Below are 57,671 nucleotides of genomic sequence, written 5' to 3' on the forward strand. Positions count from 1 at the left end.
TACCCAAAACCCTCTATTTTCGTACCAGATACAGAGAAATGTCCATCCTCTTGGCTCATTTATCTGAGATATGAAATTAAAAATTTCTTGAAAAATAAGGAAAAAACACTTGACTAAATAGGGAGGAGAATGGGGGTTGATTTATGTATCTGTAATTGGTATAATTACAGATATAAACTGTTAATTAATATGTTACAGATAAAAATTATCAATATGGGAAATGAATATAGATTTTTTGTGTGATAGTGAAGGAAGTGGCTGGTTGGGGGAATACTTTTGTTGGAGAGTTTGACAGGGAGAGTTATGACGGGGTTTTAGTGGAAAAGATAAGAGAATGCTTTTACATAATATTTTAGGAGGTTTGGTGGAATGAAGGGGTATATTGGGACTTATGAGGGTGTGGGGAGTGTTGGGATTTATGGGTTTGAGATGGATGTCAGGTCGGGGGAGATGTCAGGCGGGGAGTTGGTGTGCGAGGCGCCGGATGCAAAGTTCCTGGCGTTGGAGGATGGAGTGCTGGCGGCTCCGGTGAAGAGGGGGGAGCAGGCGGGAATTTTGCTGGCGGATGTGAGGAGAAGGAGTGGAAGCGGAAGCTCGGAAGGGGAGAAGGAGGAGGTTTTGACGGAGAGGGTTGCTTCCTGTTATGTGGGAATGGATGGGGGGCGGCTGTTCTCGGCGAATTTTCATGAGGGGACGGTGTCTGTTTACAGGATTGAGGGATTGAAGGCAGTCCTGGAAAAAAGGATTTTAATCGGGGAAGGAGCCGGATGTCATCAGGTTTTGTTTTCAGGGCGGAGGATGCTGGTTCCGTGTATGGAATTGGATGAGATTCGGGTGTTTGAGCGGGATGGGGCTTTTGCGGAGGCGGGCAGGATTCGGCTTCCGGAAGGGTGCGGGCCGCGGCATGGTGTGTGTGACAGGGAAGAAAAACGGCTTTTTATTGTGGGGCAGAAGAATAACAGGCTTTATTGTTTTCATATGATGGAGGATGGGAAATTCAGGGAAGCGTGGAATCTGGGGCTTCTTGACGGAACGGAGGAAAGCGGGAATGAGGCGGCGGCCATACGGCTGTCGGCGGATGAAAGGTTCCTTTATGTAAGTGTCAGGGGGGCGGATATTGTTGTGGTAGTTTCTCTTGAGGAAGGGACTGGGAAGGTGGTACAGAGGAAGGAGTGCGGAGGCAGGCATCCAAGGGATTTGGTGCTGGCGGCGGACGGCAGATTTCTGATAACGGCAAACAGGGATTCAAGGGATTTGGTAAGCTTTCCTGTGGATCAGGGGAGCGGAAGGATCGGAAAGGAGTGCGGACGGGTACGGACGGGAAGAGCTGTTTGTATTGCGTTGGAGGAATAGGCTGGCAGAGTACCGAAATGGCTGTACCGGAAAAAGGGCAGTAATGATTTGCGGAGTATGGATTTTTTAATAGTTTGTAAATTCATATTGCTGCGGACTTAAATATAGAAAAATAGTATGCACATAAAAAGAAAGGAAAGGAAAGAAGAGATGGGAACATTTGATATTGGTATGATAGGACTTGCAGTAATGGGAAGGAGCCTGGCGCTTAATATGGCGGATAAGGGGTTCCGGGTAGCCGGCTATAACAGGAGCCGGGAGGTGACGGAAGCGATGGTGAAGGAATATCCTCATGATAATTTTACGCCTTTTTATGATTTAAGGGAGTTTGTGGAGGCGCTGGCCCGGCCGAGAAAGGTGATGCTGATGATCAAGGCCGGAAGGGCCGTGGATGCGGTAATCGGCCAGCTGACAGAGCTTCTGGAGGAAGGGGATATTATCCTGGACGGGGGAAATTCCTTTTTTGAGGATACCAGAAGGCGTTATGAGGCGCTGAAGGAAAAGGGAATCCGTTATTTCGGCGTGGGAATTTCCGGCGGTGAGGAAGGGGCCAGGCGCGGTCCATCCATTATGCCCGGCGGTGAGAAGGAAGCGTATGAACAGATCCGGCCTGTGCTGGAAAAAATAGCGGCTTATGCCGAGGGCGAACCGTGCTGTACCTATATCGGACCGGACGGCGCAGGGCATTATGTAAAAATGGTACACAATGGAATTGAGTATGCGGATATGCAGCTGATTGCTGAGGCATATATTCTCCTGAAGTCGGTGGCTGGCTATACCAATGCTGAACTGGGCGATATTTTTGAGGAATGGAACCAGGGAGAGCTGAAGAGCTACCTGATTGGGATTACGGCTGATATTTTTAGGGAAAAGGATGATTTTGAAGCGGGAGAGCTGCTGGATTACATTGTGGACAGTGCGGCCCAAAAGGGTACGGGACGCTGGGCGAGCATAGAATCCATGAAGCAGGGCGTGGATATTTCCATGATTACGGCCGCCTGCAACGCCAGGATCCTGTCCAATCATACAGAGATGAGAAAAAAAGCGGCGGGTCTGCTTTCCGGGCCGGAGCCTGTGAAGGCGGAAAACAGGGAGCTTTTCAAAAATCAGGTAAGGGATGCGTTGTATGCGGCCAAAATCGCGGCTTATGCCCAGGGTTTTGATCTGATGCGAGATGCTTCGAAGGAATATGGCTGGAACCTTGATTTAGGGAAAATCGCATCCATTTTCAGGGCGGGATGTATTATCCAGGCCGTATTTTTGAATGATATAACTGAGGCTTACCGGAAAAATCCGGAGCTGGATAATCTGATGCTGGATGAATTTTTCAGGAGCCGTCTGGAGGAGTGCCAGGGCGGGCTTCGTCATGCGGCGGCGGAGGGCATCCGCAGCGGTCTGCCGCTTCCGGCAATGACTGAAGCGCTCTCTTATTTCGATACATTCAGAGGCGGATATACCGGAGCCAACCTGATTCAGGCGCAGAGGGACTGCTTTGGGGCCCATAAGTTTGAGCGTACGGACCGGGAAGGCACGTTTCATCATGATTGGGGGAAAAGAAATTGAAAAAAACAATTACTATTTTCGGCGGGACCGGGGATCTGACCTTCAGAAAGCTGCTTCCGGCCATGTATAATATGCATGTGACAGGGGGCGAGGGAGCTGGGTATGATATTGTAATCATCGGCAGGAGAGACTATACCTCCGGGGAATACCGGCAGATCGCAAGGGATTGGATAAAGCAGTTTTCCAGGCTGCCCTTTACGGAAGAGAAATATAAAGATTTTTCAGAAAAAATAGAGTATTACCGGATGGATTTTTCAGATCCGGCAGCCTATGAGGGTTTGGAGAATTATTATAAGGAAAGGGGGCTGAGTGAGCATATTTTTTATTTTGCGGTGGCGCCGCGGTTTTTCAGTACGATTGCGGAAGGGCTGGACGGGATCCATGAGGCCGGAAAGGGCAAGGTGATTCTGGAAAAACCTTTCGGGGAAGATCTTGAGTCGGCAAAGGAGCTGAGCAGGCGGCTGGAGGAGATTTTTGCGCCGGATCGGATTTACCGTATCGATCATTATCTGGGAAAAGAAATGGTCCGCAATATGCAGATCATCCGCTTCACCAATCCGGTTTTTGCAAACAACTGGAACAGGGACGCGGTCAGCTGCATCCAGATTTCCGCCATGGAGGATGTGGGCGTAGAAAACAGGGCCGGTTATTATGATACCAGCGGCGCGATGAAGGATATGGTGCAGAACCATCTGCTGCAGATACTTTCCATCGTGGCTATGGAACGTCCGGCTTCTTTTAAGGGAGAGGATCTGCATGAGGAACAGCTGAAGGTGCTGAAGGCGCTTCGACCGGCATCCGGGGAAACCATACGGGATATGCTCGTACTGGGGCAGTATGAAGGCTATCGGGAGGAAAAGGGGGTAAAGCCTGACTCCGCCACGGAAACCTATGCTGCACTGCGGCTGTTCGTTGACAATGAACGCTGGCAGGATGTACCCTTTTATATCCGCACAGGGAAAAAGCTGGGACGCAGGGAGATGGAGGTAGCCGTGATTTTCCGGCAGACGGAAGAATATGGCGAAAACAACGTGCTTCTCATTAAAATCCAGCCCATGGAGGGCGTTTACTTTCAGTTCAATATCAAACGCCCCGGGGAATCCGAGGAAGTCATCCAGACAAAAATGGACTTCTGCCAAAGCTGCGTCGTGGAAAACCGCATCAACACTCCCGAAGCCTATGAACGCCTTCTGGGCGCCTGTATGCGCGGCGAACGCTCCTGGTTCTCCCAGTGGGATCAAATCGAGGCAGGCTGGCGTTATGTGAGCGGAATGAAGCGGATTTACCAGGAAGAAAACCTTCCCATTGTCACATACGCACAGGGAACCTCCGGCCCGGAGGCCGCAGACCAAATGCTGAATACGATGGGGCATTCCTGGTTTGGCCAGGATGATTAACAGGAAAAACTGGATTTAATCATCGCGAAAGCAAAAGTATTCGCCAGTGAAATTCTGGTAACGGATTATAACGGTAAGGTTGCGTAGTAAAATAACCGATCAGACAATTATCTGGTCGGTTATTTCCATGTCAGTTGAATATCGTAGTCTTACTCACAGATTCAAATCCATTCTGGTAAAATATTATCTTTTAAAATTCTTATTTTCGCTACCTAAGTTGAAAGGGCAGATATCCCTGCATTTATGACAGTATATTTCCCAATTCCTGGTATCCTCATTACCTCCAAAGGCATTATCCCAACATACCTGCTGGTTAAGTTCTGCTTTTTCAAGCGCGTTATGGGGGCAGGCTTCCACACACAGGTTACAGTCGTTACAGATTTTTTCAAGGACAGGATCCTCTGCCAGTTCCGCCTCCGTAAGAACTGCACCCAGCCAGACCATGCTTCCGAATTCAGGCGTTATAAGCAGGGAATGCCTTCCTATGGTTCCCAGCCCCGCAGCCTGCGCGGCATGCTTCTGGGAAACAATGGAACGCCAACGCCCTGTTTTATCATCCCACTGGCTTTCATTCGTAGGAACAGGAACTGCTAAAAACCCCATTTTTTCCAGTTGAATACATAAATCCAGGGCAATGGCGTCCATTTTAGCAGTAATGGAGTTCCTCACCCTTGTGTAAGGGACCGCAGTCCTGCACGCCAGGGTGCCCGCCGGAAACCTGCATGCAAAAGAAATCACTGAATTGCATGAAGGCAGCACATCCCGGGGATGATACCCTTCCGGCGCATCCTTAAACCTTTCCATTCCCGCGATTTTACACAAATCCGCTCCCAGGGAAATTACAATTTTTTTAATATCATCACTGCACATTCGTCCCCTCCATAAGTGGTTCCCGTAAGCAATACCCGCCTACCCCAACTGTTACGTTTCCATATTCCCACTTTAATTTCATATGTCCGGGCTGTCAAGCCAAAGCGGAAGCAGGCCGATAAATACCGGGAAACAGGCGGGTAAACAGCAAGATTAACTAAGCGGCTTATAGACCCAAACTTTCCCCGAAAAATTCTTTTCATTTTTCCTAAAAGCTGATAGAATAAAATTATAATCAGCCGGTTTGGGCTGTATAAAACAGGAAGGGCGGACGTTTATGTTATGAAAAAATTTGATGTGACAGCACTTGGAGAGCTTTTGATTGACTTTACCGACAATGGAAAGAGCGCTCAGGGAAATACACTGTTTGAGGCGAATCCGGGCGGGGCACCCTGCAACGTACTGGCGATGCTGAATAAATGCGGACACCCCACCGCTTTTGTAGGAAAAGTGGGAAAAGATATATTTGGCCTGAAGCTGAAGGCAACGCTGGAGGAAGTGGGAATCGATACTTCAAACCTGATTGTGGACGAGAATGCACGGACAACCCTGGCTTTCGTACAGACCTTTGAGGATGGGGACAGGGATTTTTCCTTTTTCCGCAATCCCGGTGCAGATATGATGCTTACGGCTGATGAGGTGAATGAGGAGCTTATCAGGGAATCCCGTATTTTCCATTTTGGTACGCTTTCCATGACTCACGACGGTGTGAGGGAGGCGACCAAAAGAGCCATTGCGGTGGCAAAGGAAAGCGGAGCTGTGATTTCCTTTGATCCGAATTTAAGACCTCCTCTGTGGAAGTCTCTGGAGGATGCCAGAGTTCAGGTGGCGTATGGGCTGGGACAGTGTGACGTGCTGAAGATTTCCGATAATGAAATCCAGTGGTTTACCGGAGAAGAGGATTTCGATGCGGGAATTGCCAGGCTCCGTGAGCAGTACCAGATTCCGCTGATTCTTCTTTCCATGGGAAGGGACGGCAGCAGGGCTTATTATAAGGAGCTGAAGGTGGATGCAGCGCCGTTCCTGCAGGAAAGCACGATTGAAACAACAGGAGCAGGGGATACCTTCGGCGGAAGCTGTCTTCACTACATACTGAAATACGGCCTTGATAAGCTGGATGAAGAAAAGCTGAAGGAAATGCTTACCTTCGCCAACGCGGCGGCGTCCATTGTTACCACCAGGAAGGGTGCGCTTCGCGTAATGCCTGAAGTGGAGGAAGTGGAAAGCTTTATCCAGTCTAGAAAGTAGCAGATACATTTTTTATGAAAGCAGCGCAGGTGTTGGATTGCCGTTTAAGGCACGCCGGGAAAACACCTGCGAACTTTCTGTGCCCGCAGGGCGATACGGACCGGACAGGGGGAAAAGGAACTCCTGGACGGTGGTTTGATTACCCGAAGATACGATGAGGAGGATATCATGGAAGCTTATAGTGTGTTTAAGGATTTGGCGATTATCATAGTAGCGGCAAAGGTTTTTGCGATCCTGGCAAGAAAATGCAAGGCGCCCCAGGTAGTGGGTGAAATTGTGGCAGGACTTCTTTTGGGGCCAAGTCTCCTTGGACTGGTGCAGCAGTCGGAATTTATTCTGCAGATGGCAGAAATCGGCGTTATACTCCTCATGTTTTCAGCAGGACTTGGCACCAACCTGCGTGAGCTGATGAAAACAGGACCGATAGCGCTGTTGATAGCCACCTTCGGCGTAGGCATTCCATTGATCGGCGGCGCGCTGCTGTATATGTGCTTTTACGGATTTATGCCCTGGGGATCGGAGGACTTTTATAAAGCGGTGTTCATGGGCGTAATTCTCACCGCAACTTCGGTCAGCATTACCGTGGAATCACTGAAGGAAATGGGCAAGCTGAAGGGGAAGGTGGGAACCACAATCCTGAGCGCGGCGATAATCGACGATGTTATCGGCATCATTGTCCTGACCTTTGTTATCGGCTTTAAAAATCCCGAATCCAATCCCGGAACGGTAGTCATGGACACGGTTCTGTTTTTCCTGTTTGCCATTGGTGTTGGCTTCGTATGCTATATTGTATTTAAATGGATGGATAAAAGATATCCCCATACGAGAAGAATTCCCATCATGGGCCTGGCTCTCTGCTTTGCCATGGCATATATTGCGGAAAAATATTTTGGGATTGCGGACATCACAGGGGCCTATGTGGCAGGACTGATCCTCTGCTCCATTCAGGATTCCGACTATATTGCCCGTAAGATGGATATCAATTCCTATATGATATTCGGGCCGATTTTCTTCGTCAGCATCGGTTTGAAAACAGATATCGGCGACATGAATATGTCCATTCTTCTTTTTGCCGTATGTTTTGTTCTGGTGGGGCTGCTTACCAAGATCGTGGGCTGCGGCCTGATGGCAAAGGCCTGCCGTTTCAATGCGGCGGATTCCCTGAAAATCGGCGTGGGTATGATGACCAGAGGAGAGGTTGCCCTGATTGTTGCGCAGAAGGGGCTGAACGTGGGGCTGCTTAATCCCGTATACTTTACGGCGGTCATCCTTTTGATTGTATTTTCCTCTATCCTTACGCCCATTATCTTGAAGGTTCTTTACTCAAAGGATAAAATGCCCCAGGATCCGGAATCAGCACTGGTTTCTTAGGAGGACTGAATGCTTTTTAACTCATACGTTTTTATTTTTCTGTTTCTGCCCCTCGCACTGGCGGGCTGGCTGATTCTTAACAAATGCAGACAATATAAGCTGGCACAGGGATATCTGATTGGGATGTCCCTGTGGTTTTATGCTTATTTTAACGTCAGCTTCCTGTGGGTGATAGCCGGAAGCTGTCTCTTTAATTATGGGCTCAGCCTGATACTTTCAAAAAAAGACACCCCGAAAATGAGGAAAACGTTGATGCTCCTTGGCTGTCTCGGCAATCTGGGGGCGCTGGGATATTTTAAATACTGCAATTTTTTTCTGGAAAATATCAATGCGTTGTTCCGTGCCGGTTTCCAGATGAAGAACATCCTTCTTCCGCTGGGAATCAGCTTTTTTACGTTCCAGCAGCTTTCCTTCCTCATTGACAGGTGCCGGGGGGAAGCGCCCCATTACGGGCCGCTGGATTATCTGAGCTTTGTCACATTTTTCCCGTCCCTTATCTCCGGACCGATTGTGCTGCACGCGGCGACGGTTTCCCAGTTTCGTGATATTTCACGCAGGCATTTTGATGAGGAAAGCTTTGCAAAGGGCGTTATGCAGTTTACCATGGGCCTTGGAAAAAAAGTGCTTCTGGCCGACACGCTCATGCTGGCCGTGAATTACGGCTATGAAAATATCGGTTCCCTGGACACTGTTTCAGCCCTTCTGACAGCCTGCTTCTATACGCTGGAGCTTTATTTCGACTTCAGCGGCTATTCGGACATGGCCATCGGTGTGGGAAAAATGTTCCGTATTACAATCCCGGAAAATTTCAATTCTCCCTATAAGGCGGTGTCGGTCAAGGATTTCTGGAAAAGATGGCATATTACCCTCAGCTCCTTTTTACAGACCTATATCTATTTTCCTCTGGGAGGAAGCCGCAGGGGAAAGGCCAGGACTATCATAAATACCCTTATTACCTTTCTGCTCAGCGGCCTGTGGCACGGTGCCAACTGGACCTTCGTGTTCTGGGGGCTGCTTCACGGGATCGGCGTTGCCTTTAACAGCCTGAAGCTCTTTTCCATCAAAAAGAAATGGCTCTGCCGCCTTTTTACTTTTTCCTACGTGTGCATGGCCTTTGTATTTTTCCGAGCGGACAGCCTGGCGGACGGCTTTCACCTGCTGGGCCGTATCCTGTCCTTCCAGTACAACGGAAGCCTGGTGAACCTGGCCGCCGCCATGGAGCCGTCGGAAATCTATATCGTTACCAAAGCGCTTTCCATGATGGCCCCCGGCCTGATAAGCCTGGTCCAGATCGGTATGATGCTGCTTATCACTATAATATCTGCAGTGGTCCTCACCCGCAGCACGGCGCGGCAGATTACAGAACAAAAAAAAATAACCGGCAGGTTTACGGTTGCCCTGGCATTTTTATTTGCCTGGTCGGTCATTTCCTTATCCGGGGTAAGCTCCTTTGTTTATTTCAATTTTTAAACCCGCCGCTGTTGCGGCAGGCCTGAAAGGCACGGAGAAAATATGTATCGGAAGTTTTTGAAAAATTTTACAATTACAGCAGCCATACTTTTCATTGCGGCAGCAGCCCTGGTGCTCTTTTTTGATCCTTTTTTCCACTACCACGGGCCGGCTGCCCCGCTGAAAGCCGTCCTTACCAAAAAGGAATACCAGGGCATCGGAACCATCCGCAATTTCAATTACGACAGCCTGCTTGTGGGTTCCTCCACCGCGGAGAACTTCAATAACAAATGGTTTGACGAAGCCTTTGACGCCACTACCATCAAGGCTATCAAAAGCTCCGGCATCACCGCCCAGCTGGATTACTACCTGACCCAGGCGTTTGAAGAGCGTGAAATCAAAAATATTTTCTACAGCCTCGATCTGTTTGCCCTGGGAGGCGACCCCGAGGCCGAATTCCCGGATGATTCCATGCCTCTTTATCTCTACGACAAAAATCCCTTCAACGACATAAATTACCTTCTTAACAAAGACGTAATTTTTGAAGACATCCCATACATGCTGGCGGAAACCTTCCTGGATGACTACGACGAAGGAGCCTCCTATAACTGGGCACAATACAAAACCTTCGGAACGCAGGAGGCTCTGTCCCACTACGACCGCCCGGCCGAAATCATCCCTATGAAAACGGAGGATCAGTACAAGGCTGTCATAGATGCCAATGTGGATCTGCTGATAAAGCAGGTAAATGCCTATCCGGAGACCACCTTCTATTTCTTTTATCCGCCCTATTCCCTTTTGTGGTGGGACAATATGACCCGGAGCGGGGAGCTGAATCAGGTTCTCTATGCTGCCCAGGCTTCCGCCCAGGCACTGCTTTCCTGCGACAATGTTAAGCTGTATTACTTCCAGAATGATCCGGATATTATTTATAACCTGGATCTCTATATGGATCCCATCCATTTTACGGCCGATATCAACCACTACATGGTAACCCAGATGCAGCAGGATAATTACCGCCTTACTCCGCAAAATTATCTCTCAGAACTTCAGAAAATGAGGGAGTTGGTTCAGGAGATGGAGGAGAGTGAGATTGGGAAGTATTATTAGAGGGGGGAAAGAGGAATTCTGAGATGAGGGGGCATGCTTTCCGGTCCGGGGGGCTGTCTTACCCGGCTATAGTCTGCCGGCTGTGCCGAGCTGGGGGGCGGGCTTTCTTCTTTGGGGATGCTGTGGGGTATTTTCTGTTCCAGTCTCAAAAACGGGGTATTTCTAACTGTCCCGGAAGGTCAGAATTCCGCCAACGCGGCTGAACTCCTCGCAAAGCGACGGCGGGGGGCTGGATTGTCTTTTGTGTGTTAAGTCGCATTTGCTCGTCAGACAAGCCGCTAAGGGCGGCGGAGTTCTGACCTTCTGGGGCAGTAAGAAATATCACCGTTTTTTCCAATGGAACAGAAAATACCCCACAGCATCCCCAAAGAAGAAAGCCCGCCCCCCGGCCCGGAACAGCCGGCAGACTATGGCCGGGTAAGACAGCCCCCCGGACCGGAAAGCATGCCCCCTCATCTCAGAATTCCCGGCCTCTCATAATGTTCCTTAATCCCTCTAAAATCTATTTCCTGAACGTGTTGAAGGAATAGTTGGCTGATTGGGAATTTTATCCGGGGCGTGGGAGGCGGATGGATTTTGGGCGCGGCGGGGGGCTGGTATTTTTTGATTTGTCCGAAAAAAGGGGGAGATTTCTTACGTTAAAAACAGCCCTTCTATAACCATCTTTCAACTGCTTTGTCAGCAACTTTTGTCGCTTGTGAACAATGCGAGGCGTTCAGGCAGTTGAGGTTATGGAAGGGCTGTTTGTAGTGTTAGGACTATCCCATTTTTGAAATTGAATCAGAAAATATCCGTTATGACCGGCGTTTCCAGGATCTGTTTGTCTCGTTTGGATCTATGTGCTGCAGATAAAAACTGCATTCCGGGAGGCCGTTTATCCCATCTCAGACTTTCCGGAAATCATCTACCGGCATGATGAAGATGGTGGCTCCTCCTACCTCTACATTTACGGGTACGGAGGATACGGCATTAGGGTATATATTACAGTTTGACGGTGCCGGCGGAGTGTACATGATCTGCTGGCGTTTGCCGGAATGCTGTTTGATAATATTGCATACCTCATCCACCTTTTCGTCCTCAATGCCAAGGAGTAGGGTGGTGTTTCCTTTTTTCAAGAATCCGCCGGTGGTGGCAAGCTTGGTTACGAAATACTTTTTTTCATTCAGTTCATTAATGAGTAAGGGTGCATCTTCATTATGCACGATAGCTAAGAGCATTTTCATAGGCTACTCCTTCCGCCGCACATCTGCGGCACAAGTTCTCTTTTTCTTAGTATAAATATTTTCCGGGGAAATAGCAATTTATTTTACGCATTTTTAACAAAAATTGTGCAAATTAAATAATAATGAGGTATGATTAGATTTATAAAAAGGCTGTATGGGACGGATTTGTGTCTGCAGGGATGTAGGGTGCAGTTGGTTGTGGTATAATACAGGCGCTGCGGGATGCAATACGGCGGCGGAAAGGAAAGAGATTAGCCGTGACCGATAAGGAACGTTTTGAGTGGGCCAGGGATAAGATTGTAGGGACAGAGAGAGAAAAGCAGGGAATCGGTACGCTTTCGGAAAAGACGGTTCATGCGGTGCTGAAGAATTTTTACGCGCCGGATGAGGACATGCATGAAATTCCCATAGAGGGCTGTGTGGCGGATATTTATACCGGAACGGAAATTGTGGAGATACAGACGAGGAATTTTGACCGGATGAGGGATAAGCTGGGGAAATTTCTTCCGCTTTACCCGGTGACGATCGTTTATCCGATTCCCTATGAAAAGTGGCTGATTTGGATCGATGAAGAAACAGGGGAATTCAGCAGCCGGAGAAAATCACCGGTGAAGGGGAATCCGTATGTGGCCTTCAAGGAGCTGTACCGGATAAAAAATTTTCTTCTGGATGAGAATCTGCATTTAAAGTTTGTGTTTATAAATATGGAGGAATACCGGCTTCTGAATGGATGGAGCCGGGACAGGAAAAAGGGCTCCTCCCGTTTTGACAGGATTCCGCTGGAGCTGGTGGAGGTAATGGATATTGACTGTCCCAGGGATTATCTGCAGCTGGTTCCCTACGGGATACCGGAGCCTTTTACGGTAAAGGAGTTTGCGAAGGAAGTACATATCCGGGCGAGCCTGGCGCAGGTGGTTTTGCAGATCCTGGCTTACGCCGGGGTGGTGGAACGGGTTGGGAAAAAAGGAAATGCCTATCTTTATAAAGTATTGGAAGGAGACGAGTGAAATGTATCCACAGGAGAATGAAAAAAAAGTAAAGTTATACACAGGCAGTTATAACGCGCCTGTTGTGACAGGGGACGGCAGCGTCTATCTGGGAAAAGGACAGGGGATCTGTCTCTGGGAGTTTGACGAGAGTACGGGAAAAGTAAGGCTTGAGGAGAGCTGGCCTGAGGCTTTAAATGCTTCCTTGCTTACCATATCGCCGGATGGGAAAATGCTTTATGCGGTAAATGAGCTGGATGACTATGAGGGAACCATGGGAGGCGCGCTCAGCGCTTACCGCATTGACATGCAGGGGTGTCTTGCGGCGGACAGCATTCTTCCTGTAATGGGTGCGGCTCCTTGCCATGTGAGCTGCGACGGTTCCGGCAGACATGTGTTTACCGCCAATTATAACGGCGGAAGCATGAGCTGTTTTCGGCTGTCGCCAGACGGCGGACTAGCAGAGATGGACGGACAGCTGGTACATAGCTTTGGGGAAAAGGAAAATGCGGATGGCAGGGAGAGGCTGCGTCATCAGGTAAGGCAGGAGAAGCCGCATGTACACAGCGCCGCCGTAAAGGACGGATTTGTGTGGGTTGCAGATTTGGGAACGGATGAAATATCCTGTTATGAACTTGATAAGGAAGGAAAGCCGGGTAAATGTGCGGCTTCTGTTTTCCTGGAGGCGGGAAGCGGACCGAGGAGCTTTGCTTTTTCACAGGCGGGGAATATGGTGTATGTGACCTGTGAGCTGAAAAACAGGATAGCAGTGTACCGATGGGAGAAAGAGGAGCGGCGCCTTTCATTCGTACAGATGGTTTCCAGCCTGCCGGAAGAGGATGCAGGGGTGGAAAGCTCTATCGGCGGAATTGTACTTTCCGATGACGGAAGGTATATTTATGTGGGAAACAGAGGGGCGGATACGATAGGTGTTTTCGCTGTGGATAACGATGGGCTTTTAAGTCCGGTGCAGTGGATATCTTCAGAAGGGAAAAATCCCAGGGGCTTTACCTTGGCTCCATCCGGCGGATGGCTGCTTGCTGCAAACCAGAACAGTGATAATCTGGTGGTGTTTGAAAGGGAGCCGGATACCGGGCTTCTCAGGAAAAAGAAGGTGTATGAGGCGGGAGCCGTGGTCTGTTTGCTTTTTGCAGAATAAGGCGTCAGGCTCTCAAAAAACATGCTTTACAAAATTGCTCTGCAAAATCACCCCCTTGCAAGCAAAAATAAAAAATGTTACTATAATAAAAACGATTTTATCTTCGTGTAAAAAGAAGGGGTATCAGGCATGAAGAAGGCAACGATTAAAGATGTGGCCAGAGAAGCAGGGGTCGCACTGTCCACGGTATCCAATGCCATGAACGGTTCCAGCCTGGTGACGGAAGAAACCAGGGAAAAGGTAATGGAGGCCGCAAAAAAACTGAATTATGTGCCCAACATGAACGGCCGTTTTCTCAAGTCAGGGCGCAGCAGGCAGCTGTGTTTTATAACCTCCAGTATCAGCGGGGAGTATTTTTATCGTCTTACGGATTCCATGAATGCGGAATGTGAGAAAAATGGGTACTGCCTGAACATTGTAGTAACCAGGGATAAGAATACGATGATGAATAATGTTCTGGGAGGGCGGTTTGACGGCTTTTTTCTGTTTGAAGGAGAGCGAATTGCGGCAGAAGAGCTGGAGCGTCTGGAAAAAGAACATATCGTTGCGATTATGCTGGACAGAAAATATGTAAAAAAAACAATTGGAAGCGTGGTATTTGACTCTTATCAGGCCGGCTATGAAATAACCAAGCATCTTATAAACCTGGGGCATAAAAGGATCGGCTTTCTGGACTCGGCATCAGATATTTATGATTGCTCGGAAAGAAAAAGGGGATATCAGAAAGCCCTGGAGGAGCATGGAATCGCTTTATTGGAGAAGGATATTCTTCAGGGTTTTTTTGATGAAAATATTTCTTATTCCGCGGTTATTGCCCAGGCGCATCTGTATCATCGGGATTTGCCGACCGCATATGTGGCCGGCAATGATAAGAGCGCGATTGGATGTGTAAAGGCTCTGCAGTTTCTGGGCTTCCGTGTACCGGAAGATATCAGCGTGGCCGGATTTGATGATATTGAATTGTCGCGGTATTTTACGCCATCCCTTACAACGGTCAGGAATCCCATTGAAGAGCAGGGGCGTGCAGCTGTGGATCTGATGGTGGAAATATTGGATAAAAAGGCGGAGGGGCGCAGCCGTGAACTAAAAGGGATCCTTGTTCCAAGGAATTCTACAGGCATTTGTATGGGGAGCGGCAGCGCCGTTTATCATTATGTATGAGTACATATTATTATGGGGGCCGATCTGTTGGCTTATATTCTGCTGTTTATTTTTAACAAAAATTAAAAACGTTTTTTTGTTACATACTACAAAATTGATTAAAAATAACAGTTATAATATATAAAATACTTGTATTTGTGCCTTTATAATGCTAGTATTAAATAAATTAGTAAAAACGTTTTTATTATTTGGGAGGATATCCAGTGAAAAAGGAAAAATCTTTGCAAAAAAGAATCAGGCAATGGATAAAAGAGTACATAAAGCAGTTCCCATTACAGCTTATGGTTTTGCCGGGTATTCTTTTCATGATTATTTTCAGCTACATACCGATATATGGTCTGAGTATTGCCTTTAAAAATTATACGGTTGTCAGTACGATGCGTTCGGCGGCCTGGGTTGGCTTTGAAAATTTTGAGATTATATTGAAGGATCGTTATTTCTGGGGTTCCGTAACCAATACGCTGGCGATCAGTTTCCTGAAGCTGCTGTTTGGTTTTGTTACGCCAATCCTGCTGGCGGTTATGATATACGAAATTAAGGACGGGCCGTTCAAAAGAATAGTGCAGACCATCTCCTATCTGCCCCATTTTTTATCATGGATTGTACTTGGGGGCATGCTGATCAGCTGGATGTCCACCAATGGGATGTTCAACCAGATTCTGATGGGGCTGGGAATTATTAAAGAGGGAAAGAACATACTTCTGGATGCGGACAAGTATTGGTGGATAGCCTCTCTTTCTGATGTGTGGAAGGAAGCGGGATGGGGAACGATTTTGTATCTGGCCACTATGGCAGGCATTGATCCGACCTATTATGAGGCCGCGAGAATTGACGGGGCAAGCAGGTTCAGACAGATTATCAGTATTACAATTCCCTTGATAAAAACAATTATCTGCCTGAATTTTATACTTACAATCAGCGGGCTGCTGAATTCCAATCTGGATCAGACGCTGGTTCTGATGAATACACAGAATCAGGAGACAGCGGAGGTCATCAATTCCTATGTTTACCGTATGGGACTGGCACAGGGAGATTTCTCCTACGCGACAGCGGCAGGACTGGGAGTGTCCATCGTTTCAGTGGTTCTTCTTGTGCTTGCAAACCTGCTTACTAAGAAACTGAATGACCGGTCGGTATTATAGAAGGGAGAAAACAGGGATGCGGATGAATAAAGCAGGAGTGGGGAGCAGAATCAGCGGGGATAGAATTTTTAACGGATTTAATATGGTGTTTTTAACGATTCTGACCATAATTATTGTTTTTCCTATTTGGAATGTTATCGTAAATTCCTTCAGTTCGGCCCAGGCTGTTGCAGGGGGAAAAAGTATTTTCTGGCCGGCGGAATTTTCACTGGAAAATTACAAGGCGGTGTTCCGGGATACTTCCATCTGGATGGCATTTCTGGTTTCGGTGGCCAAAACCGTATTGGGTGTTATCTGCCACGTGCTTTTCTGCGCCATGGTTGCCTATGGCATGAGCAAGGAATATCTGAAGGGAAGAAAGCTGTATACGGTTATGGGCGTCATAACCATGTTTTTTTCAGGGGGCATTATTCCCACCTACCTGCTGATTAAATCGCTGGGGATGCTCAATTCCTTTTGGGTGTACATTATTCCGGCGCTGTTCTCCTATTATGACATGATCATACTGATGAACTTTTTCCGACAGGTGCCGGAATCCCTGGAGGAAGCGGCGAGAATTGACGGCGCCGGCGTATGGAGGATATTTATCTACGTCATACTGCCCACATCAAAGTCCGCGCTGGCTACAATTGCTCTGTTCCATGGGGTATCCCAATGGAATGATTTCATGACTGCAAAGCTGTACATCACGGAAAAGGCGCTTTATCCGCTGCAGATGAAGCTTTATGAGATTATTGTCCAGCAGCAGATGGCTACAATGACAAACCCCACCAGTGTGACGGTGACAACAACGGCAAAAGGGATACAGCTTGCAACAATTATTGTGACGACCCTGCCGATTATAATCATATACCCGTTGCTTCAAAAGCATTTTGTAACTGGCATGATGCTGGGAGCGGTTAAAGAATAAGTAACTGTAAAGGGTACTGAACAGTTCCAATAAAAGGATAAAAGGAGAGGAAAAGAAATGAGAAGTAAAAAACTGGCAGCTTTAACATTGACATTTGCCATGGTCCTGACGACCCTGGCCGGATGTTCACAAAAGAAGGCGCAGAGCGGCGTGTTGCCGGAGCTGGACGGCAGATATGAGGTAAATGCAGAAGTGCCTGCCTATCAGCTGGATAAGACGGAGGATAATAAGCTTACCTGGTATGTGAACGCAGACTGGTGGAACACGGACTGGGGAAATGATACCGTAACAAAGAAGGTCAAAGAGGACTTGAACCTTGATATTGAATTTCTTACAGGGGACGACACGAAACTGAACACTTATTTTGCGGGGGAGGAGCTGCCGGACATCATTACCATATTCAGTTCTTCTTCCAGCATAGCAACAAGCGCAAACCAGTGGGCTTATTCACTTAATGAACTGGCTGACAAATATGATCCTTATTTTTATAAGGTGGCAAAAGAAGATACCCTGAACTGGTTTAAGCTTTCAGATGGAAAAACCTACGGCTATCCGGGCTATTCAAACAGTCAGGAGGACTATGACGACGGCAGCCTGAACGCTTCCACGGCTTTTGTTATCCGTAAGGATATTTATGAGGCGTTGGGAAAGCCCTCCATGGGTACGCCGGAGGAATTCCTTGACGTTCTTTCCCGGATTAAGGAGCAGTTCCCGGACGTTATTCCGTTTGGTTCCAATGCCATGACCACGGATGAAGGTTCCCTGGGAAGAGATTTGCAGAACTTCCTTGGTGTGCCGATTGAAAATGAGGACGGCAGTTTCTATGACAGACAGATGGATGATGATTATCTTACCTGGATTAAAACGCTGAATCAGGCCTATAGAAACGGCTGTATCAGTGATGATAATTTTTCGGATGATGGAACAGCGCATGAGGAAAAAGTTAAAATAGGAAAGTATGGCTGTATCTTCATCGGCGGAACCCCTCAGAGAAGCGGACCTTTGCAGACCTGGTACGGAACAAATCCGGAAGCTGCATATATTGCGATTGACGGCCCCCGGAGCATCAAGGGAAACGCCCCTACACTGGCTCAGGCAGGTCTTTCCGGATGGCCGGTTACCTATATCAGCAAAAACTGTTCCGATCCCATTAAGGCAATTGAACTTTTCACATATCTGCTGACAGATGAAGCGGGCATTCTGACCACCTATGGCGTTGAAGGGGAAACCTACGAATTTAACAGCGATGGAAAAATTGTGCTTCTTCCCGAGGTTGAAGAAATGCGCAACACGGAAAATGATAAATTTAAAAAGGTATATCGTCTCGGTGAATTCTGCCTGTTTGGCCATGACAGATATAAGGCATATGGAGCTGATGTTACGCCTGCCATGGAACAGCTTAACGAGTGGGGCGAAGGAAAACTGAAAACGCAGTTTGTTATAGAAAATATTAATCCGGAGGAAGGGACTGCGGAGGCAAGAAGCTTAAGCGCGATTAACACAAAATGGGCCACGACGCTTGTCAGCCTGATCCGTTCCCAGGATGATGCACAGTTTGATGCTGTACTGGAGGAATACAAAGCGTTCAGGGAGCAGAACAACTGGAATGAAATCGTTAAAATTTACAATGAAAAAATGGATATTAACAGAGAAAAGCTGGGATATAAGTAAGAATCCCTTTACTGTTAAAAGAATTTAAATCAGCTAAAAAGAATAACTACAGGTAAAGGAACTGGAATTTATGAAATATTATGTAACAAACGAAAAGGTTCGCTTTGAAGAAAGGGAGACGTCACTGGAGCATCATCCGAAGGCGGAAATGAATCTTGTCAAGGTATATACGGATATTGAGGAACAGGAAATCAAAGGCTTCGGAGGCGCTCTCACAGAAGCCTCCGCATGGGTATACGCACAGATGAGCCCGCAGAAGCAGGAGGAGCTTTTGGATCTGTATTTCGGGGAGAAGGGAAACCGGTATACAATGGGGCGCCTGCATATCCAAAGCTGTGATTTTTCGCTGGGAAACCGTGCATATGTCCAGGAAGGGGATGGGGAACTGAAAACCTTCTCCATTGAAGAAGATTTTCAATACCAAATTCCCTTTATCAAAGCTGCACTAAGCAGGCAGTCGGATATCCAATTCCTTGCTTCTCCCTGGAGCCCCCCGGCTTTTATGAAAACCAACGGGGAAATGAATCATGGAGGCCTCCTTCGGGAGGAATACTATGATGCATGGGCAAAGCTTATTGTACGCTATCTTCTGGCATACCGTGAAGAAGGGATTGAGATCGGACGTGTCACTGTACAGAATGAGCCGGCAGCGGTACAGACATGGGATTCCTGCATTTTTTCAGGGACACAGGAGGCAGTTTTTGCAGTCAGAAATCTGCGCCGGGAGCTGGACAGCGCCGGACTGGCTAATGTAAAAATTTTTATCTGGGATCATAACAAAGATATGATTATAGAACGGGTAAAAGAAACCTTTGCTGTGGAAGGTGCAACAGAAGCCATAGACGGCATTGCATTCCATTGGTATTCCGGGGATCATTTTGAAGCGCTGGCTCATGTAAGTAAGCTTTATCCGGATAAGGAAATCATTTTTACGGAAGGCTGCGTGGAATATTCCAGGTTTTCCACGGTTAATCAGGTAGCGCATGCAGAAATGTACGCCCATGATATCATAGGAGATCTGAAGGCCGGGATGAATGGTTTCCTGGACTGGAATCTGATTCTGGATGAAAAAGGCGGGCCGAACCATGTACAGAATTTCTGTGATGCCCCCGTTATGTGCGACATAAGCACGGGTGAAATAGATGTGAAGCTTTCCTACTACTACATCGGACACTTCAGCCGTTTTATCCGGCCGGGTGCAAAGCGCCTGCTTGTCTCATCCTGCCATAAAGGGCTTGAGTGCACGGGCTTTGTCAATCCGGACGGAAGTAAAGGCACCGTAATTTTAAATGCGACGGACAGTGACAGGACGTTTGAACTTTGGGCAGACGGTAAGGGCTGTAAGATTGTGCTGGAAGCACATTCTATAATGACGGCGTGTCTGTAATCAAAAATATCTTATAATAAAACGATGAGCAGGTTCAGTATAACCGCTCATCGTTTTCTCATAATAATATATTTAAACTGCTTTGATCTATTTTTTACTTAAGCCTAAAATAAATTAAATACATGTTATCCTTTCCCATTCGCTTTTTAGTAATCGGTATTCCAGTCTGGTTTTCATTTTCCCATCGTGCCATTCGTAATCAATGTGTTCTGCTTCTTTAATAAGACCACATTTTTGCATGACCTTTTCAGAACCAATATTTTCAGCTAAACATCCGGCTGCAACCCTATAAACATTGTTTTCAAGAAACGCAAATTTTAAAACCCGTTCAAACGATTCAGTAGCATATCCATTACCCCAGAATTTGGGATAAATGAAATACCCCGCGCCAACCAGTTTGCCAACGGGTGTATTGTCTGTCACTGTATATCCAATACTTCCGACTTGTTGATGTGATGATTTCATTTCTATATGTAAGAAATAAAATTTTCGATTAATGCTCCTTGAATCCTCCAAAATTTTTTGGAAATCCTTAACAGCGGCTGCTTTGGTAAAAAGTTGAATACCTTGTAAATAATACATTGTTTTAGGATCGCTTCTTAATTCAAAATAGGCATCTGCATCTGATTCTGTATAATCCCGCAGTATAAGCCGATTGGTTTCAAGATATACCATTATTTTCCTACTCCTGAATCACTTTCTTACGGTCAGCGCAAAGCGCTGGCCTGATGAACAGTTACAAAAATTAATACATCCTATAATTGCAGGCTATACTCCTGCAGCTTCCCAGATATAATTTTAAACGGATAATACATCAGCGCAGTCAAACCCAGGGAAAAGATCAACACGACTGCTGTATAAATGAAGTCACTCTTTATATAAAACCTATCACTCCGGAATATTTCAAGGAACAGTCCATGAATCAGATACAGCTCAAAGGAATGGGTCCCCAGAAAGCGGAGAAATATATTATTAAACCTGATTTTCAGTGTCAGCAGGAAAACAAAAGCAACGAAGCTGATGACGGCCAGCGTCTGCCAGATGAAGCAGATCCAGCTTTCCAGCATTTCCTTTACAAAAATATGTTCGTTCAGCAGCAGTGGTTCGATCTTATCAAGGACCTGGACGGACTTGGGGAAAAAGTAAAGGAAGGTAAGGGCCGCCGCCAGCAGCAGGGGATAATACCATTTGCGGGCGAAGTCCAGGATCTGTTTTTCAAACTGGGCTATCAGGACGCCGATAAAAAACAGGCTGCTGGAATTAAACCACCATTCGCCCTGGAACCAGTAGACGCCGGGCCCTTTCACCATGCAGTAGGTAGGGAAGGCAATCTGGAAGACCCCAAGCAGCAGAAAACTGACGGCGGTTTTCCGAATATAGCGGAAGGTGAGAAAGAACACAAAATAAAACAGGGCGATTACGATAATATACCAGGACTGGGGATTAATCAGCCGGATGCCGCTTAAATATTCCAGTGACAGCTTTATTCCATAACGATTTCCGGTCAGGTAGTAAACGAAGAGATATATGGCATTGCAGAGAAAAAAGGGAAGAAATATCTTGATATATCTCCTGAGAAAAAAATGATGGAAATATCCATGATTGGTGAGAACGCTTTTCCTCAGTCCGTAGCCGGAATAGAAGAAAAAGGCGGCAACGCAAAGAATCCCCACTTCCTGGAATACCCGGAACGGTCCGGGGTTGTCCAGATACTGGGATAGATGGTGAAATACGATCACCAATGTGAAAAAACCGCGCAGCGGCAGTTCAAAATTTTTAGTGAAATGCTCTTCCTGGAAATTTTCCGGCCCGGAAGAGCTTGCCTGGAACAGTAACAGGAAAAGCAGCAATAAAATATATAAATACATAAAAATCCCCTCTTGCAATTATATGCGGCGGCAGGCTCCGAAAGAACAGGTTTAAAAATTATTTTAATTATAAACGGTAAAAACTAAGCTGTCACAAAAATTTCTTTAAAAATTTATTAAAAAAAGTCTTTTGTCCGGTTGATTTTTTGCGCCGACTTTGTTACACTGATACTAATTGGGAAAATAGTTCCATTATGTGAAGAGGTTGACTATGAGAAACAAAATGACCACAACTGCAGATTCCATGATGTGCACAGTCATGTCCATGAACTTCCGGTACTTGTAGCTGTTATAGCAGATGCAAGTACGCAGAGGCTTGTATCTGTGTGGTCTGAATAGATAGGATGAAACCGCATGGATTCCAGATTTGAATATTCTGATAATCCGTGCGGATTTTTTATGTCCGTGAAGAGGCCCGCAACTTTCTGCCTGCAGGCCGAAGTAAAAGAAAGAAGGTATTATGAAGATGCTTTTACTCACAAACCGTAAGGGAAAACTGATGCCGGGGTGCACCAGAACGGCCGTCATGTGCAGGCCGTTGTCCTTTTGCATTACCGGGGACGCGGCGGCAAGATAAAGAGGAGTATTTTTATAAATATCAGGTTTGACACAAAAAAAGAAGGAAAGGTTCGTCCGGCACAGCTGCCGGGACGTACAGACAGGAGCAGAAAATGGAATTTACACTGGAAACATGGAAAAAAGAACATATACCGTCGGTTGCAAAATACGCTGATAATGAAAAAATCGCAGGAAGGCTGAGGGATTCCTTCCCCTACCCTTATACGGAGGACGATGCGGAATGGTTCGTTCAGGATTGCATGGAAAAGGAAGGGATTACCCAGCTTGCCAGGGCGATCATTGTAAACGGGGAAGCGGTGGGAAGCATTACCGTTATGCTTAACGACGATGTATACTGCAAGTCGGCGGAGCTGGGCTACTGGCTGGGAGAGCCCTTCTGGAGAAAAGGCATCATGACAAAGGCGGTGCAGCTGATGTGTGAAGAGGCGTTTCGCCGTTATAAGCTTGTGAGGATTTATGCGGAGCCATTTTCCACCAATCTGGCTTCCAGGGGTGTTCTGGAAAAGGCCGGTTTTGAGCTGGAGGGTATCAAACGGAAAAGTATTTTCAAAAACGGATGTATCCAGGATTCCTATTTATACGCGGTAATCCATGTATAGATCAACGACCTTCCCGGCAATGGCGCAGGAATCGCTAAATTAAGAAAATCTTCCTTGTTTTTTACAGGGCTGTTGTTATACTGAAAATATAATGGATAATGATAATAATGGAAAACAGGAAGAGGGAGGTTGGTCTATGGATGGGAAAAAAGAAATGGATGAACGCGGCGGGAACCGCAAAGGCGGGGCCGGTGAATGGAAATCGGTGATTATTGCACTGATTGCAGGAATTACGGCCATCGTGTGTGTGGTTATTTTTTCAGGGAGCATTGTGGACTATAAAAAGACCTCCGGAGCCGGCGGGCTGACGGCTACCGGTTCGGCGAGCATTGATTTCGAATCTGATCTGGTGGTCTGGAGAGGGAGCTTTTCCGCTTACGGCGCCACGCCCAAGGATGCCTACGCCATTATTAAGAAGGACGCGGAGGTAGTCAGGCAGTATCTGCTGGAAAACGGGGTTTCGGAAGAGGAGCTGGTTTTCAGTTCCGTGGATATTTCCCAGCGTTACCGTACGGAATATGACGAAAACGGGAACTATATAAGAGATTATCCGGATGGTTATGATCTCTATCAGAGCCTGTCCGTTACTTCAGAGGATATTGATAAGGTGGAGAATATCTCCAGGGATATTACCAAGCTGATTGAATCGGGTGTGGAGTTTGTCTCCAATTCTCCGGAATATTATTGTACCAAGCTGGACGAGGTGAAGCTGGAGCTTATTGAGAAGGCAACTGATAATGCAAAGCAGAGGATCGATATCATGGCGGCAGGCACTGGCAGCAGGACGGGCGCCCTGCTCAGCGCGAACCTGGGAGTTTTCCAGATTACAGCCAAGAATTCCGGATCCGGGGAATACAGCTATGACGGAGCCTTTGATACCAGTTCCAGATATAAGAATGCCATGATTACGGTGAGGCTGAATTATGCTGCCGAATAGGGGATGAAGCATATGTTTTCACGGAAAAAGAAGTCTGCCGCAGGGTATCCGTCCTTTGACCGGATAAACCAGATCCCGGTGCTGCGGTGCAGCATCTGTACGGGAGAACGGGTTGCGTGCTTCCGGGACAGACAGACGGGGCATGTGGAGGAAGTGATGTATATCCGGGAGGACAGCGACCTCCGGGAATTCCTGGAGCATTACGGGCTGTCTGAGCAGGATTTGAAAAAAGAATGGTAGACAGAAAGCAGAGCGAAAGCGTAAAATAGGAAGGACAGAGAGTCCTTCCCCGGCCGGAGTAGTACAGCGGGCGGCGGGTAAGACGGTTGTGAACAGGCGTCGCATCCATAATCCGCCGCCGCGTGTATCTGACTTTGGCTTAGAAGGCAGTCCGGCTGGAAGATGCAGCCGGGCTGCTTTTATATAGAACTTTAGGAATGGAAGAGTACCTGAAAAAAGTATTTTTGGAAAGGCGGGAAGCGTTTTGAAGCTGATTTACGGAACCGGGAATCCGGGAAAGTTTTCCATGATGAAGGAAGCTTTGAAGGAACTGGATGTGGAACTGCTCAGTCTCAGGGATCTGCCGGCCATACAGGAAGAGCCGGAGGAAACGGGCAGGACTCCGCTGGAAAATGCAAGGCAGAAGGCGGAATTTTATTACAGCATTTTTAAAATGCCTGTGTTCTCCTGTGACAGCGGCATGTATATAGAAGGCCTGCCGGAGGAGGAGCAGCCGGGGGTTCATGTGCGTAATGTGGGCGGCCGGCGTCTCAGTGATGCGGAAATGACGGCCTATTATGCGGGGATCGCCCACAGGCTGGGAGGCAGGTGTATGGCGGAATACAGAAATGCTATCTGTCTGATTCTGGATGAAAACAGGCGGTATGAGCATTACGGGCCGGATATCAGCGGAGTCAGATTTTATCTGGTGGACAAGCCGGTGCAGCAGAAGGAAGAGGGATTTCCGCTGGATCCGATTTCGGTGGATGTGGATAACGGAAAGTATTTTACACAGCTTGAGGGGCAGCAGAGTATTTTTGAGAAGAGTGAAGGGATCGTGCGGTTTTTCAGGAATGCGCTGGAAATATAGGCTGGAAACATAAAGCTGGCAAATAGGAAGCCAGCAAATATAAAACAGCGAATTTTAAGCAATAACCAGCTGCGGGCAGAAAGGGAAGTAAGACATGTTTACCAAGAGATTATATGATGAGAATTCTTATATCAGGGAGTTTGACGCCAGGGTTTTAAGCTGTGAAGAGGGTAAGAATGGCTATGAGGTGGTTCTGGATGAAACCGCTTTTTTCCCGGAGGGCGGCGGACAGCCTGCGGATCAGGGTTTCCTGAATGATGTCCGGGTGACGGATGTGAGGGATAAGAAGGATTATGTGCTTCATATCTGCTCACAGTCCCTGAAACCAGGCAGCCTGGTTCACGGCAGGATAGACTGGGAGCGCCGCTTCCTTCACATGCAGCAGCATTCCGGGGAGCATATTTTCTCCGGGATTGTGCACAGGCTTCATGGCTATGACAATATCGGCTTTCACATGGGGAAGGATTTTGTCACTGTGGATTTCAGCGGACTGCTTACGGAGGAGGAGATTGCGGAGGCGGAGAAGCAGGCCAATACCGTGGTTCTGACCAATGAAAGGATTCTGGCGGAATACCCCTGCGCCCGGGAACTGGAGACGCTGGAATACCGGAGTAAAAAGGAAATTGACGGGGCGGTGCGTATCGTGACGGTGCCGGGAGCAGACGTATGCGCTTGCTGCGGGACCCATGTAAAACGGACCGGGGAAATCGGGCCGATTAAGGTTACCTCCTCGGAGCATTACAAAACAGGAATCCGGCTTACGCTTGAGATCGGTTGGAGGGCGCTGGAGGATTATGAGGAAAAGCACAGAAATGTAAAAGCCATATCGGCCCTGCTTTCCGTAAAACCGGAGGAAACCGCGGCGGCGGTTCAAAAGCAGCAGGAGCTGATGCAGGAGCTGAGGCTTCAGAATAATGGGCTGAAGCAAAGGCTGTTTGAAATGATGGTAAAGGAAATACCTGAAGGCCAGGAAAAAACAGTAATTTTCGAGGACGGGCTGAATGCAGTGGAAATAAGGAAGCTTGCGGATATGCTTTCAGAACGGACGGGCCTTGCGGCTGTCTTTTCCGGCAGTGATGGGGAAGGCTATAAATATGTGGTCTGCAGCCGGCAAAAGGATGCGGCGGCATTGGGAAAAGATCTGAACCGGGAGCTGAACGGCAGGGGCGGAGGGAAGAATCCGATGATTCAGGGCTCTGTGCAGGCTGAGAAAGCGGAAATAAGGGAGTTTTTTGAAAAAGTTTATTGACATCATTTTATCAAAATGCTATGATGAATTTCACGATAAGGGAGTAGTTAGCACTGAATGGTGTAGTGAAGTCAACATACTGATAAGAAGCTTATCTGGCTTTACTTTAAATAATGAGACTTATTTGCCGGGCGGCAGATAGGTCTTTTTTTTACGTCCGGCGGACATACGGGCACAGTCCATTGGGGGCTGCCTATTTTACAGGAGGAACGACAGATGAATTTGTGGGAATTGTTTATAATTGCGGTGGGATTGTCCATGGACGCCTTTGCAGTGTCGATCTGCAAAGGGCTTTCCATGAAAAAGATGAGCTGGAAAAACGGCATTATCGCCGGATTGTATTTCGGGGGCTTTCAGGCGGGCATGCCGCTGATTGGCTATGTGCTGGGGACACAGTTCAAGGTTCTGATTACGAGCATTGATCACTGGGTCGCGTTCATCCTGCTTTGTCTCATCGGGCTGAATATGGTGAAGGAAGCGGTGGATTCCTTCCGCTCCGCCGGCTGCGGCTGTGAAAAGTGCGCCCAGGAGGAGCAGAATGATTCCTTTGATGTGAAAACTATGGTTCCCCTGGCAGTTGCCACCAGCATTGATGCGCTTGCTGTAGGCATAACCTTTGCATTTCTGAGCGTGGATATCGTACCGGCGGTTTCCTTTATCGGATCCATTACCTTTTTCCTCAGTGTGCTGGGCATTAAAATAGGAAATGTATTCGGCGCGAAATTCAAGGCCAAGGCAGAGCTGGCAGGCGGAATCATCTTAATTCTCATGGGAACGAAGATTCTGCTGGAGCATCTGGGTATCCTTGCCTTCTAATATCACAGGACTTTGACATTACAGGAAGTTCATCACTACCATAATGGCTCCTAGGCCGGTCAGTACTGCGCCGGTGGCCCGGTTCAGCGTTTTGGCGGAGGCCTTGTTGGCAAACAGGGCGGCCAGGCGGGCGCCCAGGAGTGTGAACAGAATACACAGAATCAGGGCAGGGATGTCGGGCATGCCGCCGATGGTAAAATGGGACAGCGCGCCGGTAAAGGCTGTAAAGGTCATGATAAAAACGCTGGTTCCCACAGCGGTTTTCAGCTCATAGCCAAGTACGCTGGTGAGGATGAGAAGCATCATCATGCCGCCGCCTGCGCCGATAAAGCCGCAGATAAAGCCGATGAGCATTCCGCACAGGATTGACTGGATGACTTTGGTTTTCAGATCCTTGTCGGCCTGGTTTTCTTTGGTGGTCATAACGGGCTTTACCAGGAATTTAATACCAAGAAGCAGGGTCATAATGACGGAAAAGCTGCCCATGGAACGGTTGGGGACCCTGGATGCAATGAAGCTTCCCACGAGGGTGAAGACCAGTACGGATATCAGCATGATGATACCGTTTTTAATATCCAGGTTTTTGTGTTTTCCATAGGTGTAGGCGGAAATTGCCGATGCCAGGACATCGGATGCCAGGGCGATGCCTACCGCTTCATAGGCAGGAAAGCCCAGGAAGGTGATGAGCATGGGGGAAATGACCGCAGCCGCGGACATGCCGGCAAATCCGGTTCCGATACCGGCTCCCAGGCCGGCGATGATACATACGATAATTTTTGCAATCATGTTATTATGTCTCCTTCAGGTTATGTGATATGACGGAAAGAACGTGGTCAACGACCTTCAGCTCCTCCGGGTCGATCCCCTTGTATATAAAACGGAGGAAGTTCTCCTGGCTCTGTCTGGCCGCCTTTACGGCATCAAGAGCTGCCGGGCGGATCCGCAGATGGAGGATTCTGCGATCCTCTTTATCCACGATGCTTTCCAGATAGCCTCTGGCGCTCAGGGATTCCACAGCCTTGGATACATTTGATTTGGGGAAGGAACGCAGCTCCACAATATCAGACGCTGTGTCGTAGCCCGGATTATTGTACAGGAAAAGAAGGACGTTTGTTTCCATCCCGCTCAGGCCGTAGACATTGCTGGTCTTGCTGAGAAATTTGTTATATGCCCTCTTCAGGCTTCTTCCGGTGAGAAGATAATCAATAATGGTATTCATATGGATTCTCTCTTTATAAATAAAAAGGGAAAGCTTCCCGGTTAACAGAGTGAACGAAAACAGTTAGTTCCTTTTAGAACTAACTGTTTTTATATTAGCATGATTCTAGCAAAAGTCAAGCGGTGCTTTACAAAGAACTTACAAACTCATAACCTTACTTTGCTTTTTTCTTTTTTGTGAAACAGTTATCATTGCTATTGCAGACAAGAGAAAGAAACAGATGTAAAGGAGAAAAATATTATGAAAAAGAAAATTACAGCAATTGTAGCGGCAGCGGTACTTGCCATGGCGGCGCTGGCTGGCTGCGGCACTACGGAAACAACAACAGCGGATAACGGAGCTGCTTCTTCCCAGGCGGCATCGGAGATGGCCGGCACGGGCACGGATACGGCGGCCGGAAGTGAAACGGCCTCCGGCGAAGCGGCATCAGAAACAGCATCGGAAGCGGCATCTGCAAGCGCCGACCTGAGCGGCAGTATTTCCATGGCAGGCTCCACCTCCATGGAGAAGCTTTCCAATGCGCTGGCTGAAAGCTTTATGGCAAAGTATCCCGGTGTTACCGTAACTGCTGAGTTTACGGGATCCGGCGCAGGTGTGGAGGCCGTTGCCGCAGGAAGCGTTGATATTGGAAATGCCTCCAGAAATCTGACGGAGGAAGAAAAGGCAGGCGGCGTGGCTGAAAATATTGTAGCCATCGACGGAATCGCCGTGGTTACCGATCCTGCAAACACAGCTTCAGGCCTTACCAGGGAACAGCTTTCCGGAATTTATACCGGTGAAATCAAGAACTGGAAGGATGCAGGCGGTGCGGATCAGGCAATTGTAGTGGTAGGCAGGGAAGCCGGATCAGGCACCAGAGGCGCTTTTGAAGAGCTGCTGGAAATCGAAGACCAGTGTGCTTATGCAAACGAGCTGGACAGCACAGGCGCGGTGATGGCAAAGGTTGCGGCGACACCCGGGGCAATCGGTTATGTATCCCTGGATGTAATTGATGATACCGTTAAAACGCTTTCCATTGATGAAGTGGAGCCTACGGTGGAAAACATCAAGGGAGGCAGCTATCTGCTGAGCAGGCCTTTTGTAATGGCTACAAAGGGTGAGATTTCCGAACAGAACGAGACGGTACAGGCGCTGTTTGATTACCTGGCCTCTGACGAAGGAAAGGCCCTGATTGAGAGTGTCGGCCTGATTGTCGCAGAGTAAGCTTTTGAAACTGAATAGTGCAAGTTTGGGGCCCTGTGAAAAACAGGGCCTCTGCGGGGATAAAGGAACATATATTATGAAAATGGCTTTTTCAATTGTAAGGGGCAGGCATTCCAAAAATGCAGTGGAAAAGGCTGCCCAAATCATATTTACTGTTTGCGCTTTTTTTGCCGTTCTGGCTGTTTTCTCCATTACTTTATATATGTTGATCAATGGGACACCGGCCCTGTTTAAGGTGGGGCTTAAGGATATCCTGTTCGGGACGGTCTGGAAGCCCACGGCGAAGGAACCAAGTTTTGGTATCCTTTATATTATTCTGACTTCAATCGTTGGGACGGCGTTTTCTATAGCAATCGGAGTGCCTATAGGTGTGCTGACCGCCGTTTTTCTGGCGGAGGCAGCGCCGAAAAAGCTGGCTGCCGTGGTAAAACCGGCGGTTGAACTGCTGGCTGGCGTTCCCTCTGTGATTTACGGCCTGCTGGGAATCATGATTTTAAACCCGTTGATGTACCGGGTGGAAACTGCGGTTTTCAAAGGTTCAGAGACACATCAGTTCACAGGCGGCGCCAATCTGATCTCCGCTGTCATTGTGCTTGCCATTATGATACTGCCTACGGTAATCAATATCAGCGAGTCCGCCCTGCGGGCGGTGCCTTCCCAATATAAATCCGCCTCCCTGGCCCTGGGCGCTTCCAAAATACAGACTATTTTCAGGGTGATGCTTCCTGCGGCCAAATCGGGAATTATAACGGCGGTTGTCCTGGGTGTGGGACGCGCAATAGGCGAGGCCATGGCGATCACGCTTGTTTCCGGCAGCTCCGTCAATTTTCCGCTGCCCTTTCATTCCGTTCGTTTTCTTACCACCGCAATTGTCAGTGAGATGGGCTATGCTTCAGGACTTCACAGGGAAGTGCTGTTTACTATCGGGCTTGTTTTATTTGCCTTTATCATGCTTATCAATACGTGTCTGACAAAGCTTCTGAAGTCAAAGGATACGCACGAAAAGGTAAAAGAGGCGAGAAGCAGAAGCGAGGGCAAAAGCTGTGGGACGGCAGGGGAAAAGAAAGACAGGGCCGGCGCGGCAGTTCAGGGAGAGGCATAATCGGCGGCGGACTCTGTGGATGTGAGGAGATAAATTATGGATCAAAGTATTCTGGTAAAAAGGGTCAGAGTTTCTGACATAGTGATTACTGCGGCAATTTATGCGGCGGCTTCCCTGTCCATTCTCCTGCTGGCGGGAATTGTCTGTTATACCTTTGTAAAAGGGATTTCCAGCATCAGCTGGCAGTTTTTGACGACAGTTCCCAGCAGCCTGAAGGGAACCTTCGGAATTGCGGGAAATCTGTTAAATACGTTGTATATTGTTGTTATTACGCTGGTTATTGCCACACCCATCGGCGTGGGATCGGCCATTTATCTGAATGAATATGCCAAACCGGGAAAAGTGGTGCGTACCATTGAGTTTACCACGGAAATCCTTTCCGGCATCCCTTCAATAATTTTTGGCTTGTTCGGCATGGTTTTTTTCGGAAATACTCTGGGCCTTGGCTATTCCATTATAACGGGCGCCCTTACATTGACGCTTATGGTGCTGCCTCTCATTACCCGCAACACGCAGGAAGCGCTGAAAACAGTGCCGGAAAGCTATCGGAGCGGGGCGTTGGGAATGGGGGCCGCCAGATGGTATATGATACGCACCATTCTTCTGCCCTCCGCCATGCCGGGTATTATAACCGGTATTATCCTGGCTGTGGGCAGAATTGTGGGTGAGTCGGCGGCGCTTTTGTTCACTGCGGGAAGCGGTTTCCTTCTTCCAAAGAGCGGCATGGGCTTTCTTACCAAAATCCTGGAATCAGGGGGCACCCTTACCATACAGCTGTATCTGTGCATGTCTAAGGCACAGTATGGAGAGGCCTTCGGAATCGCTGTGGTGCTTCTGGTTCTGGTGCTTCTTATCAATATGCTCACAAAGTACCTGTCCGGGAAGTTCAATGTGGAAACAAGAGAATAAAAGACTGATTGATGCAGTATTGCAGGCAGGACTGTGATATGCCGGAGGTATGAGAATGAATAATGCAAAAATAAGTACGAAAAAGCTGAATTTATATTACGGCGCCAACCATGCGCTGAAGGATGTGGATATGGATATTACCGCCAATGCCATTACCGCTTTTATCGGTCCCTCGGGATGCGGGAAATCCACTTTTTTAAAGACGCTGAACCGCATGAATGATCTGGTGGACGGCGTAAAAATTGACGGAGAGGTCACGCTGGACGGCGAGAATATTTATGATGAAAAGGTGGATACAACCCTGCTTCGTAAAAAAGTGGGCATGGTATTCCAGCAGCCCAACCCGTTTCCGATGAGTATTTACGACAATATTGCCTATGGTCCCAGGATTCATGGGATTAAGAGTAAGGCGCGGCTGGATGAAATTGTGGAAGAAAGCCTGAAAGGGGCTGCTATTTTTGATGAGGTGAAGGATCGGCTGAAAAAGTCCGCGCTGGGATTATCAGGAGGGCAGCAGCAAAGGCTCTGTATCGCCAGGGCGCTTGCCGTACAGCCGGAGGTGCTGCTTATGGACGAGCCAACATCGGCGCTGGATCCTATTTCCACGTTAAAAATCGAGGATTTAATGGAGGATCTCAAGAAAAAGTATACGGTGGTGGTGGTTACCCACAATATGCAGCAGGCTGCCAGGGTTTCTGATGAAACCGCTTTTTTCCTGGTGGGGGAAGTGGTGGAAAAGGATATTACGTCCAATATTTTTGCAAGGCCAAAGGATAAACGGACTGAGGATTATATTACGGGGCGTTTCGGATAACAGAGCAGAGGAGTGAGGTTTAAAGCTATGACGACGAGAAGTATGTATCTGGAGGAATTAAACAGCCTGCGGAAAAGCCTAGCGGAAATGGGGGCGGCAGTGGAGGAGTCCTTTAATCTGCTGCTGACTGCGGTGGAAAAAAAGGATACAGATCTGGAGCAGCAGATTATCAGGGGAGATCGGGTGATCAATGATATGGAAAGAAGCATTGAATCACAGTGTCTTTCCCTGATTACCAGGCAGCAGCCGATTGCAGGGGATCTGCGGATGATATCCGCGGCCCTGAAGGTAGTAACGGATATTGAGCGGATTGGGGATCAGACTGCGGATATTGCGGAGCTGATGCTTCGTCTGCGGGATTGTGATCTGGATGCTTATTCCAGGCATATTACGGGTATGCTGCAGGTGGCTAAGGAAATCGTGCATGATGCGGTACGTGCTTTTGTAAACCGTGACAGCAGGGCCGCGGATGAGGTGATCCGGCATGATGATGTGGTGGATGAGCTTTTTGCCAAGGTGAAGGATGATCTGGTTCATATGCTTCAGGAGGGTGTGGATAATATCGATGCCTGTGTGGATGTGCTGATGATTGCCAAGTATCTGGAACGGATTGGGGATCATGCGGTGAATATCGCTGAATGGGAGATTTTCCAGGAGAGCGGAGCCATCCAACACATCCGCCTTATGTAGTGGAGGCGGCGGCCTCCTGGGGTAGGTTTTTAAGGACAAGGAATAAAGGCAAAGGGCAAGAGATAAGGGCGGTGGAGTTGGGGAGGGGTTAGGGGTGGAGTTGGGTTTCTCTTTTTTGGACGACGAATTTGGTGTAGAGGATGAGGGCGGTGAGGAAGAGGACGCCCAGGGTGTTGGTGATTTGTTGGGCGTAGAGGGGGCGGCCGGCCAGGATTAGGGGGGTGTGTTGGAGGTGGGAGAGGAGACGGCCGGCGAGGAAGGAGACGAGGAAGCCGTAAACGCCTCCGATGGATGAGAGGATGGAGAGCTGGAGGGTTCTTTTTTCCTCGTTTATGAGTTCAAGCTGTATGCCGAAGAGGCCGATGCCCGCAAAGCTCCAGCCTATTGCCGAGAAGATGGTGGCGGCAATGGTCATGGGGTAGGCGTTGGAGGGGACGGAGAGGGCCATGAAGGCAAAGTTGAGGAGTATGCCGACGAGGGAGTATTTGTATATGCAGGCCATGCCGTAGCGGTCTCCCATGCGGCCTACCATGGGGGTGATGGCAATTCTTATGAGGTTGCCGAAGAAGCCCACTACCATGATGAAGGTGAATGGGAGGCTGAGGTCTTTTATCTGGTAGCTGGTGTTGAAGGGGGAGGAGACGTAAAAGGCGGTAAGCCACAGGATATTGGTCCAGAAGGCCTTGCGGAAGTCGGGATTGCGGAAGGCTTCGAGGATTTCTGTTTTCAGGACGCCTTTTTGTCTGGCAGGGGCGTCTTGTTTGTTTTTTCTGGCAAGGTGGCCGTGCATTTCCTGGCCGAAGGCGTTGAGGCGGGCATGGCGGGGCTCTTTCATGCAGCTGAAGGCCCAGAAATTAAGGATTACCAGGATGAGGATGAGGCTGCCGTTGATGAGAAAGCCGATGTGTTGGAGCGGTCCGGCTGTTTTGTCCATGATAACGCCTGCAAGGAGCATGGTGGTAACGGTGACGAATACGGCGATGGCGTCTTTGCGGGAGAAGTAGCGGCCGCGTAATTCCATGGGGACGAGGGTGGCGATCCAGTCCTGGGTGGCGGGGGTGCCGATCTGTGTGCAGGCCTGGGCAAAAAAGTAGCCTGTAATGATGAGGAATTGTGCGGCGTGGTTTTCCAGGGACATGAGGGGGATGAAGAAAATCAGGGCGAGGAAGAGTTTTTGGAGGACGCAGAGGGAGACAAAGAGCTTCCTTTTTTTGAGTCGGTTGATTTTCTGCATGGTGAAGAGCTGAAAAAGGGCAGCAAAGCTCGCCATGGAGGTGATGACCCCAATGGCGGCATCCGGGATGTTGACGGAGAGCATTAAGGAGACGAGGAAGGTTCCGCCTGCCAGCTGGGCTATGGTTTGTGTGGCGGAATCCCCCGCTATGTAGTAGCCGCGGCTTTTTTCGTAGTCTTCTTCGTTTTCGGGCAGAGCCATAAAGTAGATGCGGCGCAGGTGTCCCAGCAGCCAGTTGAAATCAAGTATAAGTTTGCTCATAAAATACCCCATTCTCCGCGTTTGGCGCGGCTTTCCCAAGTAGGTCCCTCAGCCTGATATTACAATAAGGGCGGCCGGAAAAAAATGTATTATCTTAGTCAGATTTATGTATTTTATTGGTGTGGGCAGGGAATAAAAAAGGCGTTTGACATAAGCTTTGGCAGGAATATTGATTGGTCTGGGGGCTATGGGAGCGTATTTCGCACCCAGGCTTTATGAGGAGTTCGGAGAGAAGTTCAGGGTGATTGCCGGAGGGGATAGGAAGAAGCGGCTGGAGGAAAATGGAATTGTAATAAATGGTACGCGCCGGTATTTTCCTGTGGTTGAGCCTGCGGATTTGGTGATTATTGCCGTGAAGGGGTATGGGCTGGATCAGGCAATTGAGGATATCCGGAACCAGGTGGGAGAGAATACGGTGATTCTCTCGGTGCTGAATGGTGTGGACAGTGAGCAGCGGGTAATAGAGGCGTATGGGGAGGGCAAAGTGCTTTATTCTTATATGCGGGTTTCCGTTGTGATGAAGGATGGATGTACCAGCTATGATCCAAAGCTGGGAGTGGATTTGGGGAAAGAGGATATGGACAGGCAGGAATCAACGCTGATGGCGCTTCCATTTCAGATCAAGCCGTCCACATTGCAGGATCTGGAGGCAGGTAAACGGATGGAAATTGATATGTTTGCAGGGACTATAATTGAATATGGACGCCGGCTGGGAATTGCTACGCCGGGGGCCTGTGATATACGGAGGGATTAAAAAGGGAATCTGTGAGAAGAGCAGCCGCGGATCAGGCGGCATTGCGGCTGTCTGAATCCAAAGCCCTTTTTTCCATGATTCATGCGTTGGGGCGGGAGAGCGTGCCAAGGCGGTTCTTTATCCAGAACAGCTCGGAAACAGCCTTTTCCCGGAAGCGCGCAGATATTCCAGGAGCTGCGGATGGAGTATCAGGTCCGAGTCCACAAGGAAAAGTCTATCGTAATCGTGCTGCAGGGCGTAACGGATAATTCGGTTGCGGTATCCGGCCACGCGTACCAGCCTGGTTTCATCTCTTATATCTGTTATCTCACTCGTTTCGGTTTTCCCTTTTACTGCGGGTAAAACCATAACTGAGGAGCCATCTCTTTTGAAAGCAGACAGAAGCTGTCTGGAAGTTTCTTTTTCGTTATCATCAACAAAAACATAATCAATAAGAAAATCTTTGTGAAGCAGACTTTTCAGGGAAATCAGAAATGCCCGGAGAATACTGCTTTTTTCACGTATGGGGCAACCTATCAGAACTCGTTGTATTGCCATAAAACCACCTCTTTCCGGATAGCGGGAGGCCTTCCGTGTATCCATTGCGCCTGAAGCCAGATATCAGGCTGTAAATAACCGGGTATTTATCCTGAATACTGGAATATCTGATATTCAAGGCAGTCGTCAGATGCACGCACAGGTACGTCTTCCTGACTTGTTGCTTATAAAAAGAAAAAGCCACTTTAATTAAGTGACTTTTACCTGAATTCATTTATCGGTGCGGCAGCTATTCACCCGGAACTGCCTCTATATTAGTTTACCATTAATTTGCCGGAAAGTCAAATAAATAAATATAATATTTTGAATGTACTTTCCTTGACTTAATAAATATTTATTGTAAAACAATAAAAACATATTGACTTTCAATGCGCATGGTGTTATTTTATGGAAAAGGGATGAGATACATGGGAGAAACAGGAAACTTTATGGGCTGCTGTACCGCTGCAAAGGAGAATGGACAATGAAAAGTAAAAAGAAGAAACTGATTTCAGTGATTGCAGTAGTTATTGCGGTTGTCCTGGCAGCAGGGCTTCCAATGATACAGCGGGCGGCGGGGAGGAATTCTTATCTGAAGGTTATCAGGAATAACTGGGGGCTTTCTCTACCAGCAGGGTGTGTGGAGGTTTATGAGATTGACAGCGGGCCCAGCTTTCATGGGGATGGAGAGCGGTATCATGTATTTGAATACCGGGAGGGGAAGGAGGTTCCCGTATGGGGGAACGCAGAAGGACTGCAGGATGCCGACAGGAAGCGGATTGTGGAGATTCTTGACGGGCTGGACGGGAAGAAGGAATGGTATCGGGATTTTGAATCGGTTACCGATATGGGGAAGGATAAGAAGCAGGATGAATCCTGCGTATATTTTCTGTTTGATGGTGAAGCCGCAAGGCTGTATGTGGTTGAAAGGTTTATTTAATGATTGCAGGAGGACAGGAAGGGATGAAGGGAAATACACTCACACGTTTTACAAAGGGGCTTTTGGATTTTATGTTTTTTGCAGGGATTGCGGTAACGGTGACGCTGCCGGTTTCCGTGAAGATTTACGGGTATTTCAATTCCTATTTTGAACAGTTTTATATTCATCTGGTGATATTATTTGCGATTTCCGGCGTGCTGGCGGAGCTGATATTGTATGAACTGCGGAATATGTTCCGTACGGTGCTTGCCAACGACTGTTTTGTGGAGGCAAATGTGAAAAGCCTGAACAGGATGGGGACCTACAGCTTCCTGATCGCCCTTGTCACCGCAGGAAGGCTGCTGTTGTATCTGACACCGGCGGTGATGATCGTTATCCTCGTATTTGTGATTGCGGGGCTGTTCAGCAAAGTGCTGAGCCAGGTTTTTGACCGGGCGGTGGCCTATAAGCTGGAAAATGACCTGACAATTTAGGAGGTGGAAGATGGCGATAATTATTAATCTGGATGTTATGATGGCCAAACGGAAAAAGGGCCTGACGGAGCTGGCGGGAGAGGTGGATATCACTCTTGCCAACCTGTCAATTTTGAAAAATAACAAGGCAAAAGCGGTACGTCTGTCCACTCTCAATTCCATCTGCAAGGCGCTGGACTGTCAGCCCGGTGATATTCTGCAGTATGTGGAGGATGAGGAAGAGGATGGGGCAATTGAGCCGAAAGATCTTTGAAAGGAGCCGGAGCAGAATGGATTATGGAAGAATGGACATGGTAAACGGAAACTATATGGAAGAAAACAACCGGAGGATGGCGGAAGATGAGCAGCGCCGGAGAGCGGAGGAGGAACGCCGGAGGGCGGAGGAGCTCAGGATGGAAGAACAACGGCTGGAGGAAGAGCGGCGCACGGCTGTTATGCGCCGGAATTTTCCTTTTTTCGGATGGGCCGGCGCGGTGTATGCCCTGTTTTATACATTCTGTCTGTATAAAAATGCATCGGGGATCACCTACCCTTTTTTCGTCGCAGGAACCCTTATCTATTTTGGCTTATGTACCAGAAGATCAGGGGTTCCATTGAAAAAAGACAGTACCTTCACCGTTGTGAGCATGCTCCTGCTGGGCGTATCCGTTTTCCTCACAGACAATCTGAGCATACAGCTCTTTACAAAAACAGGACTTTTTCTTCTCACCATCAGCCTGATGCTTCATCAGTATTTAGATGACAGCAAATGGAATTTTTCCAAATTTCTGCTTGCCATAGGCCAGTGTCTGCTGGAAACGGTGGCCTGTCTGGGGCGGCCCTTCAGCGACGGTGCCGCATGGCGGGTAAAGGCTGTCCAGGAGGGGAAAAAGGATGGAAAGGGCCGGTATGTGGCTTTGGGAATACTGGTGGCAGTGCCTCTGACGCTGTTAATCCTGGCTCTTCTTGTAAGCGCGGACGCAGTGTTCAGGGATCTGTTTGTCCGGGTTTTCCGTCACATTAATATCCTGAGTATTCTGTGCATCCTGTGTATGCTGGCCTTCGGCTTCCTTGGTTCCTATTGTTTTATTGCCATGCTGAACAGCAGGGTTATTAAGGAGGAGTGTAAGAAAAACCGGAATCAGGAGCCGGTGCTGGCGATTACCTTTACCTCGGTGCTGGCGGCTTTGTATCTGGTGTTCAGCATGATTCAGATTGTATATCTCTTTATGGGGCAGATGAAGCTGCCTGAAGGATATACGTATTCATCCTACGCAAGGCAGGGTTTTTTCCAGCTGCTGGCGGTATGTCTGATCAATCTGGTCATTGTGCTGGTATGTCTGGGCTTTTTCAGGGAGAGCAGGGTGCTGAAGGCCATTCTCACCGTAATTTCCCTTTGTACCTATATTATGGTGGCTTCCAGTGCATATCGTATGATTCTGTATATCAGGATTTGCCAGCTTACCTTTCTGAGGATTATTGTATTATGGGCGCTGGCGGTGACGGCTTTTGTGCTGGCGGGGATTATCGTTACTATTTTCCGCCCGGATTTCCGGCTGTTTCGGTACTGTATGATGGTGGTGACGGTTTTCTATCTGGTGCTTGCTTTTGCAAAGCCGGATTACTGGATTGCAAGATATAACATCCAATATGTGAATTTGGAAGGGAACGCGGCGGAGCAGGCGGAGAACAGTTACAGGGATTTCAATTATCTGAGCCATCTTTCCGCAGACGCTGCGCCGGTGCTGACGAAGCCGGAGAATTATGCTTACCTGACGGAAAATTCCACGGCCATGCAGAGTTATTTCAGTAGGATGCAGGACAAAGCGGATAGAATGGGAATCAGGAGCTTTAATTTGTCAAGATATCTGGCAGGCAGGGCGGTCCGGAGCGTAAGTGATGCGGCGGCTCAGACATCTTAACTGTTATGAAAGGGAGATTGCTAATAAGCGTGATAGTGGTGAACCGTTAAGAATATTTAAAATATTCTTAATAAATAATTACTTTGTACCCTTACAGTTACATTTTTAAGTACATAAGCATTATAATGGTAACCGTACTCTTTGGAAGGGTACGGTTACTTTTAGATTTGAGGATCAGCCGTGTGTCCGGTACCACTTGCACTGGCAGTCCGGACTGCCGTGTGTCCGGCGCTTCTGTGACGGACAGGAATTTACTCCGGAGCCTTTCAGGAAAGAAAAGGCCGGGTATAAAAAGAAAGGAAGAGAGTATGGAAGCTAAGGAATTAATTAATTTTCTGGGGAAAGCGGAAAAACTGAAGTCAGTGCCAAGGCACTGCGTAACGTCGGACGGAGTTGTTGAAAATGTGGCTGCCCACAGCTGGCGGCTGGCGCTTATGGCCTTCCTGCTGAAGGATGAGCTGGGGGAGATCAACATTGACCGGGTTATCCGGATGTGCCTTGTGCATGATCTGGGCGAGGCCGTAACAGGGGATATTCCTACCTTTGAAAAAACGGAGGAGCATGAGGAAATAGAAAAGCTGGCGATGGACGGACTGCTCCGGGAGCTGCCGGAGCCTTTGTATCAGGAGCTGCATGCAATGTTTGAAGAAATGGAAGCGCTGCAGACAAAGGAGGCCAGGGTCTATAAGGCGTTAGACAAGCTGGAAGCAGTAATCCAGCATAATCAAAGTGATATCAGTACGTGGCTGCCGCTGGAATATGAGCTGCAGAAAACATATGCGGCCGAAAGCGTCAAAGGCTTTCCCATACTGGAAAAGCTCCAGGAGGAATCCGTGAAGGAGACAGAACAAAAAATTATTGCCTTCAAAAAATAATTTATTTTTCAAACTTTTATCCAAACCTGTACATCTATAGTATGAAAGGAAACGTTGGACAACGGACCATTCGGAAAAGCGGCCGATAACAGCCTGGCTTTTCCATACTGAAAGGGTAATCCGCTCAGGATGAATACCCGCATACAGGAGGAAAATCCCCTGTTCGCCAGGGAAACTCGCATTTTGCTCCGTAAAACAAGTAGGAGGAGGATTAAAATGAGGCAGGATATTTATGACATGACAGTGGCTTATATCCTGGAAAACCAGGAAAAGTTTTATCGGCTGGCCTATAGTTATGTGCAGGACAGGGACAGCGCTTTGGATGTGGTTCAGAATTCCATATGCCAGGCGCTGGAGAAATGCTGGGGACTCAGAAACCCGGCTGCAATGAAGACGTGGTTTTACCGTATTGTAGTAAATGAAGCGCTGCAGTATCTGCGCAGGCATAAAAAAGAAATCAGTACGGAACCATCGGAGATAAGAGAAGAGCCATACCAGGAAGAGGGCTTTTTGAAGGCTGACGCAGGATCAGGAGAAGTCTACGAACAAATACAGAAGCTTCCGCCGGAAATGAAAACGGTAGTCGTACTTCGTTTCTACGAGGAGCTGAGCCTTCAGGAAATTTCCGAGGTAACGAAAACGAATCTGAGTACCGTAAAATCACGATTGTATGCGGCTCTTAAAAAACTGGAAAAAAGTTTGGAGGAGATAAATTATGAGAAAGCCTGAAGATGGAAAAAAAGTTTATGATAATATAGAAATCCCGGCAGAATTGAACGATGTGGTGAACAATGCCATCCATTCCATGGATAAGGAGAAATCGTTAAAAAAGCATCGTTCGCGCAATACCGTAAGGATCTTCAGGTATTGCGGTACAGCCGCGGCAGCGCTGCTCGTCTGCATGACAATCGGTCTCAACACAAGTGAAGTGTTTGCAAGGGAAATGAGTGAGCTTCCCGTTATCGGTTCCCTGGCAAAGGTTCTGACCATCCGTTCCTACCATGAGAAGGATGAAGGACATGATATTACGGTAAAGGTTCCGGAAATCCAGCTGGAAGGCCAGCCTGAAAGCCAGGTGGAAGAGGGGCTGGCAGGAAGCACGGAAGAGCAGAAGGAAACCTTTATAGGGGATATCAATGCCGAAATCCAGTCCATAGTGGATAATTATGTGGCGGAAGCAAAGCAGAAGTTCGCGGAATATAAGGATGCATTTTTTGCTACCGGAGGAACTGAGGAGGAATGGGGCAACCGTGATATTGCCGTCAATGTGGATTACGAGGTGAAGTATCAGGAGGGAAATATCCTTTCCATGGTGCTGACCACGGATGAGGCATGGGTAGCGGCCTATGGGGTGCGTTATTATTACAACCTGGATCTGGCTTCGAACCGTGAGCTTACCCTTCGGGATCTTCTCGGTGATAATTACGTGGAAATCGCCAATGAAAGCATCCTGCGCCAGATGGAGGAACGGTCGGCGGCGGATGAAAACGTGGTTTACTGGGGAATCGGCAAGCAGCTGGAGGATGATGTGTCGGCAATTGACGGATTTAAAACGGTAGATGAGAATACAAATTTTTATATCAATGCCGATGGCAACCCGGTAGTCTGCTTTGAAAAATATGAGGTATCGCCCGGATTCATGGGAGTCCAGGAATTTGTTATAGAAAAACCGGCGGCATAAAAAGAGCCGGTAAATAGGCGGCATAAAATTAATCTGGAAACGCCGTTGCAGTAAAAGGAAGGAAGCGCAGGCTACGCTTCCTTCTTTTTTTCTTTCTTTTTCTTTTCCGGTTCCAGATCCTTCAGGACGGAGCTGAGGACATTCCTGACAACGGAGGCCAGAATCCAGATGAGCCAGCTGGTTGACCAGGAGCCGATAAAGAAGCTCCATACAAAATAAAAGCAGGTGACAAGGGGCCAGTAGACGGAAAGGATCAGGGATATCGTCTTTGCTGTGCTATTTGAGGAATGGGTGAAGTGTTCTTCCTTTTTTTCCGCCTTCCGTTTCTTTTCCTGCAGCAGAATTTTATAAATTTCTTCTTCGCCGTTGGAGGTTACAAAGAGATATACGGCGATGGCAATAAAGAGAAGCATGAAGAAAACCCCGATGGTCCCTCCGTTTTCCTCGCCCAGGAAGGTGGATTCACCAATCTGGGAAATGATAATCAGGATAAAGGGAGAAAGCACGCACAGCACAATGCCTATTGTTGTAATCACGGCATATTGGGGCTGGAAATCAGCCTGCATACTCATGATAAACGACTGGAGGGAAGGGCTTACTATCAGGTTGGAATGCTTCAGGAACTTGTACTGCTCCAGTCTGCTGCTTCCGTAAATAATCAGACTCAGCCCGACGGCCAGGCCCAGAAACAGGGGAAACAGAGTCAGCAGCCCGTGAAGGCGGGAAAAATCACGAATAAATCCGGCGGCGGTGGGACTGTCAGGTGAAAATATGCCGCCGAGAAGTATCATAAAAGCAGGGCCGATAATGCAGAGGGCAATGCCGATGCCCATCATGCGGTGGCATTTTCTCGTATCGGAGATTACCTGTTCCACCTGATCCCTGGACAGGTAAATATCCCCGCTGTCATAGTCCGCAAAGCCTTCCGCCTGACGGCTGCCGGAGGCGTCTCCAGAATTCCCTGTTTCCCGGAAACCGCCGTTTCCGTTGCCGACGCCGTTCTCTGCGGCTGTGGAAAGCAGGCCCAGCTCATCAATAAGCTCATCAATATTCCCAAATTCGGAAATAACGATTCCTATGGCTTCATTTTCCGATTTGCCTTCCATCTTTAATTCTTCGTATTTATCTTCCATTGTCCGGAGCATATCGTTCTCCAGTTTGATTATTTCAGGAGTACGGGGTAATCTGCTAAACATATTTTCCAGATAAATTCTAATCGTTTCCATATGGTTCCTTTCTTTACAGACGTATGAACTGTTCAACAACTTCCTTGGTTACTTTCCACTCTTCGCACTTTTCCACATAATAACGCCGGCCGGTTTCCGTAATGCGGTAGTATGTACGGCGCTTTCCGTTTGTCTCATCCCCGGAAAAGGATTCAATATAACCGTTTTTCTCAAGCCTTGTGAAGGCGGAGTACAGCGTCGTCTCTTTAATAATGTATTTTCCATCGGACTGCTCTCTGATATGCTTTGAAATCTCGTAGCCGTAAGAGGGGCCGTCCAGCAGAAAGAAAAGAATGAAGGTATCATTGTAGCCGCGGATGACATCACTGCTTATCAACTCATCAGCTCCTTTTAACTTCCGCAGGCGGCGGAAACAATCTGCCAGGCCAAGGGAACTTTTTCTTCTACTTCATCTGTCGTACTATGTCTGTCGTAGTAATTACAGTATAGCAGGTAATCTGTGGATGTCAATGCTATTTTGTAATAAAAAAACCGGAAGACTGCAAAAGCGGCAGCTTCCGGGGGAATGTTTCAGTATGCGGTTATGCTTCGGCGGCTTATATCGGGGTTAATTGCCCCGCCGTTTGCGCCGTCCTGGTTTTGATGCCTTTCCGGCAGTGGGGATTGAAGATTTTGAGCGCTGCCCTGCGTTGGAATGCATGGATTTCATGCTGCGCTGCCTGCGGCCGGCCGGCTGTTTTTTGTGTTTTGCAAGCAGTATGACAAGAAGGAGGGAAAGCACATTGGACAGCGCAAGCCGGAATATCTGAAGCTCATCTGTCCCTGTAGCTGTGACCACATGCAGGAAGCTTCCGATAACATTATTAAAAAAATGTTGGAAGATACCTGTCCAGAGAGTACCGGTGAGCGTGACGCACAGGCCCCATGCAAAGCCCGAGATACCGGCGGTGAGGAGATAGCCGGCACCGAAAAGCAGCGCAGAGGGAATTGTCAGGCTGCCCTGCCTGTACCATACAACAACCGTAATCAGATGCCAGATGCTAAAAAGCAGCGCCTGGAGCAGGTTGGCGTATTTTACGGAAAGGGCGCGGCGGCCCAGCTTGTAGAAAAGCCCTCTGAAAAGGCCTTCCTCCGCCAGTACATTTATGATATTTCCGGCAATGCAGATAAGGATCGCTGAGACGGTAAGTTTGGTGGCTGTCCGGTTGGTCAGGGAAAAACTGGTGAGGTAAAAACCAGGCTTGGGAGATTTGCCAAGGATAAGAAGTAGGATGAATTCCACCAGATATGAGGCCGTGAAGGTAATAATACCGATGGAAAAACCCAGAATCATACCTTTGGTAATACCGCTGCGGCGCAGGCCGATGCTTCTCCAGGTGAGTTTCCGGTCTTCCAGACACAGATAAATCATGAGGAGGGCAAAGAGCTTGCAGAATATATTTTCCGCCAGGAAGGTTTCGTCCGTTTTCAGGACGAGAAATTCGAAATCCATGGCGGCAGAGCACAAAATAAAAACAAACAGAATGTAAAGCAGCGTATTTTTTTGCTTTTTTGTAAGCATTAAGGCTCCTGTTCCGACACTTCCGGCAGGTTTTTATCCGATGATAAACACCTGCGAGCATATCTTCTGTAATAAGCGTCACTTTACTGCACATTTTCACTCCTTCCATGAGGAAAAGGAGGAACGCAGCAGTTTCCTTTGGAGAAAAGTGGCTCAAGGGCCGCTTTTCTCTTATTGTAAAGGGCAGTGGGGGAAAAATCAAGAGAAGATGCTGGCAGGCGTCAGTTGTTACGGATGTTCAGGCAGATTGGCGTGCAGAATTTCAAGTACCTTATCCATACATGCGGCGGCCTCCCTTATTTTTGCGGCAATTTTGCCGCGCCTGGTTTTGTCCTGGAGGTTGGGGAGAGTGACATTAAAGCCTCCACCCAGGGCTTCCAAATCATTTCCGTTGTCGTTATTCCAGTTCCGCCGTGCGCCTGTACTGTCTGCCGATATCCTCGAGGAAGGCAAAATCAGGATTCAGTTCCCGCGCTCTGTCCAGAAAGGTAAAAACACAGCTGCCATTAGTCGCCATGTTGCAGATATTGCTGATATGGGAATCCCAGCCGTCCTCAAAGCTTTCAAGGCTCATAGCGTCGAATTTTCCGCTTTCTATGCTCTCAGCCCAGGCGCGGAAGGCTTCCGGGCCAAAACAGAACCCGTCCGTTTTTACGGTGAGCAGCCGGGGCATATCGATAATAATGTTCCTGTAGATCTGCGCCAAATCCACTGTGCGCTTCTTTTCACCGATAAACAGCCAGCCCTGGCCGGCATAGGTCGCTGTCTGTTGTTCATCGATTGCCTGTTGTGCGGGAATCCGTTCAGGCTCCGTTTTATCACCCAAAAAATAAAGCAGGGTTCTGCCGTATTCCTCATAACCTGCATAAATACCCCAGGGAGCGTCCCCGCCAAAACGGGTGATGGCAATGACGGGTACGCCTTTGTCAATATAGGCCATAAGCGTCTGCAGATACATTTCCCTGTTGGAACAAAGCTGTTCCAGGCTTACAAAGGTGGAGGCATAGCCGCACTTTTCAAAAATTCCCTGAAAATAGCTGCCGCCCATGCTGTTGAACATACAGGAGGATACGGCCTCTCCCATATATTTTTCATAAGAAGAACAGAGGGAAAAAAATGGAGAAGGAAAAGATTCTGGAAATATTGAATGAGCATTATCCCGTGTGTTTTGACAGTCTGGAGTTTGTACGGGACAGCGGCAGTATGGCTTATGCTGTATTTTCCGGCAGGGATAAGTATTTCCTGCGGATTACGAAACCAGCGTTTTTTGATACGGTGCATAAATCACTGGAGATTCATGTATTTCTGATGAAACAGGGATTTTCCGTGCCGCCGGTTATTTTTACCCGAGATGGCTCACCTCGTGTCCATACGAGTGAAGAAGACGGAGAGCATCTTTATATTCTGTATGAGTTCATAGAAGGCAAAGAAGTGGATACAGAACAGGATGCGGAGGCAATTGGTGCTTTGCTGGGGAAATTTCACAGCGCGAAAGGCGTATCCCAGGGTTGAAGAGGTTTTCCCATGTATGATCCGGTATTAATCTGTAATATGACCGATTATTTTGAGTTTCAGGAGAACGGCTATGAGAAATCCCGTGAGGTGTTTGCCCGTTTTCTGCCTGCGTATTTAAAATATAGTGAACTTATGCCGGAGGAGGCGGCATTTTATGATCTGATCGCACTTTACCATTTTGCCCTGCAGGACACGATTGTTGAAGTATTCGGCATGGACTGTGTGGATGATGAATTTTTCGACTGCCAGTTGGAGAGCTGTATAAATGGCGGGAGCAATGTGAGAAATGTGGATGGAACTGATATAAAAGGGAACCTGCGGCGGAAAGGCCGGGGTTCCCTTTTGACAGCCCGTAAACTTAAGCGGAGAGGTTTACTCCATGTAGCCGCCCTTCATGGGTGAAACCGCATGTTCGGAGTAAATTTTCAGCACTCCTTTTTTATATTTCGGCTCCCTGGGCTTCAGGTTAGCTCTTCGTTCTTCCAGAATTTTATCTATTTCCTCTGGAGGAAGCTCCCGGCCCTTGACGCCGATGATCTCCAGCACACGGGCCGGAATGTCAATACGTATCAGGTCATCCTCTTCCACAAGGGCAATCGGTCCGCCGTCAGCGGCTTCCGGAGAAACATGGCCGATGGCAGGGCCTTTGGAGGCGCCTGAAAATCTGCCGTCTGTAATCAGTGCAATGGATTTGCCAAGCCCCGGATCGGAAGAAATAGCTTCCGTAGTATAGAACATTTCCGGCATCCCTGCTCCCTTAGGCCCTTCGTAACGGATAAAGACCGCATCTCCGGGACGGATTTTCCGGGATAAAACAGCGGCGATGGCATCCTCCTCACAGTCAAAGGGGCGGGCTTTAAGAACTGCCTGAAACATTTCGGCAGGTACGGCGGAGTGTTTTACAACAGAGCCCTCCGGGGCGAGGTTGCCGCGGAGAATGGCAACGGTTCCGTCCGAACCGATGGGATTATCAAAGGGGCGTATGACGTCCGTACGCTTCAGCCCCCATTTTTCCAGGGATACGCTGCATTTTTCATAGAAACCGTTCTGCTTCAGCTCCTCCAGGTTTTCTCCCAGGGTTTTTCCCGTGACCGTCATGACATCCAGATGAAGCATGGATTTTATTTCCTCCATGACGGCAGGCACGCCGCCTGCATAATAGAAAAACTGTGCGGGCCATTTGCCTGCGGGGCGGATATCCAGGAGATAGTGGGCGCCGCGGTGCATCCGGTCAAAGGTGTCCGCATCGATTTCCATGCCGAGCTCATGGGCCATTGCCGGGATGTGCAGCAGGGAATTGGTGGAGCCGGAAATAGCCGCGTGAACCATGATCGCGTTTTCAAAGGCTTCCATTGTTACTATATCACTTACCTTCAGCCCTGCTTTAACCAGTTCCATTACCTGTCTGCCTGCTTTATAGGCCATCTCCTTCAGCTCCGGGCAGGTGGCGGGCATCAGTGCTGAACCGGGAAGCATCAATCCCAACGCTTCCGCCATAATCTGCATGGTGGAAGCGGTTCCCATAAAGGAGCATGCGCCGCAGGAGGGGCATGCATTCTGTTTATAATAGGTAAGCTTTTCTTCAGTAATTTCGCCGCGCTGGCACATTGCGGAATAAGCGCCGATTTGTTCCAGAGTAAGCAGGTCGGGTCCGGCTTCCATGACGCCCCCCGTAATGACGATGGAGGGCATATTAAGCCTTGCCAGCCCCATCAGACAGGCCGGAACGGATTTATCACAGCTGGCGATGAATACACCGCCGTCAAAACCAGTGGAATTGCCATGTATTTCAATCATATTGGCAATCATATCCCGGTGGGCGAGGGAATAGTTAATTCCGTCATGCCCCTGGGCGATTCCGTCACAGATATCCGTCGTAAAATAACGCGCGCCCCTGCCGCCCGAATCCCGGATCCCTTTCATGGCTTCTCCCACAAAAAGATTAAGATGCGCGCTTCCCGGATGGCTGTCCCCGAAGGTGCTTTCCACAAGAATCTGCGGCTTATCAAGATCCTCAACCGTCCAACCCATGCCGATTTTCAGTGGATCGTTTTCCGGGGCCAGTGCCCTGACCCGCTGACTATTCAATTCCATTTGTCAATCCCTCCTTGTTTTGCGGAGCAAAATGCGAGCCCTCTGGCGAGCAGAGGGATTTTCCTCCTTGTTTTGCGGAGCAAAATGCGAGCCCTCTGGCGAGCAGAGGGATTTTCCTCCTTGTTTTGCGGAGCAAAATATAAATCATCAGATGTCTTTTGCTTTATCCCTATGGTTTGGGTGGGCCAGGGCAGGAGCTTCCTGTTCTTTTATCAATTGCTTTATCATATCCCGGTTATAAATCATATGCATCGGCATCGCTGTTTTGGCGCCGATGGAATCATGTTCTGCAATGGCATCCGTAATGGCGCGGTGGGTCTGGATGGTTTCTTTGGTTAGCCGGCGGTGGGTTACATTGACAAACATCAGGACGGCAGTATCAATGATGGGAATGAGCTGCTTTACCACGATATTGCCGGAACATTCTGCAAAGCAGGTATGAAAAGCAATATCCTCGTCAATGTAGCTTTCTTCCCTGGCAATTCGTCTTTCGATGAGGCGGCACAGGCTGTCCAGCTTTTCTACGTCTGCGGGACGGGCTTTAAGGGCGGCCATTTCTGCAATTCCCGGTTCCAGTATAATCCGTACATAAGCCAAATCCAGGGCGAGTGCCATTTTATCCTCTGCTTTTCTCAGTCCCAGCGGCTCCAGGTCTGCGGGAGTGGTTGAAACTACATAGGTTCCCGAACCTCTTCTCACTTCCAGAATACCACGGGAAACAAGCAGCTTTACCGCCTCCCGGACAGTGCTTCGCCCCACGCCGAATTTCCGGCCCAGTTCAAATTCATTGGGAAGGCGCGCACCGACAGGCAGAGGGGTGTTTAGTATAAACTGATAGATTTGTTCCTGGACCTGCTCCGCAAGCAGGGCATGTTTCAGGTTGGAAAAACCGTCCATATTTTTTCTCCATAAGAAGGGAAGCGGGCAGATGCCGCCGCCAGCTATCCGCTGTGCGGCAAAACCTCCAAGTTGCGTCCTGCCGGCATTCCCGTTATAATAAATAGTATAGCAGCCATTTTGCAGCAACGGGAGCTTCGGGAGATTCTGAAGCCCGTTATTTCATGATAACACAGATGAAGAAAACAGTCAGCAGGGGGAAAACACCGATGACAAAAAAAGAGAAGCTACAGCATATATTGGAGACTCTGGATAAGATTTATGGTACTACAAAAGACGGGTTTTATCATAATCAGGACTGGCAGCTGCTGACAGCGATAATGCTCAGCGCCCAGAGCACGGATAAACAGGTGGATGAGGCCCTTCCCGATCTGTTTGGAAGATTCCGGACGGCGGAGGAAGTGGCACAGGCCCCGGTGGAAGAGATAGAGGAATATATCCGGTCAGTGGGGCTTTATAAAAATAAGGCGAAAAACATGAAAAAATGTTGTGAACAGCTTGTAAAAGATTATGGCGGGAAAGTTCCGGATAAGCTGGAAGAAGTGCTGAAGCTGGCCGGCGTGGGAAGAAAGACGGCCACGCTTTTTCTCGCGGATGCTTATGGGATTCCCGGGGTTACGGTGGATACCCATGTATTTCGGATTTCCCATAGGCTGGGATGGGCAAAAGGGAAAAACCCCCAGCAGACGGAACAGGAATTGATGAAGGTTCTGCCCAAGGATCACTGGAACCGGATTAATTTTCAGCTGATTTATCTGGGAAGGGAGATCTGTACAGCGCGTAATGCCAAATGTACACAATGTCCGCTTCAGGAATGGTGCGAGAAAAATTTGTGATAAAATAGATGAACTGGTAAAGTGGGTTAATGATCAGAGAAAAAAGTGATGATTGAATTAACAGCTTCCCTGTAGAATGTTTTTGCAGCTCTTGCGGAAAAGACCGGGGTAGACGGAACTGCTTTTATTCCAGCGTCTGCTGAGGCATGAGATGATTCATTTGAAGCATGAAAAAGGACGAACTAAAATTCTGAAAGGAAGCGTTTGTAACATTCCTGAATTACTTTCTTATGGTCAGCGCGGTAGATGCGTTGACCTGCTGAACAGTTATTATAAATTCATATATTCTTATATAAAAAGACGTTGGCTGATAAACGGCCAACGTCTTTTTCCTGCAATTTTCCAGGACATTATAAAAAACAACTGCTTATGTATTCCCGGAAGCCGCCAGCTGGGAAAGGATTTCCCGCACATCGTCACCCATTTTTATAAGGGCGGCCATATCGGGAATTTCTATTCCATGGACGAGGACATTCCGGGCGTTCCGCAACGCAACCACCCGGTCCAGGTTTTCCTTGGAAAGTACCTTCATCCGTTTCAGGCTGTTCACATTAAAGGTGCCTCTTGCCTTGGGATTGCTTTTCAGGGTCAGCCTGCCGAGAATGGTTTCCAGGCTAATCCATGGCTTCATGAAGTATTCCATGGCCTGGTACTGCTCTTTGCTCAGCTTTTCTCCGGGGGCGCGAAGCTCCATGTAAAGATGATAGCGTTTTTCATTGCCGCAGATGATTTGGTCGGAGAGCTGTTCTGAGATGGTCCGCTTGTCGTTGACAAGCTTTGTGGACTTCAGAATCGGTTCAAGCTCTTTGGCGTTGGCTATTTTCAGCCGTCCCATCAGACGCAGAAGCAGTTCTACATTTCCCATGCGCGGTTCGATATCCATCCGCTTATACCGGGTGCTCAGATAATTGTAAAGATAAGCCGCCAGATCATATTGGTTGTTAAAGGATGTATTTTTACTCTGGATTCGCTCGTTTCCTGCAGCCTGCAGCCGTTCCAGAGCTATCTCGCCGCTGAGGACAAGACCGTTCAGTTCGTCAAGGATGGCGAGCTCTTCATCGGACAGGGTGCCCTGAAGCGGCTTGTAAACCAAATCATGCTCCACCTCCGACCAGGCATGCATCAGAACGGACGCTACCTGGATTTCCAGGCGGACAGGGGCATATTTTATCCGGGTTTTATCCAGGGAATCTTCCTTCATGGAAGCCCGGTAATGGGTGGCCCAGTAGCCGGAAAAACGTTTGTTGTAGGAAGGCTGTTTGGACTGCACTGGGAATTTCTTGGTTTCAGCCACTGTAAACAGGTTGTTGATGACCCGATCCGCTTTGGCACGGTCGCCGGGGAAATAGAGGGACACGCGTACGCCGGAAAGGTCGGCGATATCCGCATAGATTTCGCTCATGTTTTTATAGGGAGTTTCCCGTTTTTCATTCCGCTGCGTCACCTTGATTTTGAGCCGGCTGGGGCTCTTGGCGCGCGAGGTTACCATGGCGCGGATACCGGAGGAGCGCAGGGCATCCTCCAGCATTTCGGCGGCAATGCGTCCTGCTGTTTCGTAAAAGTTTATTTTCTTCTTGTAATTTTCTATAAATTGATTTATCAGATCCATATTGATTGCCTCTTAATTGTGTCTCACGGTCACAGCCAATCCTCATTGGGCAGGGACTGGCCGCCATCGGCATATATGATCGTATTTGCTTTATATTCAAAAATCAAATCGTCATAGTCAGTGGAATATAAAAACCTTGTTTCATTCAAATCCTCATAAATATCCAGATAAATGCCTTCCTCCACAGAGGTCTCATCCGGGCCGACACTGATGTCGGTGAGATCGCAGGGAAGGGTAAGGAATTCTTGACCCCGCCTGCTTTTCCTTTTCTTCCCGGATGCTGCGGAACTGTTCCAGCACATTCTGAAGGATGGAATCCGGCTTTTTGCTTTCTTCCAGGCGGGAGCTTATAACGGCCGGATTTTCAGTAATCCCCACATTTACGGCGCCGTGCCTGCCCGGCCCTCCGCCGGACTGCAGCAACAAAATAAGCAGAACTATATTTACAGTCGCCAGGATGCCGATGGCAACAGCGCATATTATTATTTTCCTTTTGGATTTGGAATCATTTTTTCAGTAATCATCATAACTATCCCTCATATCAATTTGTTTTTATTATAATGGAGTACGGGCAAATATACAATAAAAAACGAACGGCAGCCTGAACGGTGTCTATACAGAAATAAATAGCCTGATCTTTAGAGAATCTTAATGGGAAGTGAAGAAAGTTTTATAATTAACAGGTTATGATGGAAACAGATAAAAGAAAACTGTCTGAAAGGGGAGGATGAGGGAATGTTATTTATCCTGAATTTGGCAATAGGAGCCGGCAGCGGACTGGCGCTTTCCATTCCTTTTCTGGGATGGCTGGAGGGCACGGTGCATAAAAGGATGCGCAACACGGCGCAAAAGGGTATGGCACAGTGCAGTACGGCTCAGGGGAAAGGAAAGTGTGAAATAAGCGGATGGCATACGGCGGGTGTCTTTCTGTTTGCATTTTTGCTGGCTGGTATTCTGACGCTGACAGGGGTGCCGGCGTTTCAGGAATTTCATTTTGACGCTAATATCAATATGATTCCTATGGCGGAATTTTTCAGTAATTCCAGACAATATTTTGAAAACACGCTGCTGTTTATACCACTGGGATTTCTTGTCCCTCTGCTTTGGCGGCGGGAACAGATGGTGGAAAAGACGGTGAGCATCGGCTTCCTCTTTTCTCTGTTTATTGAGGCTGCGCAGTTATTCTCCTTCCGGGCTACAGATATTGATGATCTGCTTATGAATACTATGGGCACATGGCTGGGATATCTGCTGTTTCTGGCAATAAACCGTATTTTTCCCAGGACGTGCGGCAGGTTCGGCGTGGGAGAAAAGCCGGAGCCCGGAAGTCTGTGGGCAGTGGAGGAAGCAGGCGGTCAGGAGGCGAAAGCGGAAGGAAATGTGCAAGGAAATGCGGAGGATGCCTGTATGAAGGCACAGACTGTGAATGAGGAATGCTGCGGCAGTAAAGGCTGTAGGAATAAAAGCTGCGGAAATAAAAGCTCCGGCGCGGAAAGTCCCGTCTGCCGATACGAGATGGAGCTTTCCTTTGCCATTGTCATTCTTATTATGATGACCCTGCAGCCGTTGCTTGGCAGTGTTCTCTGGAACCTTTGGTATGGACTCCGGTAAATCAGTAAGGATATCCGGAGGGGAATCTCCGCCGGAATAACCTGCAGAAGTCAGAATACCCTTGTCGTCCATTTGGTGCAGTCCCAGACATCGGTTGCCAGCCCGTCATAAAATTCAGGTTCGTGACAAACCATGAGAATGCTTCCCCTGTACTCCTGAAGCGCGCGCTTCAGTTCGGCCTTTGCATCCACGTCCAGATGGTTGGTAGGCTCGTCCAGAAGCAGGATGTTGGTTTCCTTATTGATGAGCTTGCACAGACGTACCTTTGCCTGCTCGCCGCCGCTTAAGACCTTTACCATGCTTTCGATATGTTTTGTGGTCAGCCCGCATTTCGCCAGGGCGGAGCGGACCTCATACTGGGTGAAACCGGGGAATTCCTGCCAGATTTCCTCAATACAGCTGGTGGATATATCCGGCGGCATCTCCTGTTCAAAATAGCCTATGCTCAGATAATCCCCCTGCTCTACGGCGCCGGAAAGAGGCGGGATCAGGCCGAGTATACTTTTTAAAAGCGTGGTTTTACCTATGCCGTTGGAACCGATGAGGGCGATTTTCTGACCCCGTTCCATGGACAGGTTCAGCGGCGTGGAAAGCGGATCGTCATAACCGATCACCAGATCCTGCGTGGTAAAAATGTAACGGCCGGGGGTACGGGCCTCTTTAAAATGAAATTCCGGCTTAGGCTTTTCGCCGGCAAGCTCAATCACATCCATTTTATCCAGTTTTTTCTGACGGGACATGGCCATGTTCCTGGTGGCGACCCGTGCTTTGTTTCTGGCTACAAAATCCTTGAGATCCGCAATTTCCTTCTGCTGCTTGTTGTAAGCGGCCTCCAGCTGCGACTTTTTCATGGCATAGACTTCCTGGAATTTGTCATAATCCCCTACATAGCGTGTCAGGGCCTGGTTATCCATGTGGTAAATCAGGTTGATAACGCTGTTTAAAAAAGGAATGTCATGAGATATCAGGATAAAGGCGTTTTCATAATCGTTCAGATACCGTTTCAGCCATTCGATATGTTCTGCATCCAGATAGTTGGTAGGTTCGTCAAGGAGAAGGATATCGGGTTTCTCCAAGAGCAGCTTGCCAAGCAGAACCTTGGTGCGCTGCCCGCCGCTTAAGTCGGCCACATCCTTGTCCAGTCCGATATCCGCAAGGCCCAGGGCGCGCCCCACTTCCTCCACTTTGGCGTCTATCATATAAAAATCATGCATGGTAAGCATATCCTGGATTGTGCCCAAATCTTCCATATATACTTCCAGCTCTTCCGGGGTGGCTTCCCCCATCTTATCGCATATTTCATTCATCTGAGCTTCCATTTCAAACAGGAAGGAAAAGGCGGAAGCCAGAGTTTCCCGGATGGAAGTGCCCTTTTCCAGTACCGTGTGCTGATCCAGATAGCCCACACGGACATTTTTGGCCCATTCCACTTTGCCTTCATCAGGCATAAGCTTTCCGGTGATAATATTCATAAAGGTAGATTTCCCCTCGCCGTTGGCGCCGATCAGGCCAATATGCTCTCCCTTGAGCAGGCGGAAGGAAACATCATGAAAAATGGCTCTGTCTCCAAAGCCATGGGAAAGATGTTCAACATTTAAAATACTCATACGGACATTCTCCTATAATACAGCTATAATGTTCTATGCGGGAGCGGCCCGTTCCGGCGGTTAAGTGCCGTTGCGGAGCGTCCGACGACGCAAGTATATCATAAGAAACGCCTGTTGACCAGAGGTTTATCAGCGCAGCTACCGCACGATTATTTTCACCGCGGATCATGGCGGACATGGAAAGCACAGGTTTTCCCGGCCGCGGCCAGCTGCTCACACAGCCCGTTTACAGGACGGACCTGAGGAACATAGGTATTGGTAAGAATGCCGTGACGATCAGGTGAAACACTGTGGAATAGCGACATATGACAGGGGAGCGTAACGGAAGGATAAACGGTTTCTGTTTCCAGGGAATAACTTCCCAGCTTCAGCAGCCGCTGTCCATAAGGATGGCCGCAGGTGGTTAATGCATCGGGACGGAAACCGTCCGCAAGGATGAGGATTACTTTCTGATTCATATACTGTGCCTTTCTGTCCGCCTTTTGCCAGCCTGCACTATTATCTGATCCAAAATATCAATAAGAGCGCGCTGCACCGCCACCAGCTCATGAATGTGATCGCTGATACCAAAATCCAGGCATATCCACCTGGTTATTGTCTCTGCACCCCCATCCACTTCCCGAATAATAATCCCTCCCTTCCCGTCCTCCCTTCATAGCCTGCCCGCCCGGTTCGCCTTCCGGACTTTCGGGGGCCAACCCCCAGCGGCGGCCAGGACCCCGAAAGTCCGGAAGGCGAACCGGGGCCCCACCCCCCTTATGTTAAATCTGAGTGAAACTTTCTTTAAGATTTTATGTATTTTGTTGTAAATATGGATATATACGTATATGATGGGTGGAAGAAATGGGAAAATGCGGCATCCTCCTGAGAGGAAGTTTACATAACATGTTGGAAAAGGAAAGAAAGGAGCTGATGAAATGAAGTTCAGGGAAGATGGAACTTTTCATATATTACAGTTTGCAGATATACAGGAATTGCCTGAGGCGTCGGAGGATACCATGGCGCTTATCAGAAGAGCGCTGGATACGGCCCGGCCGGATCTGGTGGTGCTCACCGGTGATCAGCTGAAGGGCTACAGCCGTGCATTCAGGAAGAAGCCCGGGCAGACAGAAAAAGCAATACGGGGCATACTGGAGCCGATTGTGTCCAGGGGCATCCCCTTTGCCGTAACCTTTGGGAACCATGACAGGCAGAGCGGAATGAGCAACGAGGAACAGATGGGAATTTACCGCAGAATTCCGGGCTGTGTGGACTGGCTGAACAGCCGGGGACAGGAGATACTTCATGGGCCGGAGGAAGGCACCTTTGCCATAGGGATACAGAATTTTGAAGAGACAAAGACGGTGATGGCCGTTTACCTGCTGGATTCCCAGGGTGACGCCGCCGGCGGTGGCTGTCAGACCCTCCATCCCAAGCAGATCTACTGGTACAAGGCGGCAAGGGATACCTTCGCGCAGGTTCATGGCGGCCTGGTGCCGGGAATTGTGTTCCAGCACATTCCCATGCCCGAGTATTACCGGCTTCTGCGCAGAGTGGATAAGAAAACCAGGGGCGCAATCCGTACCTACCGTACCCATGCCAACGAGTATTACCTTCTGGATGAGGAAAAATGCGATGGCGGCAGCTTCCGGGAGGCGGTAAGCGCGCCTGACAACAATGCCAGGGAATTTGAAAGCCTTCGTGAAAAAGGAGATATTTTTGCCGTATACTGCGGTCATGATCACAGAAACAGCTTTGTGGGAAACTGGGGCGGAATTGATTTGGGCTATACGCCCTCCTGCGGTTTTCATGATTATGGCGACGGTGTCAGCCGGGCGGTCAGGGAACTGATATTCCATGAGGAAAATCCGGCGGACTATGAGACAAGGCTGCTGACCTATAAGGAACTGGTGGGAAGCAGGCCGTCGCATCCCTTTCGGGATTTTGTATACAGCCATATCCCGGCTACCAGAGAGGAGGCGCTGGAAAAGGTAAAAAAGTATCTGCTTTTTACCGGACTGGCGATAGCGGTGGTGCAGACGTTAAGGAGCGCGGCCAAAAAGAACGGCGGAAAGAAATAGAATAAAAAGACATGGCGGAGGACACCGGAAAAAGGTGCCCTCCGTTATTTTTTCCCTGAAAAAGACATCCTGCAAAATCAAGAGCCTTCAGGAAAGTCCGCATACGCCGTAAAACAGCAAAATGCCGCATTTGGCAATACCGCGCCGCAAAAGCCGAACAGGAAACGGTTGGGCGAAGGAATTGGATTGTAAGAAAATTGTAAGAGTTTTATCGGAATTTTAACAAGATTTGTCCTTTAAGATCAGGGTAAAGAAAACAGGACAGCAAGGCCTGAGGAAAGGATAATTTATTATGAAAAGAAAACCGGGAATGAAAACGCTTGCCCTGCTTTTGACAGCGGGCATGCTTTTTACAGGCTGCGGAGGAAGAGCGGGAAATACATCGGAGGAAGAACCGGAAACAGGCGGCAGCGGAAAAACCATGGGGAGATATATGGAGGAAGCGGTGGGGATGCCGGAGGATATGATGCGCAATGCCGGAATAACCCGTCTGACGGACGGCAGTCTCCAGATATTTGACTATAATAACGGCCCCTGCATTTCCCAGGATGAAGGCAGAACCTGGACAAGGAAATACGACGACTGGATGGGAATGGTTGGAAACGCTTACTATATGACTGCTGCAATGGCGAAGGACGGCACGTTGTTTTTAATGTACAGCAGCTACGAAGAATCGGCTGATGAGGAAACGGAACAGGCATCAGAAACTGACAATCTGTTTAAAATGGATTACCGCTATATGATAGTTTCTCCGGAAGGAGAGATGCGGGATCTTCCGGTCCCCTTTAATCTGGACAATTATGAAATCCTCACAAATTGCTGGTACACACCGGATAACAGACTGTTTGCCAGCCAGGGCGGAGCCGTTTATGAAATCAATCAGGAGGACGGAGCGTTAACTAGGCTGTTTGACACGGAAGGGGACGTGGAGTTGGCCTGTTTTTCGGAAACACGGATGGCGGCATTTACGACTACCAGGGCCTA

57 protein-coding genes (1 of these 57 running past the window's edge) are annotated in these 57,671 nt (G+C 48.4%); 39 read left to right on the forward strand and 18 right to left on the reverse strand.

Annotated features, from left to right (window positions below; genetic code table 11):
• Positions 1-369: 369 nt before the first annotated feature.
• The 3 genes from FYJ45_RS14140 (at position 370) to zwf (ending at position 4,313) form a co-directional block, all read left to right on the forward strand.
• Positions 370-1,353 (forward strand): lactonase family protein, encoded by a 984-nt coding sequence (locus tag FYJ45_RS14140; protein WP_154465204.1) that lies wholly within the window; start codon positions 370-372, stop codon positions 1,351-1,353.
• 150 nt (positions 1,354-1,503) lie between these two features.
• Complete coding sequence (gene gndA, locus FYJ45_RS14145; protein WP_154465206.1) at positions 1,504-2,916, forward strand: NADP-dependent phosphogluconate dehydrogenase; 1,413 nt, start codon at positions 1,504-1,506, stop codon at positions 2,914-2,916.
• Complete coding sequence (zwf, locus tag FYJ45_RS14150; protein WP_154465208.1) at positions 2,913-4,313, forward strand: glucose-6-phosphate dehydrogenase; 1,401 nt, start codon at positions 2,913-2,915, stop codon at positions 4,311-4,313. The genes gndA and zwf overlap by 4 nt, the downstream gene beginning before the upstream one ends.
• A gap of 183 nt (positions 4,314-4,496) precedes the next feature.
• Here zwf and FYJ45_RS14155 read toward each other — a convergent pair whose 3' ends face one another.
• Positions 4,497-5,183 carry a 4Fe-4S binding protein gene (locus tag FYJ45_RS14155; RefSeq protein ID WP_154465210.1) on the reverse strand — a complete coding sequence of 229 codons (687 nt, stop codon included), beginning with the start codon at positions 5,181-5,183 and terminating at the stop codon, positions 4,497-4,499.
• A 282-nt stretch (positions 5,184-5,465) separates the two neighbouring features.
• On the opposite strand from FYJ45_RS14155, the gene FYJ45_RS14160 reads away from it, so the two are divergent.
• The 4 genes from FYJ45_RS14160 (at position 5,466) to FYJ45_RS14175 (ending at position 10,361) form a co-directional block, all read left to right on the forward strand.
• Positions 5,466-6,431, forward strand: a complete 966-nt coding sequence (locus FYJ45_RS14160; RefSeq protein ID WP_154465212.1) for a carbohydrate kinase family protein — start codon at positions 5,466-5,468, stop codon at positions 6,429-6,431.
• A gap of 168 nt (positions 6,432-6,599) precedes the next feature.
• The gene (locus FYJ45_RS14165) at positions 6,600-7,802 is read left to right on the forward strand and encodes a cation:proton antiporter (protein WP_154465214.1); all 1,203 of its coding nucleotides are present in this window, start codon (positions 6,600-6,602) and stop codon (positions 7,800-7,802) included.
• A gap of 9 nt (positions 7,803-7,811) precedes the next feature.
• Entirely contained in the window at positions 7,812-9,272 is a 1,461-nt protein-coding gene (locus tag FYJ45_RS14170; protein ID WP_154465216.1) for an MBOAT family O-acyltransferase, read from the forward strand.
• Between the two features lie 42 nt (positions 9,273-9,314).
• Positions 9,315-10,361 (forward strand): SGNH/GDSL hydrolase family protein, encoded by a 1,047-nt coding sequence (locus tag FYJ45_RS14175; RefSeq protein WP_154465218.1) that lies wholly within the window; start codon positions 9,315-9,317, stop codon positions 10,359-10,361.
• An 884-nt stretch (positions 10,362-11,245) separates the two neighbouring features.
• Here FYJ45_RS14175 and FYJ45_RS14180 read toward each other — a convergent pair.
• A complete protein-coding gene (locus tag FYJ45_RS14180; RefSeq protein ID WP_154465220.1) occupies positions 11,246-11,584 on the reverse strand; it encodes a cyclic-di-AMP receptor in 339 nt (112 codons plus the stop codon).
• A gap of 257 nt (positions 11,585-11,841) precedes the next feature.
• Between FYJ45_RS14180 and FYJ45_RS14185 the strand changes: the two genes are divergently transcribed.
• The 7 genes from FYJ45_RS14185 (at position 11,842) to FYJ45_RS14215 (ending at position 20,000) form a co-directional block, all read left to right on the forward strand.
• The gene (locus FYJ45_RS14185; protein ID WP_117543290.1) at positions 11,842-12,591 is read left to right on the forward strand and encodes a hypothetical protein; all 750 of its coding nucleotides are present in this window, start codon (positions 11,842-11,844) and stop codon (positions 12,589-12,591) included.
• A gap of 1 nt (position 12,592) precedes the next feature.
• Positions 12,593-13,729, forward strand: a complete 1,137-nt coding sequence (locus tag FYJ45_RS14190; RefSeq protein ID WP_195841817.1) for a lactonase family protein — start codon at positions 12,593-12,595, stop codon at positions 13,727-13,729.
• Positions 13,730-13,858: 129 nt separating this feature from the next.
• A complete protein-coding gene (locus tag FYJ45_RS14195; RefSeq protein WP_025487984.1) occupies positions 13,859-14,890 on the forward strand; it encodes a LacI family DNA-binding transcriptional regulator in 1,032 nt (343 codons plus the stop codon).
• Positions 14,891-15,093: 203 nt separating this feature from the next.
• Positions 15,094-16,032, forward strand: coding sequence for an ABC transporter permease (locus tag FYJ45_RS14200; RefSeq protein ID WP_276890206.1), 939 nt, complete (start codon positions 15,094-15,096; stop codon positions 16,030-16,032).
• 16 nt (positions 16,033-16,048) lie between these two features.
• The gene (locus tag FYJ45_RS14205) at positions 16,049-16,942 is read left to right on the forward strand and encodes a carbohydrate ABC transporter permease (RefSeq protein ID WP_235930811.1); all 894 of its coding nucleotides are present in this window, start codon (positions 16,049-16,051) and stop codon (positions 16,940-16,942) included.
• Positions 16,943-16,999: 57 nt separating this feature from the next.
• The gene (locus tag FYJ45_RS14210) at positions 17,000-18,613 is read left to right on the forward strand and encodes a type 2 periplasmic-binding domain-containing protein (RefSeq protein WP_154465226.1); all 1,614 of its coding nucleotides are present in this window, start codon (positions 17,000-17,002) and stop codon (positions 18,611-18,613) included.
• A 70-nt stretch (positions 18,614-18,683) separates the two neighbouring features.
• Positions 18,684-20,000, forward strand: coding sequence for a glycoside hydrolase family 30 protein (locus tag FYJ45_RS14215; RefSeq protein ID WP_154465228.1), 1,317 nt, complete (start codon positions 18,684-18,686; stop codon positions 19,998-20,000).
• Between the two features lie 114 nt (positions 20,001-20,114).
• Here the strand turns inward: FYJ45_RS14215 and FYJ45_RS14220 are convergent, their stop codons facing one another.
• Positions 20,115-20,675, reverse strand: coding sequence for a GNAT family N-acetyltransferase (locus FYJ45_RS14220; protein ID WP_154465230.1), 561 nt, complete (start codon positions 20,673-20,675; stop codon positions 20,115-20,117).
• A gap of 80 nt (positions 20,676-20,755) precedes the next feature.
• Positions 20,756-21,868, reverse strand: a complete 1,113-nt coding sequence (locus FYJ45_RS14225) for an acyltransferase family protein (protein WP_154465232.1) — start codon at positions 21,866-21,868, stop codon at positions 20,756-20,758.
• Positions 21,869-22,539: 671 nt separating this feature from the next.
• Here FYJ45_RS14225 and FYJ45_RS14230 point away from each other — a divergent pair.
• The 6 genes from FYJ45_RS14230 (at position 22,540) to FYJ45_RS14255 (ending at position 27,138) form a co-directional block, all read left to right on the forward strand.
• On the forward strand, positions 22,540-23,046 hold the full coding sequence (locus FYJ45_RS14230; protein WP_021637795.1) for a GNAT family N-acetyltransferase: 507 nt from the start codon (positions 22,540-22,542) through the stop codon (positions 23,044-23,046).
• 154 nt (positions 23,047-23,200) lie between these two features.
• A complete protein-coding gene (locus FYJ45_RS14235) occupies positions 23,201-23,983 on the forward strand; it encodes an SIMPL domain-containing protein (protein ID WP_390580599.1) in 783 nt (260 codons plus the stop codon).
• Between the two features lie 12 nt (positions 23,984-23,995).
• Positions 23,996-24,223 (forward strand): aspartate dehydrogenase, encoded by a 228-nt coding sequence (locus FYJ45_RS14240; protein ID WP_320620625.1) that lies wholly within the window; start codon positions 23,996-23,998, stop codon positions 24,221-24,223.
• A gap of 244 nt (positions 24,224-24,467) precedes the next feature.
• Positions 24,468-25,073: a non-canonical purine NTP pyrophosphatase gene (locus tag FYJ45_RS14245; RefSeq protein WP_154465234.1), complete on the forward strand. Its 606-nt coding sequence runs from the start codon at positions 24,468-24,470 to the stop codon at positions 25,071-25,073.
• Positions 25,074-25,167: 94 nt separating this feature from the next.
• Positions 25,168-26,322, forward strand: coding sequence for an alanyl-tRNA editing protein (locus tag FYJ45_RS14250; RefSeq protein WP_154465236.1), 1,155 nt, complete (start codon positions 25,168-25,170; stop codon positions 26,320-26,322).
• Positions 26,323-26,538: 216 nt separating this feature from the next.
• A complete protein-coding gene (locus tag FYJ45_RS14255; protein ID WP_154465238.1) occupies positions 26,539-27,138 on the forward strand; it encodes a manganese efflux pump MntP in 600 nt (199 codons plus the stop codon).
• Between the two features lie 18 nt (positions 27,139-27,156).
• Here the strand turns inward: FYJ45_RS14255 and FYJ45_RS14260 are convergent, their stop codons facing one another.
• Positions 27,157-27,924 (reverse strand): sulfite exporter TauE/SafE family protein, encoded by a 768-nt coding sequence (locus FYJ45_RS14260; RefSeq protein WP_154465240.1) that lies wholly within the window; start codon positions 27,922-27,924, stop codon positions 27,157-27,159.
• A gap of 4 nt (positions 27,925-27,928) precedes the next feature.
• Complete coding sequence (locus FYJ45_RS14265; RefSeq protein ID WP_154465242.1) at positions 27,929-28,357, reverse strand: MarR family winged helix-turn-helix transcriptional regulator; 429 nt, start codon at positions 28,355-28,357, stop codon at positions 27,929-27,931.
• Positions 28,358-28,597: 240 nt separating this feature from the next.
• On the opposite strand from FYJ45_RS14265, the gene FYJ45_RS14270 reads away from it, so the two are divergent.
• From FYJ45_RS14270 to phoU, 5 genes are all read left to right on the forward strand, one after another.
• Entirely contained in the window at positions 28,598-29,560 is a 963-nt protein-coding gene (locus tag FYJ45_RS14270; protein ID WP_154465244.1) for a phosphate ABC transporter substrate-binding protein, read from the forward strand.
• A gap of 76 nt (positions 29,561-29,636) precedes the next feature.
• Positions 29,637-30,662, forward strand: a complete 1,026-nt coding sequence (gene pstC, locus FYJ45_RS14275; protein ID WP_154465246.1) for a phosphate ABC transporter permease subunit PstC — start codon at positions 29,637-29,639, stop codon at positions 30,660-30,662.
• A gap of 36 nt (positions 30,663-30,698) precedes the next feature.
• Complete coding sequence (pstA, locus tag FYJ45_RS14280) at positions 30,699-31,571, forward strand: phosphate ABC transporter permease PstA (RefSeq protein WP_021637784.1); 873 nt, start codon at positions 30,699-30,701, stop codon at positions 31,569-31,571.
• 55 nt (positions 31,572-31,626) lie between these two features.
• Positions 31,627-32,385 carry a phosphate ABC transporter ATP-binding protein PstB gene (gene pstB, locus FYJ45_RS14285; RefSeq protein ID WP_102287255.1) on the forward strand — a complete coding sequence of 253 codons (759 nt, stop codon included), beginning with the start codon at positions 31,627-31,629 and terminating at the stop codon, positions 32,383-32,385.
• A gap of 27 nt (positions 32,386-32,412) precedes the next feature.
• On the forward strand, positions 32,413-33,075 hold the full coding sequence (gene phoU, locus FYJ45_RS14290) for a phosphate signaling complex protein PhoU (RefSeq protein WP_154465248.1): 663 nt from the start codon (positions 32,413-32,415) through the stop codon (positions 33,073-33,075).
• Positions 33,076-33,163: 88 nt separating this feature from the next.
• Here phoU and FYJ45_RS14295 read toward each other — a convergent pair whose 3' ends face one another.
• Complete coding sequence (locus FYJ45_RS14295; protein ID WP_235930812.1) at positions 33,164-34,570, reverse strand: MFS transporter; 1,407 nt, start codon at positions 34,568-34,570, stop codon at positions 33,164-33,166.
• 157 nt (positions 34,571-34,727) lie between these two features.
• On the opposite strand from FYJ45_RS14295, the gene FYJ45_RS14300 reads away from it, so the two are divergent.
• Positions 34,728-35,324 (forward strand): ketopantoate reductase family protein, encoded by a 597-nt coding sequence (locus FYJ45_RS14300; protein WP_235930813.1) that lies wholly within the window; start codon positions 34,728-34,730, stop codon positions 35,322-35,324.
• 117 nt (positions 35,325-35,441) lie between these two features.
• Here FYJ45_RS14300 and FYJ45_RS14305 read toward each other — a convergent pair whose 3' ends face one another.
• On the reverse strand, positions 35,442-35,861 hold the full coding sequence (locus FYJ45_RS14305; RefSeq protein ID WP_154465252.1) for a glycosyltransferase family A protein: 420 nt from the start codon (positions 35,859-35,861) through the stop codon (positions 35,442-35,444).
• Positions 35,862-36,324: 463 nt separating this feature from the next.
• Between FYJ45_RS14305 and FYJ45_RS14310 the strand changes: the two genes are divergently transcribed.
• From FYJ45_RS14310 to FYJ45_RS14340, 7 genes are all read left to right on the forward strand, one after another.
• Positions 36,325-36,780, forward strand: a complete 456-nt coding sequence (locus tag FYJ45_RS14310) for a hypothetical protein (RefSeq protein ID WP_154465254.1) — start codon at positions 36,325-36,327, stop codon at positions 36,778-36,780.
• A 23-nt stretch (positions 36,781-36,803) separates the two neighbouring features.
• Positions 36,804-37,253 carry a DUF2975 domain-containing protein gene (locus FYJ45_RS14315; protein ID WP_154465256.1) on the forward strand — a complete coding sequence of 150 codons (450 nt, stop codon included), beginning with the start codon at positions 36,804-36,806 and terminating at the stop codon, positions 37,251-37,253.
• A gap of 10 nt (positions 37,254-37,263) precedes the next feature.
• Positions 37,264-37,506, forward strand: a complete 243-nt coding sequence (locus FYJ45_RS14320) for a helix-turn-helix domain-containing protein (protein ID WP_021635119.1) — start codon at positions 37,264-37,266, stop codon at positions 37,504-37,506.
• A gap of 16 nt (positions 37,507-37,522) precedes the next feature.
• A complete protein-coding gene (locus tag FYJ45_RS14325; RefSeq protein ID WP_195841818.1) occupies positions 37,523-39,154 on the forward strand; it encodes a DUF4153 domain-containing protein in 1,632 nt (543 codons plus the stop codon).
• 308 nt (positions 39,155-39,462) lie between these two features.
• On the forward strand, positions 39,463-40,029 hold the full coding sequence (locus tag FYJ45_RS14330; RefSeq protein WP_154465260.1) for an HD domain-containing protein: 567 nt from the start codon (positions 39,463-39,465) through the stop codon (positions 40,027-40,029).
• A gap of 216 nt (positions 40,030-40,245) precedes the next feature.
• Complete coding sequence (locus tag FYJ45_RS14335; RefSeq protein ID WP_154465262.1) at positions 40,246-40,758, forward strand: RNA polymerase sigma factor; 513 nt, start codon at positions 40,246-40,248, stop codon at positions 40,756-40,758.
• On the forward strand, positions 40,745-41,710 hold the full coding sequence (locus tag FYJ45_RS14340) for a DUF3298 and DUF4163 domain-containing protein (protein WP_154465264.1): 966 nt from the start codon (positions 40,745-40,747) through the stop codon (positions 41,708-41,710). The genes FYJ45_RS14335 and FYJ45_RS14340 overlap by 14 nt, the downstream gene beginning before the upstream one ends.
• Before the next feature lie 71 nt (positions 41,711-41,781).
• Here the strand turns inward: FYJ45_RS14340 and FYJ45_RS29600 are convergent, their stop codons facing one another.
• The 4 genes from FYJ45_RS29600 to FYJ45_RS14360 form a co-directional block, all read right to left on the reverse strand.
• A complete protein-coding gene (locus tag FYJ45_RS29600; protein ID WP_195841819.1) occupies positions 41,782-42,936 on the reverse strand; it encodes a permease prefix domain 1-containing protein in 1,155 nt (384 codons plus the stop codon).
• 13 nt (positions 42,937-42,949) lie between these two features.
• Positions 42,950-43,273 (reverse strand): PadR family transcriptional regulator, encoded by a 324-nt coding sequence (locus tag FYJ45_RS14350; protein WP_154465266.1) that lies wholly within the window; start codon positions 43,271-43,273, stop codon positions 42,950-42,952.
• A 231-nt stretch (positions 43,274-43,504) separates the two neighbouring features.
• Positions 43,505-44,458 carry a CPBP family intramembrane glutamic endopeptidase gene (locus FYJ45_RS14355; protein ID WP_154465268.1) on the reverse strand — a complete coding sequence of 318 codons (954 nt, stop codon included), beginning with the start codon at positions 44,456-44,458 and terminating at the stop codon, positions 43,505-43,507.
• A 397-nt stretch (positions 44,459-44,855) separates the two neighbouring features.
• Entirely contained in the window at positions 44,856-45,542 is a 687-nt protein-coding gene (locus FYJ45_RS14360; protein WP_154465270.1) for a hypothetical protein, read from the reverse strand.
• Positions 45,543-45,574: 32 nt separating this feature from the next.
• On the opposite strand from FYJ45_RS14360, the gene FYJ45_RS14365 reads away from it, so the two are divergent.
• Together FYJ45_RS14365 and FYJ45_RS14370 are read left to right on the forward strand one after the other, a co-directional pair.
• On the forward strand, positions 45,575-45,970 hold the full coding sequence (locus FYJ45_RS14365) for a phosphotransferase (protein WP_154465272.1): 396 nt from the start codon (positions 45,575-45,577) through the stop codon (positions 45,968-45,970).
• Between the two features lie 12 nt (positions 45,971-45,982).
• Positions 45,983-46,375, forward strand: coding sequence for a hypothetical protein (locus FYJ45_RS14370; RefSeq protein ID WP_154465274.1), 393 nt, complete (start codon positions 45,983-45,985; stop codon positions 46,373-46,375).
• On the opposite strand, the gene ilvD is transcribed toward FYJ45_RS14370, so the two are convergent.
• Positions 46,346-48,067: a dihydroxy-acid dehydratase gene (gene ilvD, locus FYJ45_RS14375; protein WP_154465276.1), complete on the reverse strand. Its 1,722-nt coding sequence runs from the start codon at positions 48,065-48,067 to the stop codon at positions 46,346-46,348. The genes FYJ45_RS14370 and ilvD overlap by 30 nt on opposite strands.
• Positions 48,068-48,214: 147 nt before the next feature.
• Positions 48,215-48,964: a FadR/GntR family transcriptional regulator gene (locus FYJ45_RS14380; protein ID WP_154465278.1), complete on the reverse strand. Its 750-nt coding sequence runs from the start codon at positions 48,962-48,964 to the stop codon at positions 48,215-48,217.
• 209 nt (positions 48,965-49,173) lie between these two features.
• On the opposite strand from FYJ45_RS14380, the gene nth reads away from it, so the two are divergent.
• The gene (nth, locus tag FYJ45_RS14385) at positions 49,174-49,800 is read left to right on the forward strand and encodes an endonuclease III (RefSeq protein WP_154465280.1); all 627 of its coding nucleotides are present in this window, start codon (positions 49,174-49,176) and stop codon (positions 49,798-49,800) included.
• A gap of 367 nt (positions 49,801-50,167) precedes the next feature.
• Here the strand turns inward: nth and FYJ45_RS14390 are convergent, their stop codons facing one another.
• Positions 50,168-51,409, reverse strand: a complete 1,242-nt coding sequence (locus tag FYJ45_RS14390) for a RelA/SpoT domain-containing protein (RefSeq protein ID WP_154465282.1) — start codon at positions 51,407-51,409, stop codon at positions 50,168-50,170.
• A gap of 29 nt (positions 51,410-51,438) precedes the next feature.
• On the reverse strand, positions 51,439-51,594 hold the full coding sequence (locus FYJ45_RS30085) for a hypothetical protein (RefSeq protein WP_207708423.1): 156 nt from the start codon (positions 51,592-51,594) through the stop codon (positions 51,439-51,441).
• 550 nt (positions 51,595-52,144) lie between these two features.
• Between FYJ45_RS30085 and FYJ45_RS14400 the strand changes: the two genes are divergently transcribed.
• Positions 52,145-53,020 (forward strand): VanZ family protein, encoded by an 876-nt coding sequence (locus tag FYJ45_RS14400; RefSeq protein WP_154465286.1) that lies wholly within the window; start codon positions 52,145-52,147, stop codon positions 53,018-53,020.
• Positions 53,021-53,070: 50 nt separating this feature from the next.
• Here the strand turns inward: FYJ45_RS14400 and FYJ45_RS14405 are convergent, their stop codons facing one another.
• Entirely contained in the window at positions 53,071-54,627 is a 1,557-nt protein-coding gene (locus FYJ45_RS14405) for an ABC-F family ATP-binding cassette domain-containing protein (protein ID WP_154465288.1), read from the reverse strand.
• Positions 54,628-54,782: 155 nt separating this feature from the next.
• Positions 54,783-55,085 carry an alkaline phosphatase family protein gene (locus tag FYJ45_RS14410; RefSeq protein WP_154465290.1) on the reverse strand — a complete coding sequence of 101 codons (303 nt, stop codon included), beginning with the start codon at positions 55,083-55,085 and terminating at the stop codon, positions 54,783-54,785.
• A 459-nt stretch (positions 55,086-55,544) separates the two neighbouring features.
• On the opposite strand from FYJ45_RS14410, the gene FYJ45_RS14415 reads away from it, so the two are divergent.
• A complete protein-coding gene (locus FYJ45_RS14415) occupies positions 55,545-56,687 on the forward strand; it encodes a metallophosphoesterase family protein (RefSeq protein WP_025488067.1) in 1,143 nt (380 codons plus the stop codon).
• A 292-nt stretch (positions 56,688-56,979) separates the two neighbouring features.
• Positions 56,980-57,671, forward strand: the 5' portion of a protein-coding gene (locus FYJ45_RS14420) for an ABC transporter substrate-binding protein (RefSeq protein WP_154465291.1). Its footprint extends 1,636 nt past the window's final position; the window shows 692 of its 2,328 coding nt (coding positions 1-692); the start codon lies at positions 56,980-56,982; its stop codon lies beyond the right edge, outside the window.

The sequence above is a fragment of the Eisenbergiella porci genome (assembly GCF_009696275.1).
Lineage (GTDB): Bacteria > Bacillota > Clostridia > Lachnospirales > Lachnospiraceae > Eisenbergiella > Eisenbergiella porci.

Coding starts and splice junctions, on each gene's coding strand:
- FYJ45_RS14325 (WP_195841818.1), top strand. CDS start 37,523: ATGGATTATGGAAGAATGGACATGGTAAACGGAAACTATATGGAAGAA.
- FYJ45_RS14180 (WP_154465220.1), bottom strand. CDS start 11,584: ATGAAAATGCTCTTAGCTATCGTGCATAATGAAGATGCACCCTTACTC.
- FYJ45_RS14195 (WP_025487984.1), top strand. CDS start 13,859: ATGAAGAAGGCAACGATTAAAGATGTGGCCAGAGAAGCAGGGGTCGCA.
- FYJ45_RS14320 (WP_021635119.1), top strand. CDS start 37,264: ATGGCGATAATTATTAATCTGGATGTTATGATGGCCAAACGGAAAAAG.
- FYJ45_RS14310 (WP_154465254.1), top strand. CDS start 36,325: ATGAAAAGTAAAAAGAAGAAACTGATTTCAGTGATTGCAGTAGTTATT.
- gndA (WP_154465206.1), top strand. CDS start 1,504: ATGGGAACATTTGATATTGGTATGATAGGACTTGCAGTAATGGGAAGG.
- FYJ45_RS14220 (WP_154465230.1), bottom strand. CDS start 20,675: ATGGTATATCTTGAAACCAATCGGCTTATACTGCGGGATTATACAGAA.
- FYJ45_RS14240 (WP_320620625.1), top strand. CDS start 23,996: ATGTTTTCACGGAAAAAGAAGTCTGCCGCAGGGTATCCGTCCTTTGAC.
- FYJ45_RS14265 (WP_154465242.1), bottom strand. CDS start 28,357: ATGAATACCATTATTGATTATCTTCTCACCGGAAGAAGCCTGAAGAGG.
- FYJ45_RS14255 (WP_154465238.1), top strand. CDS start 26,539: ATGAATTTGTGGGAATTGTTTATAATTGCGGTGGGATTGTCCATGGAC.
- ilvD (WP_154465276.1), bottom strand. CDS start 48,067: ATGGAATTGAATAGTCAGCGGGTCAGGGCACTGGCCCCGGAAAACGAT.
- FYJ45_RS14410 (WP_154465290.1), bottom strand. CDS start 55,085: ATGAATCAGAAAGTAATCCTCATCCTTGCGGACGGTTTCCGTCCCGAT.
- pstA (WP_021637784.1), top strand. CDS start 30,699: ATGGATCAAAGTATTCTGGTAAAAAGGGTCAGAGTTTCTGACATAGTG.
- pstC (WP_154465246.1), top strand. CDS start 29,637: ATGAAAATGGCTTTTTCAATTGTAAGGGGCAGGCATTCCAAAAATGCA.
- FYJ45_RS14235 (WP_390580599.1), top strand. CDS start 23,201: ATGGATGAACGCGGCGGGAACCGCAAAGGCGGGGCCGGTGAATGGAAA.
- FYJ45_RS14210 (WP_154465226.1), top strand. CDS start 17,000: ATGAGAAGTAAAAAACTGGCAGCTTTAACATTGACATTTGCCATGGTC.
- FYJ45_RS14190 (WP_195841817.1), top strand. CDS start 12,593: ATGTATCCACAGGAGAATGAAAAAAAAGTAAAGTTATACACAGGCAGT.
- FYJ45_RS14415 (WP_025488067.1), top strand. CDS start 55,545: ATGAAGTTCAGGGAAGATGGAACTTTTCATATATTACAGTTTGCAGAT.
- FYJ45_RS14175 (WP_154465218.1), top strand. CDS start 9,315: ATGTATCGGAAGTTTTTGAAAAATTTTACAATTACAGCAGCCATACTT.
- FYJ45_RS14390 (WP_154465282.1), bottom strand. CDS start 51,409: ATGGATCTGATAAATCAATTTATAGAAAATTACAAGAAGAAAATAAAC.
- FYJ45_RS14160 (WP_154465212.1), top strand. CDS start 5,466: ATGAAAAAATTTGATGTGACAGCACTTGGAGAGCTTTTGATTGACTTT.
- FYJ45_RS14140 (WP_154465204.1), top strand. CDS start 370: ATGAAGGGGTATATTGGGACTTATGAGGGTGTGGGGAGTGTTGGGATT.
- FYJ45_RS14205 (WP_235930811.1), top strand. CDS start 16,049: ATGCGGATGAATAAAGCAGGAGTGGGGAGCAGAATCAGCGGGGATAGA.
- FYJ45_RS14365 (WP_154465272.1), top strand. CDS start 45,575: ATGGAGAAGGAAAAGATTCTGGAAATATTGAATGAGCATTATCCCGTG.
- FYJ45_RS14370 (WP_154465274.1), top strand. CDS start 45,983: ATGTATGATCCGGTATTAATCTGTAATATGACCGATTATTTTGAGTTT.
- FYJ45_RS14335 (WP_154465262.1), top strand. CDS start 40,246: ATGAGGCAGGATATTTATGACATGACAGTGGCTTATATCCTGGAAAAC.
- FYJ45_RS14360 (WP_154465270.1), bottom strand. CDS start 45,542: ATGGGAGAGGCCGTATCCTCCTGTATGTTCAACAGCATGGGCGGCAGC.
- FYJ45_RS14170 (WP_154465216.1), top strand. CDS start 7,812: ATGCTTTTTAACTCATACGTTTTTATTTTTCTGTTTCTGCCCCTCGCA.
- FYJ45_RS14355 (WP_154465268.1), bottom strand. CDS start 44,458: ATGCTTACAAAAAAGCAAAAAAATACGCTGCTTTACATTCTGTTTGTT.
- pstB (WP_102287255.1), top strand. CDS start 31,627: ATGAATAATGCAAAAATAAGTACGAAAAAGCTGAATTTATATTACGGC.
- FYJ45_RS14155 (WP_154465210.1), bottom strand. CDS start 5,183: ATGTGCAGTGATGATATTAAAAAAATTGTAATTTCCCTGGGAGCGGAT.
- FYJ45_RS14400 (WP_154465286.1), top strand. CDS start 52,145: ATGTTATTTATCCTGAATTTGGCAATAGGAGCCGGCAGCGGACTGGCG.
- FYJ45_RS29600 (WP_195841819.1), bottom strand. CDS start 42,936: ATGGAAACGATTAGAATTTATCTGGAAAATATGTTTAGCAGATTACCC.
- FYJ45_RS14340 (WP_154465264.1), top strand. CDS start 40,745: ATGAGAAAGCCTGAAGATGGAAAAAAAGTTTATGATAATATAGAAATC.
- FYJ45_RS14165 (WP_154465214.1), top strand. CDS start 6,600: ATGGAAGCTTATAGTGTGTTTAAGGATTTGGCGATTATCATAGTAGCG.
- FYJ45_RS14380 (WP_154465278.1), bottom strand. CDS start 48,964: ATGGACGGTTTTTCCAACCTGAAACATGCCCTGCTTGCGGAGCAGGTC.
- FYJ45_RS14295 (WP_235930812.1), bottom strand. CDS start 34,570: ATGAGCAAACTTATACTTGATTTCAACTGGCTGCTGGGACACCTGCGC.
- FYJ45_RS14330 (WP_154465260.1), top strand. CDS start 39,463: ATGGAAGCTAAGGAATTAATTAATTTTCTGGGGAAAGCGGAAAAACTG.
- FYJ45_RS14260 (WP_154465240.1), bottom strand. CDS start 27,924: ATGATTGCAAAAATTATCGTATGTATCATCGCCGGCCTGGGAGCCGGT.
- FYJ45_RS14215 (WP_154465228.1), top strand. CDS start 18,684: ATGAAATATTATGTAACAAACGAAAAGGTTCGCTTTGAAGAAAGGGAG.
- FYJ45_RS14305 (WP_154465252.1), bottom strand. CDS start 35,861: ATGGCAATACAACGAGTTCTGATAGGTTGCCCCATACGTGAAAAAAGC.
- phoU (WP_154465248.1), top strand. CDS start 32,413: ATGACGACGAGAAGTATGTATCTGGAGGAATTAAACAGCCTGCGGAAA.
- FYJ45_RS14315 (WP_154465256.1), top strand. CDS start 36,804: ATGAAGGGAAATACACTCACACGTTTTACAAAGGGGCTTTTGGATTTT.
- FYJ45_RS14250 (WP_154465236.1), top strand. CDS start 25,168: ATGTTTACCAAGAGATTATATGATGAGAATTCTTATATCAGGGAGTTT.
- FYJ45_RS14230 (WP_021637795.1), top strand. CDS start 22,540: ATGGAATTTACACTGGAAACATGGAAAAAAGAACATATACCGTCGGTT.
- FYJ45_RS14225 (WP_154465232.1), bottom strand. CDS start 21,868: ATGTATTTATATATTTTATTGCTGCTTTTCCTGTTACTGTTCCAGGCA.
- nth (WP_154465280.1), top strand. CDS start 49,174: ATGACAAAAAAAGAGAAGCTACAGCATATATTGGAGACTCTGGATAAG.
- FYJ45_RS14405 (WP_154465288.1), bottom strand. CDS start 54,627: ATGAGTATTTTAAATGTTGAACATCTTTCCCATGGCTTTGGAGACAGA.
- FYJ45_RS14270 (WP_154465244.1), top strand. CDS start 28,598: ATGAAAAAGAAAATTACAGCAATTGTAGCGGCAGCGGTACTTGCCATG.